Source organism: Vibrio paracholerae (genome assembly GCF_037672085.1).
Lineage (GTDB): Bacteria > Pseudomonadota > Gammaproteobacteria > Enterobacterales > Vibrionaceae > Vibrio > Vibrio cholerae.
In genome coordinates, this window is record NZ_JBBHLM010000001.1 from 739,708 (window position 1) to 797,378 (window position 57,671).

At 48.5% G+C, this 57,671-nt stretch carries 51 protein-coding genes and 2 tRNA genes (2 of these 53 only partly in view); 27 read left to right on the forward strand and 26 right to left on the reverse strand.

The genetic code is table 11. The features are described from left to right. A protein-coding gene (locus R4537_RS03665) for a hypothetical protein (protein WP_001246073.1) crosses the window boundary here: on the reverse strand, positions 1–57 show its start. 141 nt of this gene lie to the left of the window's left edge; the window shows 57 of its 198 coding nt (coding positions 1–57); its start codon is at positions 55–57; its stop codon lies off the left edge, out of view. Positions 58–244: 187 nt separating this feature from the next. On the opposite strand from R4537_RS03665, the gene R4537_RS03670 reads away from it, so the two are divergent. Beyond that, the gene (locus tag R4537_RS03670; protein WP_001089529.1) at positions 245–565 is read left to right on the forward strand and encodes a DUF496 family protein; all 321 of its coding nucleotides are present in this window, start codon (positions 245–247) and stop codon (positions 563–565) included. A gap of 412 nt (positions 566–977) precedes the next feature. After that, positions 978–1,229, forward strand: a complete 252-nt coding sequence (locus tag R4537_RS03675) for a YgjV family protein (RefSeq protein WP_001882582.1) — start codon at positions 978–980, stop codon at positions 1,227–1,229. A 79-nt stretch (positions 1,230–1,308) separates the two neighbouring features. Here the strand turns inward: R4537_RS03675 and glpK are convergent, their stop codons facing one another. Beyond that, positions 1,309–2,826 carry a glycerol kinase GlpK gene (gene glpK, locus R4537_RS03680; protein WP_000139392.1) on the reverse strand — a complete coding sequence of 506 codons (1,518 nt, stop codon included), beginning with the start codon at positions 2,824–2,826 and terminating at the stop codon, positions 1,309–1,311. A 114-nt stretch (positions 2,827–2,940) separates the two neighbouring features. Then, a complete protein-coding gene (locus R4537_RS03685; RefSeq protein ID WP_071178793.1) occupies positions 2,941–3,795 on the reverse strand; it encodes an MIP/aquaporin family protein in 855 nt (284 codons plus the stop codon). Between the two features lie 654 nt (positions 3,796–4,449). Between R4537_RS03685 and glpA the strand changes: the two genes are divergently transcribed. The 3 genes from glpA to glpC are packed head-to-tail and all read left to right on the forward strand — an operon-like array spanning position 4,450 to position 8,638. Further along, on the forward strand, positions 4,450–6,093 hold the full coding sequence (gene glpA, locus R4537_RS03690) for an anaerobic glycerol-3-phosphate dehydrogenase subunit A (RefSeq protein ID WP_001888033.1): 1,644 nt from the start codon (positions 4,450–4,452) through the stop codon (positions 6,091–6,093). Beyond that, positions 6,090–7,400 carry a glycerol-3-phosphate dehydrogenase subunit GlpB gene (gene glpB / locus R4537_RS03695; RefSeq protein WP_071178794.1) on the forward strand — a complete coding sequence of 437 codons (1,311 nt, stop codon included), beginning with the start codon at positions 6,090–6,092 and terminating at the stop codon, positions 7,398–7,400. Before glpA ends, glpB begins: the two co-directional genes overlap by 4 nt. After that, on the forward strand, positions 7,397–8,638 hold the full coding sequence (gene glpC, locus R4537_RS03700) for an anaerobic glycerol-3-phosphate dehydrogenase subunit GlpC (protein ID WP_001014992.1): 1,242 nt from the start codon (positions 7,397–7,399) through the stop codon (positions 8,636–8,638). Before glpB ends, glpC begins: the two co-directional genes overlap by 4 nt. Positions 8,639–8,779: 141 nt before the next feature. Here the strand turns inward: glpC and R4537_RS03705 are convergent, their stop codons facing one another. Further along, positions 8,780–9,868, reverse strand: a complete 1,089-nt coding sequence (locus R4537_RS03705; RefSeq protein ID WP_000189733.1) for a ketoacyl-ACP synthase III — start codon at positions 9,866–9,868, stop codon at positions 8,780–8,782. Between the two features lie 168 nt (positions 9,869–10,036). On the opposite strand from R4537_RS03705, the gene trxC reads away from it, so the two are divergent. From trxC to R4537_RS03720, 3 genes are all read left to right on the forward strand, one after another. Next, entirely contained in the window at positions 10,037–10,471 is a 435-nt protein-coding gene (trxC, locus tag R4537_RS03710; protein ID WP_071178795.1) for a thioredoxin TrxC, read from the forward strand. Between the two features lie 188 nt (positions 10,472–10,659). Continuing rightward, a complete protein-coding gene (locus tag R4537_RS03715) occupies positions 10,660–11,814 on the forward strand; it encodes an MFS transporter (protein WP_071178796.1) in 1,155 nt (384 codons plus the stop codon). 127 nt (positions 11,815–11,941) lie between these two features. Continuing rightward, positions 11,942–12,730: a lipase family protein gene (locus R4537_RS03720; RefSeq protein ID WP_071178797.1), complete on the forward strand. Its 789-nt coding sequence runs from the start codon at positions 11,942–11,944 to the stop codon at positions 12,728–12,730. Positions 12,731–12,762: 32 nt separating this feature from the next. Here the strand turns inward: R4537_RS03720 and R4537_RS03725 are convergent. The 8 genes from R4537_RS03725 to R4537_RS03760 form a co-directional block, all read right to left on the reverse strand. Then, a tRNA-Cys gene (locus tag R4537_RS03725) sits at positions 12,763–12,836 on the reverse strand. A gap of 23 nt (positions 12,837–12,859) precedes the next feature. Next, positions 12,860–12,946: transfer RNA gene (locus tag R4537_RS03730), tRNA-Leu, on the reverse strand. Positions 12,947–13,131: 185 nt separating this feature from the next. Further along, positions 13,132–13,800 carry an arginine ABC transporter permease ArtM gene (gene artM, locus R4537_RS03735; protein ID WP_029627628.1) on the reverse strand — a complete coding sequence of 223 codons (669 nt, stop codon included), beginning with the start codon at positions 13,798–13,800 and terminating at the stop codon, positions 13,132–13,134. Continuing rightward, positions 13,797–14,486, reverse strand: coding sequence for an arginine ABC transporter permease ArtQ (gene artQ / locus R4537_RS03740; protein WP_071178798.1), 690 nt, complete (start codon positions 14,484–14,486; stop codon positions 13,797–13,799). The genes artM and artQ overlap by 4 nt, the downstream gene beginning before the upstream one ends. 1 nt (position 14,487) lies before the next feature. Further along, the gene (locus R4537_RS03745) at positions 14,488–15,219 is read right to left on the reverse strand and encodes an arginine ABC transporter substrate-binding protein (protein ID WP_071178799.1); all 732 of its coding nucleotides are present in this window, start codon (positions 15,217–15,219) and stop codon (positions 14,488–14,490) included. Positions 15,220–15,352: 133 nt separating this feature from the next. Then, positions 15,353–16,081: an arginine ABC transporter ATP-binding protein ArtP gene (gene artP / locus R4537_RS03750; protein WP_001925350.1), complete on the reverse strand. Its 729-nt coding sequence runs from the start codon at positions 16,079–16,081 to the stop codon at positions 15,353–15,355. Positions 16,082–16,296: 215 nt separating this feature from the next. Continuing rightward, on the reverse strand, positions 16,297–17,742 hold the full coding sequence (gene viaA, locus R4537_RS03755) for an ATPase RavA stimulator ViaA (RefSeq protein WP_071178800.1): 1,446 nt from the start codon (positions 17,740–17,742) through the stop codon (positions 16,297–16,299). 8 nt (positions 17,743–17,750) lie between these two features. Continuing rightward, entirely contained in the window at positions 17,751–19,409 is a 1,659-nt protein-coding gene (locus R4537_RS03760; RefSeq protein ID WP_071178801.1) for an ATPase RavA domain-containing protein, read from the reverse strand. Positions 19,410–19,763: 354 nt separating this feature from the next. Between R4537_RS03760 and R4537_RS03765 the strand changes: the two genes are divergently transcribed. The 4 genes from R4537_RS03765 (at position 19,764) to R4537_RS03780 (ending at position 22,569) form a co-directional block, all read left to right on the forward strand. Beyond that, entirely contained in the window at positions 19,764–20,279 is a 516-nt protein-coding gene (locus R4537_RS03765) for an NUDIX hydrolase (protein WP_000034741.1), read from the forward strand. An 8-nt stretch (positions 20,280–20,287) separates the two neighbouring features. Next, complete coding sequence (ltaE, locus tag R4537_RS03770; RefSeq protein ID WP_000347564.1) at positions 20,288–21,295, forward strand: low-specificity L-threonine aldolase; 1,008 nt, start codon at positions 20,288–20,290, stop codon at positions 21,293–21,295. A 127-nt stretch (positions 21,296–21,422) separates the two neighbouring features. Further along, on the forward strand, positions 21,423–21,731 hold the full coding sequence (locus R4537_RS03775; protein ID WP_071178802.1) for a c-type cytochrome: 309 nt from the start codon (positions 21,423–21,425) through the stop codon (positions 21,729–21,731). A gap of 103 nt (positions 21,732–21,834) precedes the next feature. After that, positions 21,835–22,569 carry a TetR/AcrR family transcriptional regulator gene (locus R4537_RS03780; protein ID WP_071178803.1) on the forward strand — a complete coding sequence of 245 codons (735 nt, stop codon included), beginning with the start codon at positions 21,835–21,837 and terminating at the stop codon, positions 22,567–22,569. A gap of 98 nt (positions 22,570–22,667) precedes the next feature. On the opposite strand, the gene R4537_RS03785 is transcribed toward R4537_RS03780, so the two are convergent. Together R4537_RS03785 and R4537_RS03790 are read right to left on the reverse strand one after the other, a co-directional pair. Then, a complete protein-coding gene (locus R4537_RS03785; RefSeq protein ID WP_001292943.1) occupies positions 22,668–23,936 on the reverse strand; it encodes a DEAD/DEAH box helicase in 1,269 nt (422 codons plus the stop codon). 36 nt (positions 23,937–23,972) lie between these two features. Then, positions 23,973–24,554 (reverse strand): acyl carrier protein phosphodiesterase, encoded by a 582-nt coding sequence (locus R4537_RS03790; protein WP_002054244.1) that lies wholly within the window; start codon positions 24,552–24,554, stop codon positions 23,973–23,975. 529 nt (positions 24,555–25,083) lie between these two features. Between R4537_RS03790 and R4537_RS03795 the strand changes: the two genes are divergently transcribed. Next, on the forward strand, positions 25,084–26,286 hold the full coding sequence (locus tag R4537_RS03795; protein ID WP_071178804.1) for an aromatic amino acid transport family protein: 1,203 nt from the start codon (positions 25,084–25,086) through the stop codon (positions 26,284–26,286). A 227-nt stretch (positions 26,287–26,513) separates the two neighbouring features. Beyond that, the gene (locus R4537_RS03800) at positions 26,514–27,935 is read left to right on the forward strand and encodes a methyl-accepting chemotaxis protein (protein ID WP_071178805.1); all 1,422 of its coding nucleotides are present in this window, start codon (positions 26,514–26,516) and stop codon (positions 27,933–27,935) included. Positions 27,936–28,025: 90 nt separating this feature from the next. On the opposite strand, the gene galE is transcribed toward R4537_RS03800, so the two are convergent. Further along, positions 28,026–29,042 carry a UDP-glucose 4-epimerase GalE gene (galE, locus tag R4537_RS03805; protein WP_071178806.1) on the reverse strand — a complete coding sequence of 339 codons (1,017 nt, stop codon included), beginning with the start codon at positions 29,040–29,042 and terminating at the stop codon, positions 28,026–28,028. Between the two features lie 320 nt (positions 29,043–29,362). On the opposite strand from galE, the gene R4537_RS03810 reads away from it, so the two are divergent. The 3 genes from R4537_RS03810 (at position 29,363) to R4537_RS03820 (ending at position 31,866) form a co-directional block, all read left to right on the forward strand. Further along, positions 29,363–30,103 carry a 5-oxoprolinase subunit PxpA gene (locus R4537_RS03810; RefSeq protein WP_001882609.1) on the forward strand — a complete coding sequence of 247 codons (741 nt, stop codon included), beginning with the start codon at positions 29,363–29,365 and terminating at the stop codon, positions 30,101–30,103. Positions 30,104–30,106: 3 nt separating this feature from the next. Beyond that, complete coding sequence (locus R4537_RS03815) at positions 30,107–30,817, forward strand: 5-oxoprolinase subunit B family protein (RefSeq protein ID WP_071178807.1); 711 nt, start codon at positions 30,107–30,109, stop codon at positions 30,815–30,817. A gap of 119 nt (positions 30,818–30,936) precedes the next feature. Further along, on the forward strand, positions 30,937–31,866 hold the full coding sequence (locus R4537_RS03820) for a 5-oxoprolinase subunit C family protein (RefSeq protein ID WP_071178808.1): 930 nt from the start codon (positions 30,937–30,939) through the stop codon (positions 31,864–31,866). 51 nt (positions 31,867–31,917) lie between these two features. On the opposite strand, the gene R4537_RS03825 is transcribed toward R4537_RS03820, so the two are convergent. The 3 genes from R4537_RS03825 to R4537_RS03835 form a co-directional block, all read right to left on the reverse strand. Further along, entirely contained in the window at positions 31,918–33,351 is a 1,434-nt protein-coding gene (locus tag R4537_RS03825; RefSeq protein WP_071178809.1) for an FAD-dependent oxidoreductase, read from the reverse strand. 506 nt (positions 33,352–33,857) lie between these two features. Next, positions 33,858–36,305, reverse strand: coding sequence for an ABC transporter permease (locus tag R4537_RS03830; RefSeq protein ID WP_071178810.1), 2,448 nt, complete (start codon positions 36,303–36,305; stop codon positions 33,858–33,860). Continuing rightward, positions 36,302–36,979: an ABC transporter ATP-binding protein gene (locus R4537_RS03835; RefSeq protein WP_071178811.1), complete on the reverse strand. Its 678-nt coding sequence runs from the start codon at positions 36,977–36,979 to the stop codon at positions 36,302–36,304. Before R4537_RS03835 ends, R4537_RS03830 begins: the two co-directional genes overlap by 4 nt. On the opposite strand from R4537_RS03835, the gene tesA reads away from it, so the two are divergent. The 4 genes from tesA (at position 36,978) to R4537_RS03855 (ending at position 42,687) form a co-directional block, all read left to right on the forward strand. After that, on the forward strand, positions 36,978–37,577 hold the full coding sequence (tesA, locus tag R4537_RS03840; RefSeq protein ID WP_071178812.1) for a multifunctional acyl-CoA thioesterase I/protease I/lysophospholipase L1: 600 nt from the start codon (positions 36,978–36,980) through the stop codon (positions 37,575–37,577). The genes R4537_RS03835 and tesA overlap by 2 nt on opposite strands. Before the next feature lie 89 nt (positions 37,578–37,666). Then, a complete protein-coding gene (fabV, locus tag R4537_RS03845) occupies positions 37,667–38,860 on the forward strand; it encodes an enoyl-ACP reductase FabV (protein WP_071178813.1) in 1,194 nt (397 codons plus the stop codon). Positions 38,861–39,028: 168 nt separating this feature from the next. Continuing rightward, positions 39,029–40,912 carry a sensor domain-containing phosphodiesterase gene (locus tag R4537_RS03850; protein ID WP_071178814.1) on the forward strand — a complete coding sequence of 628 codons (1,884 nt, stop codon included), beginning with the start codon at positions 39,029–39,031 and terminating at the stop codon, positions 40,910–40,912. 125 nt (positions 40,913–41,037) lie between these two features. Next, the gene (locus tag R4537_RS03855; RefSeq protein ID WP_071178815.1) at positions 41,038–42,687 is read left to right on the forward strand and encodes an ABC-ATPase domain-containing protein; all 1,650 of its coding nucleotides are present in this window, start codon (positions 41,038–41,040) and stop codon (positions 42,685–42,687) included. Positions 42,688–42,845: 158 nt separating this feature from the next. On the opposite strand, the gene R4537_RS03860 is transcribed toward R4537_RS03855, so the two are convergent. Then, positions 42,846–43,475, reverse strand: a complete 630-nt coding sequence (locus tag R4537_RS03860) for a DNA-J related domain-containing protein (protein WP_001284005.1) — start codon at positions 43,473–43,475, stop codon at positions 42,846–42,848. Positions 43,476–43,710: 235 nt separating this feature from the next. Between R4537_RS03860 and R4537_RS03865 the strand changes: the two genes are divergently transcribed. Then, positions 43,711–44,298 (forward strand): DUF2238 domain-containing protein, encoded by a 588-nt coding sequence (locus R4537_RS03865; RefSeq protein ID WP_001131376.1) that lies wholly within the window; start codon positions 43,711–43,713, stop codon positions 44,296–44,298. A 263-nt stretch (positions 44,299–44,561) separates the two neighbouring features. After that, positions 44,562–44,783 carry a transcription initiation factor TFIIIB gene (locus R4537_RS03870; RefSeq protein ID WP_001925331.1) on the forward strand — a complete coding sequence of 74 codons (222 nt, stop codon included), beginning with the start codon at positions 44,562–44,564 and terminating at the stop codon, positions 44,781–44,783. 184 nt (positions 44,784–44,967) lie between these two features. Here the strand turns inward: R4537_RS03870 and R4537_RS03875 are convergent, their stop codons facing one another. Both R4537_RS03875 and R4537_RS03880 read right to left on the reverse strand, forming a co-directional pair. Then, positions 44,968–45,648, reverse strand: coding sequence for an HAD family hydrolase (locus tag R4537_RS03875; RefSeq protein ID WP_071178816.1), 681 nt, complete (start codon positions 45,646–45,648; stop codon positions 44,968–44,970). A 138-nt stretch (positions 45,649–45,786) separates the two neighbouring features. After that, complete coding sequence (locus R4537_RS03880) at positions 45,787–46,293, reverse strand: hypothetical protein (protein ID WP_071178817.1); 507 nt, start codon at positions 46,291–46,293, stop codon at positions 45,787–45,789. A gap of 321 nt (positions 46,294–46,614) precedes the next feature. On the opposite strand from R4537_RS03880, the gene R4537_RS03885 reads away from it, so the two are divergent. Beyond that, a complete protein-coding gene (locus R4537_RS03885) occupies positions 46,615–47,097 on the forward strand; it encodes a CreA family protein (RefSeq protein ID WP_000935050.1) in 483 nt (160 codons plus the stop codon). Between the two features lie 117 nt (positions 47,098–47,214). Beyond that, the gene (locus R4537_RS03890; RefSeq protein ID WP_001925326.1) at positions 47,215–48,519 is read left to right on the forward strand and encodes an inosine/guanosine kinase; all 1,305 of its coding nucleotides are present in this window, start codon (positions 47,215–47,217) and stop codon (positions 48,517–48,519) included. Between the two features lie 29 nt (positions 48,520–48,548). Here R4537_RS03890 and vesA read toward each other — a convergent pair whose 3' ends face one another. Then, complete coding sequence (vesA, locus tag R4537_RS03895; RefSeq protein WP_071178818.1) at positions 48,549–49,595, reverse strand: GlyGly-anchored extracellular serine protease VesA; 1,047 nt, start codon at positions 49,593–49,595, stop codon at positions 48,549–48,551. A 143-nt stretch (positions 49,596–49,738) separates the two neighbouring features. Further along, positions 49,739–51,679 (reverse strand): DEAD/DEAH box helicase, encoded by a 1,941-nt coding sequence (locus R4537_RS03900; protein WP_001154238.1) that lies wholly within the window; start codon positions 51,677–51,679, stop codon positions 49,739–49,741. Between the two features lie 372 nt (positions 51,680–52,051). Between R4537_RS03900 and rnb the strand changes: the two genes are divergently transcribed. Continuing rightward, positions 52,052–54,088, forward strand: a complete 2,037-nt coding sequence (gene rnb / locus R4537_RS03905; RefSeq protein WP_071178864.1) for an exoribonuclease II — start codon at positions 52,052–52,054, stop codon at positions 54,086–54,088. A gap of 95 nt (positions 54,089–54,183) precedes the next feature. Here the strand turns inward: rnb and R4537_RS03910 are convergent, their stop codons facing one another. Beyond that, entirely contained in the window at positions 54,184–54,537 is a 354-nt protein-coding gene (locus R4537_RS03910) for a DUF3024 domain-containing protein (protein ID WP_071178865.1), read from the reverse strand. Positions 54,538–54,744: 207 nt separating this feature from the next. Between R4537_RS03910 and R4537_RS03915 the strand changes: the two genes are divergently transcribed. Then, complete coding sequence (locus R4537_RS03915) at positions 54,745–55,581, forward strand: phosphate ABC transporter substrate-binding protein PstS family protein (RefSeq protein ID WP_000620572.1); 837 nt, start codon at positions 54,745–54,747, stop codon at positions 55,579–55,581. A gap of 145 nt (positions 55,582–55,726) precedes the next feature. Here the strand turns inward: R4537_RS03915 and R4537_RS03920 are convergent, their stop codons facing one another. Together R4537_RS03920 and R4537_RS03925 are read right to left on the reverse strand one after the other, a co-directional pair. Next, a complete protein-coding gene (locus tag R4537_RS03920; protein WP_001261563.1) occupies positions 55,727–56,398 on the reverse strand; it encodes a MaoC family dehydratase in 672 nt (223 codons plus the stop codon). Positions 56,399–56,806: 408 nt separating this feature from the next. After that, positions 56,807–57,671 carry the 3' portion of a cryptochrome/photolyase family protein gene (locus R4537_RS03925; RefSeq protein WP_071178820.1) on the reverse strand. It continues 686 nt past the right edge of the window, so only the last 865 of its 1,551 coding nucleotides appear in the window; its start codon lies off the right edge, out of view — the gene reads right to left on this strand; it ends in the stop codon at positions 56,807–56,809.

Genomic DNA, 57,671 nt, shown 5'->3' on the forward strand with positions numbered 1-57,671 from the left:
AGCATCAAGCTCAGTTTGCAGCGGCGGTGTGGGAACCAAAATCTCAGAATTACGCATGGTTGCTCATCATGTCTTCATGAATGGCGCACATGATATAGCGCATTATTTCTGATGTACAATTGGCTCGCGCTTTGAATGGCGATTTATTGGTCAAGATAAGCCGCATATTGATCTTAAGTCTGTTATGAAAAGAATTGTTGTGTTTTAATCTTCGCAGTTGCATTAAAAGTAGGAAAAGGAACCTATGAACAGCGTATTTGAAATTGTGAGCTTGGCTCGTCGCAAAAATAAACTTCAACGCGAACTCGATGATAACGAGAAAAAAGTGCGTGATAACCGTAAGCGTGTTGAACTGCTGGTAAACCTGCTTGACTACATCAAGCCAAACATGAGCCACGAAGAGATTCTCGGCATCATCAAAAACATGAAGTCTGACTACGAAGATCGTGTCGATGACCACATCATCAAGAGCGCGGAAATTTCTAAAGAGCGCCGTGATATCAGCCGTCGTATCAAAGACTTAACTGAGCACGATAAGCAGATGACTCAAGGCAAAAAAGCCTAATGATTCCAGACCCACCGCAAGGTGGGTTTTCTTTAGCGCGCCAATCCGTTTCTCTCATTCGAGTTAAGGCAAAGGCGTTAACGTTTCTATCAATATCTGCCTTGTAAAAACTGAACGTGACCGACATTAAACGTTTGCGTAATCGCTAACCTTCACCGAACAAAATTCCGAGCCTTTCGTCACATATTTTCCATTGCTATAGTGTCATTAGTGAATCAACAGAGTGCCCTGAAAATCGCAGGTTTGACTAAAATAGCGATAGAGCGGCCTCTTTTCTTGATGGTTTAGCCATACTCAATCCATGGCAAATTCACCAAGAAACCATTCGAGGCATGGAGCTTCCTCACTACTCTCACGATGAGAAGATTGGCACGACACTGACACTGTCCACACTATTAACGAGGGTCAAATAATGGATATGAGTATGGTTGAAATTTTAGGATACGCGGCATCGATCATGGTGGCGGTATCATTGACAATGAAAGACATCGTCAGACTGCGTGTACTGAATTTTATTGGTTGTGCACTGTTTACTGCATACGGTTTGATGATTGATGCTTGGCCTGTCGTCGTGACTAACGGTTTTATTGCCTGCGTCAACGTCTACTTCTTGGTGAAAATGCAACAGGAAAAAAAGCCTGACGCGTCTTCGAGCGCGGCTTAGTTTTCCCTGAAACAATAATGCCCGGTTTACCCGGGCATTATTGTTATGAAGAAAGAAAAATTTTATGGAGAGAGAAAAATTACTCTTCTTCGTTGTGCAGTACTGCCCACGCTTGAGCACATTTCACCGCACGCTTCCAACCTTTATAACGGCGTTGACGCTTCTCTTCATCATGATGCGGTTTAAAGCTGCGATCGATTTCCGCTTTGCCTTGCAGCTCTTCCAAACCATCCCAGAAACCAACAGCCAGACCGGCGAGGTAAGCTGCACCTAATGCGGTGACTTCTGTGACTTTCGGACGATGCACTTCGGTATCCAATACATCCGCTTGGAACTGCATCAGGAAGTTGTTGGCGACCGCACCACCATCGACACGCAGCGCAGAAAGCTTGATGCCCGAATCGGCTTGCATCGCATCCAGCACATCACGCGTTTGGTAAGCGATACTTTCCAGTGTTGCGCGAATAATGTGGTTAGAGTTCACACCGCGGGTTAAGCCGACAATTGTGCCACGCGCATACGCGTCCCAGTACGGAGCGCCTAAACCCGTAAAGGCTGGCACCACATACACCCCATTGGAGGTATCCACTTTGGTGGCGAAGTACTCAGAGTCACGAGCATCGGAAATCAGTTTCAGCTCATCACGCAGCCATTGAATGGATGCACCGCCCATAAACACCGCCCCTTCCAGTGCATAAGCCGGTTCACCGCGTGGGCCACACGCTAGCGTGGTCAGCAAGCCGTTGTGCGAGGTCACTTTTTCCTGTCCTGTGTTCATTAGCAAGAAGCAACCCGTACCGTAGGTGTTTTTCGCTTGTCCCGCTTGCACACACATTTGGCCGTACAGCGCCGCTTGTTGGTCACCGGCAATCCCCGCGATTGGAATACGCGTACCGCCTTTACCACCAATGTTGGTTTGACCGTACACTTCAGACGATTTTTTCACTTCCGGCATCATGGAGAGCGGGATATTAAATTCGGCGAGGATCTTTTCATCCCACTGCAAGGTGTTGATGTTGAACAGCATAGTACGGGATGCGTTGGTGTAATCGGTCACATGCACACGGCCTTGAGTCATTTTCCACACTAGCCATGTATCAACCGTACCAAACAGCAGTTGTCCTGCTTCAGCTTGCTCGCGTGCGCCTTCGACATTGTCCAGAATCCATTTAATTTTGGTACCTGAGAAGTAAGGGTCGAGCACCAAACCAGTATTGTCGCGAATGTAACTTTCTAAACCGCGCGCTTTCAGCTCTTCACAAATGGCAGCAGTACGGCGACATTGCCAAACAATCGCGTTGTAGACAGGCTTACCCGTCTCTTTATTCCACACTACCGTGGTTTCACGTTGGTTGGTAATACCGATAGCGGCAACTTCATCACTGCGAATACCCGCTTTGCCCAGCGCTTCAACCAATGTTGAGCTTTGCGTAGCGTAGATTTCCATTGGATCGTGTTCCACCCACCCGGCTTGCGGGTAGATTTGGGTAAACTCACGCTGAGAAACGCTCACGATGTTCGCATCATGGTCTAACACCACGGCACGAGAGCTGGTAGTACCTTGATCGAGAGCGACGACGTATTTTTGCTCAGTCATGTTCTATTCCTTATGGTTTCACGTTCTTGCTTTACCCCAGCATGGCGATCACACCGAATCGCTGGAGTAGTCTCTATTGTTATTGAATATACTTTTGTTAAGTTTAACCCGCTGCTATGCGCGCGCTTCTTCACTCTCTTCTGCCGTGTCACATTGGTTCGGAATAGTGCAACCCGTCCCCGTTTTTGGCAGATAAGCCGCGATAAACTTTGGATATGCCCACGCGCCAAAACATGCGCCCAGAATCGGAGCCACAATCGGTACGATGAAGTAAGGGATCTCTTTTGCGCCAGTTAGGGCGAAATCCCATCCCGCGAAGTAGGCAAACAGTTTAGGACCGAAATCACGCGCAGGATTCATGGCAAAGCCTGTCAATGGACCTAATGAGCCACCAATCACCGCAATCAAAATACCGATTAGCAAGGGGTTCATCGCATTGCGATGCGCGCCATTGTTTTCATCACCCAACGCCAAAATCGCGAACATCAGTACCGCTGTAATGGTGAACTCAACGGCCATGGCTCCCATAAAAGAGAGAGAAGCATGCGGATAAGTTGAGAAGATCCCCGCTGTCGCTAAGGCTTCTTGGCTGCTGCGTACAAAATTGTGGGCGACTTCGTAGTCGGTAAAAAGGTTGCTGTACAAGCTGTAGACCAGTGCCGCCGCACAAAACGCACCAGCCACTTGCGAAACGATGTAAGGTAACACTTTCGCTTTATCAAAGCCGTGGAAAGCGGCCAGAGCGATAGTGACGGCAGGGTTAATGTGCGCGCCAGAAACCCCAGCCGTACAATAAATGGCAATCGATACGCCAAAACCCCAGACAATGCTGATTTCCCACTGTCCGAATTGAGCACCTGCTAAAACGAGTGCGGCCACGCAGCCGACGCCGAAGAAAATCAGTAATCCTGTACCGATAAACTCGGCGATACACTGCCCGAGCAGAGTATGTTGCTTTGTTTGGTTCATAGTTCAGAGTCCTTTTTATTATCTTGCTACCAGAGCCGTATCGAACAGCAATCCACACCCGTTATACTTAGAAAGTCAGCATAAATATCTGCAGTCTCACTATTTTTCGGTTTATATTGTGGTCGCCGCCTACACCCGTCGGCTCTAATCGCATCATGACATAGCCGTTATTGGATGAACAATCTCACTGTTCGCGGTGAATCTGGCACAAAAATATCACCTCGAAAACAAACGACCGCAATTAATGAGTGTTCGAGCACAATTTTGTTATTAACAAATTCGTTTTTTGTTAAACAACGCATCTTTTTTCTCTCTCTTCTCCGATGTCTGAAAATGGCTAATCTTTTGGTTTAGCAATCACTAAATCATGAGTGCAAGCCAGATTTAACGCACGATCGCGCTAAAAAATCGACAGATATTCCCTTATTAAGTCACGAACATATTCACTCAAACGAACATTAAATGTGTCATACATGTTACAAACAGTGTTAATCATCAATAAGTGAATCGCATAAAATTACGCCACTGAAAGGTTCCATCCACTTCTATCCGCTATTTAATGCTCGTTCGCGCTTTTGTGAGCAAAACAACGAACATGAAATGAAAATAATGGCACACTAACCGTATGTGTTTTGATTGCATAAGGTTGAGCTCATGACGGCTTATCAAAGAATGGAAACCGACGTGGTCATCATTGGCGGCGGCGCAACAGGAACCGGAATCTTGCGCGACTGCGCATTGCGCGGATTGCGCTGTATTCTGGTTGAAAAAGATGACATTGCCGCGGGCACCACAGGTCGCAATCATGGTTTGCTGCACTCCGGCGCTCGTTACGCGGTCACTGACTCTGAGTCGGCACGCGAGTGTATCCAAGAGAACAAAATTCTGAAATCCATCGCGCGCCACTGCGTTGAAGCCACCGATGGTTTGTTTATCACTCTGCCAGAAGATGATTTAGGCTTTCAGGAGTCGTTTATTCACGCCTGCAGTGATGCAGGGATTGAAACGCAGCGCTTAACACCTAAAGAAGCCTTGTTACTTGAGCCGAATGTCAACCCTGCTTTGATTGGCGCGGTGAAAGTGCCTGACGGTACGCTCGACCCTTTTCGCCTGTGTGCGGCCAATGTGCTGGATGCCAAAGAACATGGCGCGCGAATGTTTAACCGCACTATTGTGACCCAGTTGATCCGTGAGGGAGATACCGTGCTTGGCGTGCGTTGCCAGCATTTAGGCAGTGGCGCTAAGTTTGATATTTTCGCCCAGCAAGTGATTAATGCGGCAGGTATTTGGGGACAAAACATCTGCGAATACGCGGACCTCAACATCAAGATGTTCCCCGCCAAAGGCTCGCTGCTGATCTTGGATTACCGCATTAATAATCTGGTGATTAACCGCTGCCGTAAGCCATCCGATGCGGACATTTTGGTTCCCGGCGATACCATTTCGCTGATTGGCACCACATCCGAACACATTGATTATGATCAGATCGATAATCTGCATGTCACTGAACGTGAAGTGGATATTTTGCTCGCCGAGGGCGCCAAACTTGCCCCGATCATGGCCAACACTCGTGTATTGCGCGCGTATGCGGGCGTTCGTCCACTGGTCGCGGTGGATGATGATGGCAGTGGCCGCAATATCAGTCGTGGCATTGTTTTGCTGGATCACGAGCAGCGTGACGGCTTGAAAGGCTTCACCACCATTACCGGTGGCAAACTGATGACTTATCGTTTGATGGCCGAGTGGGCCACCGATCTGGTCGCCAAAAAACTTGGCAATACCCAAAGTTGCCAAACGCACCTGCGCCCTTTACCAGGATCTCAGCAAGCGCCAAAAGCACTCAAAAAAACTGCCAGTATCGCCAAACCGGTTTATGAATCCGCCATTTATCGCCACGGTGAGCGTGCTGCGAGCTTTTTAGCCGACGATGCGAAAAGCCAAGCGGTGATCTGCGAGTGCGAAATGGTCACCGCCGGTGAAATCGAATACGCCATCAAGCAGTTGGATGTGAATAATTTGGTCGACCTACGACGCCGTACTCGTTTGGGTATGGGGCCTTGTCAGGGTGAGCTGTGTAGCTATCGCGCAGCCAGTCTGTTTAGTGAATACGGGCAAGTTTCGGGTTGCCAATCGAGCCACTTATTGGTCGATTTTCTGGAAGAGCGCTGGAAAGGCATCAAACCGATTTTCTGGGGCGATGCGCTACGCGAAGCAGAATTTAGCTACTGGATTTACGAAGGCTTGCTCGGTGCAAGCGATTTACCTTCCTTCGACTCAGCCACGGAGAAACAACAATGATGCATTATGATGTGGCCGTCATCGGTGGCGGAATTGCCGGATACAGCGCCGCCCTGCGCGCACTGCAAGCCGGAAAAAAAGTGGTGTTAATCAACCAAGGGCAAAGTGCGCTGCATTTTTCTTCCGGCTCGATTGATGTGCTTGGCCGTTTGCCGGATGGCAGCGTAGTGAATCAGCCGTTTGACGCACTTTCAGCTTTACAACAGCAAGCACCAGAGCACCCTTACAGCAAAGTCGGACGCAAAAACAGCGAAAAAGGTTTGATGTGGTTCAAACGTACTTTAGACAGTGCACACGTCCCTTTGCATCACGAACCCGATGGGGCCAACCACTGGCGCATTACCCCACTTGGTACCCTAAAAAATACTTGGCTGTCACAGCCTTTTGTTTACCCTTATCGTGGTAATGCCGATTTTTCACGCATTATGATTGTTGCGATTGACGGCTATCGCGATTTTCAACCTGCGATGCTGCGCGATAACCTCGCTCAGCGCCCTGAGCTTGCTAACATGCCGATACTCACGGTGAATGTTTCTATCCCCGGCTTTGAAGGGTTCAGACGTAATCCTAACGAGCTGCGCTCGATTGATATTGCGCGTTTGCTGCGCCAAGAGTCGGTGTGGAATGCATTGTGCGATCAGCTGATGCGCGTTGCGCGTGCTGATGATCTGGTGATCATGCCTGCCATCATGGGCAACGGTGATGGTTTGCATTTGATGAGCAAACTCCAACAGGTAACCCAACTACGCTTTCATGAAGTGCCGACTATGCCCCCATCACTGCTCGGGATCCGCATTGAAGAAGCGCTGCATCGTAGTTTCATCCAAGGTGGCGGCGTGCAACTCAAGGGAGACAAAGTGATTGGTGGCGATTTTGCAGGCTCTCGCCTCACTGCTATTCATACTCAAAATCTGCGCGATTTTCCGATCAGTGCTGAGCACTATGTGATAGCGACTGGCAGTTACTTCAGCCAAGGATTACAAGCCTCACAACATGCGATTCAAGAGCCGATCTTTGCGCTGGACGTCCAGCAAAACCCTGACCGCGCTCAGTGGCGACATGCCCAATTTATCGCCGCACAATCACACCCGTTTATGACTTTCGGCGTCACTACCGATGCCAATTTGCATCCGTCACGCCAAGGCAAAACCATTGACAATCTATGGTGTTGCGGCGCAATGCTCAGTGGGTACGACCCCGTGTTTGAAGGCTGTGGCGGAGGCGTAGCGATTGCGACCGCTTATCATGCCGTGGAACAGATCCTTGCGACTTATGCGCAAACCAAACAACCGGAGGTGCTGTTATGAACCATGCCTTTATTCACTCTGCACCGCAAAATACCACCTTTGATCAATGCATCAAATGCACGGTGTGCACTGTGTATTGCCCCGTTGCCAAAGCCAACCCAAACTATCCCGGCCCCAAACAGTGTGGCCCAGATGGTGAGCGTTTACGGATCAAAAGTGCCGAATATTATGATGACGCGCTCAAGCTGTGTACCAACTGCAAACGCTGTGAAACCGCCTGCCCTTCAGGCGTCAAAATTGGCGATATGATCGCCGTGGCGCGTGGCAAATACGGCAAAAAGCCACTCAACCCTAAATTGGTGCGTGATTTTGTACTCAGCCACACCGACTTATTTGGCTCGATCGCCACGCCGTTTGCGCCACTCGTCAACGCCGCAACCTCGTTGCCGTTGGTGAAAAAGCTGATGCACAAAACCATTGGCGTGCATGACCATAAAACCTTGCCCAAATATTCGCACGGCACGTTCCGCCGCTGGTTTAAACAAAACTGCACCAGCCAGCCGCTCTACCAAAGACAAGTGGCTTATTTCCATGGTTGCTACGTGAACTATAACCACCCGCAACTGGGTAAAGACTTTGTGCGAGTGATGAACGCGATGAACATAGGCGTGCGTTTGCTTGATAGCGAAAAGTGTTGCGGTGTGCCCCTGATCGCCAACGGTTTTCACAACAAAGCGCGTAAAAACGCGCTACACAACGTCAAACACCTTACGGCTATGGTCAATGATTACCATGCGCCAGTGCTTTCCACCTCTTCCACCTGTTCATTTACTTTGCAACAAGAGTACCCACATGTACTGGGCGTGGATAACAGCCAAGTGGTGGATCAAATTCATTATGTGACGCGTTTTCTGCTCAAAGAGTTTATGAGCGGTAACGCGCCGAAGATGAAACCCGTGCACAAAAAAGTGGTGTATCACACCCCTTGCCATTTAGAGCGCAGTGGTAATGTGATGTTTACGATTGAGCTGCTGAAAATGATCCCCGGCTTAGAGCTGGTGGTCCTCGACAGTGAGTGTTGTGGCCTAGCCGGTACCTATGGTTTTAAAGAAGAGAACTACGAGGTATCGAAGAAAATTGGTTCGCATCTGTTTGATGCGATTCAAACCTCTGATGCCGATTATGCGGTGACCGATTGCGAAACCTGTAAGTGGCAAATCGAAGAAAACGCGCATTTGGAAACCATTCATCCGGTGAGTTTACTGGCGATGGCGCTAATCGATGAGCCTCGTGCTTGAGCGTGAATAGCCACTTCCTACTTGAAGCCAAAAGCTGGACGGAAATATTAAACCATCACCACGGCTGAAAGCCGTGGTTTAGGGATGACAGTAAATAGGGCAAGTAAAACTTGCCCTATTCTTATTCCAACGTTCAGAAAATCATTCTGATTGATGACGCTTGCAGTGCTCGATAGCCTTGCTCAACAGATCTAACGCGGTGTGATCACAAGAAGGCAATTGCGCATCACTTTTACCCAGAGGCGTTACCCGCTCACCCCAGCGAATATGACCCGCTCCCCAAGTTAAACCCGCGCCAAAAGCGGCGACCAACAGATCATCATGGGGTTTGATTTTGCCTTGCTCTAACGCTTCGCACAGAGCAATCGGCACCGTAGCCGCGGAGGTATTACCGTAGCGATGAATATTGACAAAGGCTTTGTCTTGCGCGATGCCCGCCAAATCACACAGGGTTTGAATAATGCGGATATTGGCTTGATGCGGGATCACCACATCAATTTCTTCGGTCGATAAGCCGCTACGCGCCAGCACTTGCTGCGCCGCAGCCCCCATGCCACGCACCGCGCGTTTAAAGATCTCTTTACCCACGAAATCAAACGCCCAGTAACCATTGTCTGCATCAAAACGATCCATCGCGGTACCAAACTTAGGCACAGCTAAAATGTCTCGCCCTTGGGCATCACAACCAATTTGCGCATCTTGCAAGCCCACTTTCTGTTCGGTCTTGCTCAATACCACGGCACCTGCGCCATCTCCAAACAGCACAGCAGTGTCACGCTTCGTCCAGTCCAGATAGAAAGAGAGGCGCTCAGCACCAATCACCAAAGCATGGCGATAATGGCTCGCTTGCATCAAGCGTGTCGCGGTTTCTAAGCCATAGAGGAAACCGGTACAGGCGGCGTTGAGATCAAAGGCGGCAGCAGAAGGAATGCCTAAATTTTGCTGCACTTTTGAAGCAATATTGGGAATTAACGAATCCGGTGAACAGGTTGCCACAATAATCAGGTCTATCTCTTCAACGCTGACGCCCGCACAGGCAATGGCATGCTGAGCGGCAACGGTGGCGAGATCGGAAGTATTCACGTGGCTGATCCGACGCTGTTCAATCCCAGTACGTGATTGAATCCACTCATCGGAAGTATCAAGAAAGGTGCTCAAATCGTGATTGGAGAGCGTCGCAGGTGGCAGACATTTACCCCACCCGGTAATTTCGGCATAACATTGAGTCATAAAAATTCCGTCTATGCTGCTTATTGTAATTTGGCGGAGCGCCCCAAGATATTGAGCAACGCCCGTCGCCATTGTCGGCAATGGGCAGAAGTATACGCCGATTTTCGAACCATGGTTAACCATTGAGCTTAAACTGGTAACGAAAGCGCAAAATAAAGAGAGGAAGTCATGTCAACATTCAATACCCGCTGCCCATCTTGCCACAGCCTTAACCGTGTGCCAGAACAGCGCATTGCCGAAAGCCCAAATTGTGGCAAATGCCAAAGTGCACTACTCGATGGCGCACCAATTGAAGGTACCGAAGCCAATTTTTCCGCGCTGCTGCAAAGCGACAAACCTGTCGTCGTCGATTTTTGGGCACCATGGTGTAACCCTTGTGTCGGCTTCGCACCGATTTTTAGTGATGTTGCCGCCGAGCGAAAAGGCCAGATCCGCTGCGTGAAAATTGATACCGAAGCGCAGCAAAACCTTGCTGCACATTTTCAAATTCGCAGTATTCCCACCATTATGGTGTTCAAAAATGGCCAACGCATCGACATGATCAATGGTGCACTGCCAAAATCTCAATTTGACCAATGGTTAAACCAAGCGCTGAGTAAATAATCACATCTTGTAATCCACAATTAAGTTGGCATTTTCGATAAAATTATGCCAACTTAACTGGTACTTTCCCCGCCCTTTTCCTCAACAAGCAAAGTTTATCGTCAAGAACGTTTTTTTTCGTTTTACTCTGCGCACTATTCGTCCCATATTCGCGCCAACTGTTCCTTCTGCTGTTCCCGAGGCCTGCTGTGGAAATCCATTCTTCTGCACCAAACCGCATTGCGGTGCCTGTTATTGCCTTAACTCTGTATGCAATTGCCGCTGGCTACTTAATGAGCCTAGTGCCCTTAATGCTGCCGCATTACCAACTCGAATCTGATTTGGCCAGTTGGTTGGCGAGCGTGTTTTATGCAGGATTATTAGCGGGCGCGCTGGTTGCAGAGCCTTTCGTCAATCGTTTAGGCCACCGTAAAGCCTTTGTATGGTGCTTGAGCTTACTGCAACTGTCGATTGTGGTTATGCCGCTATTGCCCTACGCCAGTGTTTGGCTTTTGGCGCGTTTGGTCGCAGGTATCGCCGTGGCCGGCATTTTTGTGGTGGTGGAATCTTGGTTACTGCATGGCGATGAACAAGGTCGCGCTAAGCGTCTTGGCATTTATATGGTGTCACTCTATGGCGGTACCGCACTCGGACAAATGGCGATTGGCCAATTGGGGGTGGCAGGAGCCGTGCCTTTTATTGCGATCACTACACTACTTTTGATTGCTTCCATGGTGCTGATGTACGTCGATTCGGATCAGCCTTCCACACAGCAAGCCGGCTCACTTTCATTGCGTCAGATTTTCAAGCTCAGTAAAGCGGCGATGATCGGCTGCCTAGTTTCGGGCCTGACATTAGGGGCGATTTACGGTTTGATGCCGGTGGAACTTGCCAACCGTGGCATTAGCCATACCGATCTGGGTAACTTAATGGCGCTGGTGATTTTAGGCGGCATGGCGGTTCAACCTCTGGTGCCTTGGCTGTCTAAATTTTTAGGTCGTACTCTACAGATGGCGCTGTTCTGCTTACTTGGTACGGCAGCCATCACGCTGACCGTGTTCGATGATTCGCTGCTCGTACTGGGCGTTAGCCTATTTATTTTAGGCATGGCGACTTTCGCTCTCTACCCAATCGCGATTAATTTAGGCTGCGATAAATTGGATGCGAGCTACATTGTTTCCGCAACCCAAGTGATGCTACTCAGCTACAGCGTAGGCTCGGTGGTTGGTCCGGTATTGGCCGATTGGTTTATGCAAGATCGCCACGGCTTGATGGCTTACTTGTTTGCCATCCTACTCGCGACTTGTTTGTATATGCTGATCAAAAGCGTCAAAACCAAACGCCAATGGGTGGCGGGCGAGTAACCTTCTTTTAGAGCAAGTTTCTATCACTCAGTGTGAGGGAGAGAAACTTGCCTTTTCCGACCCAAGCTTAATCTAAGCTTCATATTTGCCCCATACAGTCATCATAAACCGAATCATTGATGTCACTGTGAAACCACTCAAACGCTACCAATACGAACGCTACGCCGTTTTGTGCAACCTCGCTTATCCGCGTATTTTTAAGCAGACTCGTTACGGGTTTGATCCTAACGGACAGCGAGTGATCACCAATCAGTTTGGCAAAATCATGATCCGAGTGTTGTGGAGCCGAGCGAGCGATGAAGTGGTCGTTGTGATTAAAGGCTCACACAGCCTCACCGACTGGCTACTCAACTTCGCCCTCTGGACACGTAGCTGCCGCCATTTAGGGCTGCAATACCGCATTCATGCTGGTTTTTATCACTTACTGCATCAAGAGAGCCAACCAAGCCGCAACCATGATACGCTTGGCATGACGGTGATTGAAAAGCTGGAACAGACCCTATTGCCGCTGATTGAACAAGGTAAACGCATTGCAATCACCGGACACTCTTCCGGCGGCGCGATTGGCTGCGTGTTTGCGGACTATTTTGAGCGAAAATATCCACGCACGATCAAGCGAGTCGTCACTTTTGGTCAACCTGCGATCGGGGATTGGCGCTTTCCGAAATACTATGGGCTGGCTCATAAAACCTATCGCATCTGCTGCGATCTGGACATCGTAACCTTCATGCCACCCGTGCCATTTCTGTTCTGGCATGCTGGAAAATTACTCTGGCTGTACAACGGCAGAATTTACGAAAACACACCGACATGGGAGCGTTTAGGGCGTTCGATCATCAGTTGGTTAATTCGACCGTTCTCTTATCACTTGATGAGTAAATACATACGTAATAAAGATTTTTTTGATGAACGCTAGAAAGAGTTTTGTATCAACTACAGAGAAAATAATGGAGGCGCGTCCCGGAGTCGAACCGAGGTTCACGGATTTGCAATCCGCTGCATGGCCACTCTGCCAACGCGCCTAAGTGATGTGTCTTGAGGATGATGGTGCCCCGGGCCGGACTTGAACCGGCACGACTCGAAAGTCGAGGGATTTTAAATCCCTTGTGTCTACCGATTTCACCACCAGGGCAACGCATACTGCGATGGAAGACACCATCTGTTCTAACGAGCTTTGCCGTGAGAACGAGGCGTACTTTAACGGATTGAGATTTCTGGTCAATAAGAAATTTTCATTAATTTAATCAAGTGATTAAAAAGCGATCCATAAAGTACAAATGACACGCACAACGCCTAAAAACCACGCAACCTTAAATGTTAATATGATTCAAAAGCTAACGCTTTTTTCTCGATTTGGCGGAAGATCAGGGTCAGAATACCGTTCACTGCAAGGTAAAATGCCCCGGCAATGCCAAACACTGTTAACGTATCGTAGGTTTGGGCGTTGATGCGCTGTGCGTAGCCCATCAAATCCATAATGGTGATCGTACTAGCCAGCGAAGTGCCTTTAAAGACAAGAATCACTTCGTTGGAATAGGCTGGCACTGCTCTGCGTAATGCATAAGGCAGCAGCACCCGTAGCGTAGCAATTTTATTCATGCCTAACGCGCGGCACGCTTGCCACTGTCCGCTAGGAATGGCGTTAAATGCGCCTTTAAACAGTTGCGTGCTGTACGCCGCCGTGTTGAGCGCCAAAGCCAGCATAGCGCAAAACCAAGGTTGGCTGAGCCATACCCAAAGTACGCTTTCGCGGATCCATTCAAACTGCCCAGGGCCGTAATACACCAAGAAAATTTGCACCAGCAGCGGAGTGCCGGTAAACAAGGTGATCACCGCACGGCTAAACCAATGCACGACGGGCGTGCGCATCACCAAGCTTACAGTCATCAAGAGCGACAATATGCAGCCCACCAGCAGCGAAGCCGCCGTCAGTTGCAAACTGGTGCCTAAGCCTTCAAGCAGTTGCCATAGGTGTTGCTCTTTCATGCGCTGGCTCCTTGGCTATGGCTCATGCCTTGTATCGAAAACTTGTTATCTATCACTTTTACGACGCGCTGCGTGATCAATGTGATCACCAGATACACCGCCGCCGCCGTTGCATACCAAGTAAAGGCTTCATGAGTCGCAGCAGATGCGAGCTGCGCTTGTTTCAGTAGATCTGTCACACCAATCAAAGAAACTAGCGCCGTATCTTTAAGTAGCACCAACCATTGGTTCATTAAGCCGGGAAGTGCATGGCGTACCGCTTGCGGCAGCACAATACGAATAAATGCATGGCTAGGCGGAATTCCTAACGCGCTGGCCGCTTCACGCTGTCCTCTGCCCACGGCTTTGAGCGCGCCGCGCAACGTCTGAGCAGCGTACGAAGCAAAAATCAGCGAGAGCGCAATCACACCAGAGATAAACGGGCTGATCTCAATAAATTCACCAGTGATGAAAAACAGCACTTGGGTCGAGCCAAAGTAGATAAACAGCACCACCAAAAGCTCAGGCAAACCGCGGATCACGGTAACCAACAAGGTGGTTGGCCATTTGATCAATTTCAGTTTTGCCATTTCACCGCCAGCAAACACCAGTGCCAGCAGTAAACCGACCAGCAAGCTGGCCAACGCAATTTGCAGCGTCATCCAGCTTGCTTGTACCAGTGATAAAGAGTAGCCCGTTAACACCATCTTAGTTTCCGAAGTACTTATTGAAGATCGCGGCGTATTCGCCATTTTCTTTCACGGCTTCCAACGCGGCGTTCAGTTGATCAAGCAGCGCTTGGTTATCTTTATTCACCGCAATACCAAAACCATTGCCAAAGTATTGTGGATTGGTCACTCGCTCACCAACATACTCCAGCTTGTTGTCGCCTTTAAACCATTCAGCCACAACCGCGGTATCTCCGAACACCGAATCAATACGGCCATTTTTCATATCGATAAACGCATCTTGGTAGCTTGAGTATGGTACCGCGACAACATCAGAACGTTGCTCTAACAAAAAGCTTTGGTGAGTAGTACCATTTTGCACACCAACACGTTTGCCTTTCAGCGCTGCTTGATCCGCCACTTTGCCCGCCAGAGAAACGAAGTCGGCTGAGTTGTCGTAGTACGGATTGGAGAAATTCACCTGCTCTAAACGCGCTTCGGTAATGTCCATTGCCGAAATGGCGGCATCATAACGTTTGAATTTCAGTGCTGGGATCAAACTGTCAAACGCTTGGTTGTGGAAGCTACATTTCGCTTCAAGTTGCTTACACAGCGCATTCGCTAAATCCACATCAAAACCTTGGATTTGGTTGTTCTCATCCATGTATTCGAACGGCGCGTAAGTCGCTTCCATCACAAACTTGATCTCTTGTTGCGCAACTGCGCTAGCAGAAACCAAACCAATCAAAGACGCGAGTAGGATCTTTTTCATTGCAATACTCCATGTGTTCTGCGAAATCTGGCGCATCACTGGCCAGAATCTGTGGGCTAATATCGGTTTAACCTTGCGACTTGCCGCTGCATCGGTGTTGACTACCGGCAACTTCTCGTCGTTTGGGCATAACTTAATGTTTTAAATAATCGGCAAACTGCTGAGTCTGCGGATGAGTAAAGGAGGCGTGCGTGCCGTGTTCAACAATGCGCCCTTTTTCGAGGTAGAGCACATGGCTGGCGATTTTCTTGGCAAAGTCGACTTCATGAGTCACCACCACTTGCGTGATCCCTGTTCCACTTAACTCTTTGATAATTTTCACAACTTGATTGGTGATCTCAGGATCCAGAGCCGCTGTCGGCTCATCAAACAGCAGTACATCAGGCTTCATCATCAGTGCACGCGCAATCGCCACTCGCTGCTGCTGGCCACCCGAGAGTTGTAGCGGCCACGCATCGGCTTTATCTGCCAGTTGCAACGTTTTCAGGATCTCGATGGCTTGCTGTTTGGCTTGCGATTTCGCCATACCTGCGACTTTCACCGGGGCTTCCACCAGATTTTCCAGCACAGTCATATGCGGCCATAGATGGTATTGCTGAAACACCATGCCCACTTTGCGACGTAGTGCTAAGCCTTGCTGCTCGGTCGGATGCGTTGAGAAATCAAACGATTGATTGGCGATATGCAGTTGGCCATTATCGGCCGTTTCAAGAAGATTGAGCACACGCAGCAGTGAACTTTTACCCGCTCCACTTGGCCCAAGTAGCACTAAAGTTTCACCACTCGCACATTCAAAGTGGATGTCGTGCAGCACCTGAGTGGTGCCATAAGACTTGTTAATTCCGTTAACTCGAATACTCATGCTGACATACTGCATTAATTATCATCTGGCGTTCATACTACTACGAACGTATTTTTATGCAATAAAAATGTATAAAAACCAAAAGCACAGACTGTTTGTATAAAAAAACGCCATAAGAATAGCAAAAACGACTGGTTAAACCACAATCAAATGCATAAATCGTGATATTGCCAAACTACTTGCCACTTCCAGTCGTTGGGTATGAAGCATTCAAGTTACCACTTCTTCATTAGCCGCCCAACCAAGCTCGGATGATAGCTCCAGCAGTGATCAAACATACTCATCAACTGCGGGTTGCCATATTTTGATAGGCTGATGGCATGAAAGCGGTTTTTGCGCGTTTTGAGTTCCGCCACTTGCGCCAGCAGCTCGTCACTTTGTTTGGGTGCAATGAAATCCGACATCACAACCAAATCGCCATTGCGATACTTATCACTGCTCATCAGTTCAATAGATTTGAGGAGCACGGGCTCAAAATCTGTACCACCATGAAACGAATAACTTAAGAAGTCACTCGCTTCGCGCAGTCCATCTTGGCGAGTCAATTCGTAGGTGATGAACTCGGAAGAAAACAGCATCACATAACAATCACGATCTTCTGCCAACGCAATTTGCATCAGCGCGTAAGCCATGGCTTTGGCACACTGCTCGGGAAAGCCACTCATGGATCCTGAGGCATCAATACAGAGAATGAACGGCCCTTTTTCGATATCAACCTGTTTGTTGTCAGGACGATGGGCTCGCACCTTACGCAGAGTGCGTGATTTACCCTGCATGCGATAGTTCATTAACCGTTTATCGACCAAGTGCTTATAAAACACCACTTCCAGCTCTGGATAAGCTAAAAACATGGTTTCGTTGGGCAGTAGCTTATTCAAATCGTCACTTTCGTGGATACCCACAATGTCATCGGTCGCTTCATCTGAACGCTCTTCGACCATTTGCATCTCTTCAGCGGGCGCACGATTTAGGTCCGGATCGTCAACCTGGCCAGCCATTCGCCCCAGCTGCTCGGCGATTTCCTGCATGCCTTTGTGTTTTTTGAGAAACTCAGCGTAACGCTTCATAACCGTGAGATCATTGCGGCTCAATTTCGCTGCCGCCATATCCCAAAGTCGGCCGACGATCGCTTCATCACCCGCTTCAGTGACCTTATCTATATTGCGCATGGTTTCCATACGCTGATAGAGATCAGCCAACATACGCTCTTTGTTGGCTTTAAGTTCGATCACCTGCGCTTGGCGAATCGCATCAGACAGTGATTTATACCACTGATCACAAAAGAAATGAGGGAACATGGGGTTATGATGCAGCTTCTCTTTTTCGAGCAAGCGGCGCGCTTCTAAATAGAATGCGGAGTCCCATTCCAGTTTCTTCACCACGTCTGGGACTTGCGTAAAAAACGTCTCTTCATCCCAGTGAATCACTTCTTGGTAGAGGGCCAACTCACGTTGGAATCGTTCGGTTTCACACACTTTGGTCATACGACGACGAACGCTGGTGCGCCACTTAATCAGATGATTTTTCACTGACGTGCCCACACCACGGTTTTCCGCCATCATCATCACTTGGGAACGCGCAACCAAGTCATTGACGGCGGTATCAATCAAGCCAGATTCTGCTATGGCAACAACCAGATTAAATGCATCCGCCCCTAACATAATGACACCTAAGAAAAAAATTGGTTGAGGTTACGAATGCGCATCACATTACGCTCGCATTCAACTTGAGTGGCATCCAACTGCTGCTGCAGCTCATGCAAGGTCGCTTGCATTGCCGTCGGCAATTCAGGGTCGATAAAGCTATGCGGCAGCGCATCGTGAAATTTGAGGCGCACTTTACGTAAATGGTGCTCCGCATGAGTGAGCTGCGCCATGGCTTGATCCGCTTTCGCCAGCCAATTCTGATACAGCGACTCATCTAAACCTTGTTTGGTAACCATCGCCAGAAGTACGGAGCGGTTGGCAATATCTTTACTCACCAGATTGTTACTGGCATCGAGATCAAAGCGTAAGCGACATAGATTGGTGTTTTGGTTCACATAGCCATAAGCTTCGCCGTGCCCTTCTTTGATCACGCGCTCTAACTCACTTTTCTGTACGTAAATCCAACGGCTATCGCCTTTCTCACCTTCAGAAACCGACATATTGCTCTGCAATAACACCAGCTTAATCAAATCAGGCGTCATGCCCACTTTGTAAATTTTGGCATCAGACAGGTCATATTGATGATGAACTTGTTTTTTGATTAAGCCATTGGTGGTTTCCAGTGACAGCACCATGGCAAACTCAGACTCTAGCTCTTCTTGAATTTGGGCAAGCTCAAGTCGACATACATCGAGCTGTTGCTCAACTTCTGCTTGGTCAAAGGCGTACCGCAGCGCAAATTCGCGGATCACCTCATGCACCACATCATGCGATTCTGGGGTATTCCACAAGCAGTTTTGCAGCAGCAGTAGATCTAACGGGTTAATCTCATCACGGCCATTAAAAAATGCACTGGCTTTCAAAAGTTTGGCCGCTTTTTTCCAACGACGGTCAGACACATACATCTCTAAATCTGAACCCGCGCTCTCTTTTGAGCGCTCTTCAACCATAGTTTTCAACTGGTAGAGTTTTTCGAAAACGTCATCACTGAGTTCAAGCTTATCCAGTTGCTGCTGCCATTGGTGATACTCTTCATCGGTGATCGCCAACCCTGCTGGAATTTGCGCTTCTTGCGCTGTACCAACGGTAAGCATGGATTTGAAATTTTGTTTGTTTTGAATTCGATTTACAAAAATTCGTACCAACATACGGTCATAGAGTGCTTCGAGGCCGCTGTCTTCGTCTGGGAGTTCATTGGAGGCCGTCACCAAGAGGCGCATCGGTACGCGCTCAATATCGCTACCATTTTTGAAGGTTTTCTCGTTGACAACCGTTAGTAAGGTGTTGAGGATGGCAGGCCCTGCCTTCCAGATTTCATCCAAGAACACGACCTGTGCGGTAGGCAAATAACCCTGGGTAAGGCGCACATAGCGACCATTGTCTTTCAATTCTTGAATACTCAGCGGCCCAAACACCTCTTCGGGGGTTGAAAAACGAGTCATCAGGTATTCAAAATAGCTTCTGTTATCAAATGCTTGAATCAAACGCTTAGCGATAAGGCTTTTAGCGATACCCGGTGGGCCGAGCAAAAACACACTTTCACCAGCCAACGCGGTCAATAAACAGAGCTTAATGGTATTTTCACGCTCATACACGCCATCAGAGAGCGCCTTGGCCAGCTTATTGATTCGCTCTGAAAGCAGCGCTTTGCGCGCATGTGAGCTATGGGTGGGTTGCAGCATCTCTTGATTCCTCAGACAAAGCCCAAATTGGGTAATATTGTTTCAATAAGAAGCACTGTTTCGATAAACAACGACTCTATAAACAATGGCTCTATAAACAATAGTTTCAATAAACAATTACTTTATACAATTGTTGTCGATTTGTTACAAAGTGTATTTTTTGTTTTATGCATCCTTATAACAGATCTCATTTCCTTGAAACAATTGGTAATCATTGATTGCACATTTAGCGGCTCAACTTCTCGCCATTTCCACAGACACGACGCAAAAAGTACAATTTATTCTTGGGGATGCCATTGAACCTAAGGTAAGGTGACTCCCTCATCATTGCTTTATTTTGACAAGACACACTCCATGAGCAAAATCATCCATCAATGGAAAAGCATCGCACTGGTCGAGGAGGACGTTTTGCTTCCGAATGGCCACTCGGTCACACATACCACGATTTCACACCCCGGTGCGGCAGTGATTTTGCCACTGACTGACCAAGGCGAGATTGTACTGATACGCCAATTTCGCCCTTCGCTCAAAAAATGGTTACTCGAACTTCCTGCTGGCACTATAGAAGAGGGGGAACCGCCTCTTTCCTGTGCGCAGCGCGAATTAGAGGAAGAAACCGGCTTTAGCGCTCAGCAATTTATCGAACTCGGTCAAGTCACGCCGCTCGCGGGTTTCTGCGATGAAATTCAACATCTGTTTGTCGCAAAAAACCTAAGCAAAACGGCGCGCTATTCTTGCGATGAGGACGAAGTGATTGAAGTCCTCTTTCTTACCCCACAAGAATTAGAACGTAAAATTGTTTTCGGCGAAATCACCGACTCCAAAACCATTGCTTGTTTAAGTAAAGCCAAACTTTGCGGATATTTGTAGGAGAAAAGATGGACTTTCGATCGGATACCGTTACCCAACCGACTGACGCGATGCGTCAAGCGATGGCACAAGCCCCTGTGGGTGACGATGTGTATGGCGATGACCCCACCGTCAACGAGTTAGAACAGTGGGCGGCCGAGCGCCATGGCTTTGAAGCCGCGCTGTTTACCACCTCAGGCACTCAAGCCAATTTGTTAGGTTTACTCGCTCATTGCGAGCGCGGCGACGAATATTTGTGTGGCCAGCAAGCCCATAACTATCGTTATGAAGCTGGCGGTGCTGCCGTACTTGGCTCTATCCAGCCACAACCGATTGACAATGAACCGGATGGCACACTCGATTTCGCCAAACTCAAAGCCGCAATCAAACCGGATGATGCGCATTTTGCCCGCACCAAACTGCTCAGCTTGGAAAACACCATCAATGGTAAAGTGCTTCCACTCAGTTATTTGGCGAAGGCGCGTGAGTTTGTTGATCAACATGGTTTGCAACTGCACCTTGATGGGGCTCGGGTATACAACGCGGCGGTCGCACTGGATGTGGATGTCAAAGAGATCGCGCAGTATTTTGATTCGATCACCGTGTGTCTATCCAAAGGCTTAGCCGCGCCAGTCGGTTCGTTGCTGCTCGGTTCCAAGGACTTTATTGCCAAAGCGAGACGCTGGCGAAAAATGGTCGGTGGCGGTATGCGCCAAGCGGGCATTTTAGCCGCAGCGGGGAAATTGGCGCTCACCGAGCAAGTCACGCAACTCAAGACCGATCATGATAATGCTCGTCATCTGGCTTTGGGGCTGAATGCTTTACCGGGGTTTTCAGTTAATACCGAATGGGTACAGACCAATATTGTGTTTGCTAAATTGGACGCGACAGTCGATATCCAGTCCATCGCCCAGCAACTTCGCCAAGAAGGCATTATCATCACCGCGGGTAATCCAGTGCGCTTCGTGACACATAAAGATATTACACGTCAGGATATTGATACCCTACTCGCCAAACTGCGCACCTTACTGGCTTAAGTGAGGTTGAGAATGCTAACAGGCTCGTAAACTCTCTTCATTCTCGCTCGCGCCCTCTTGAGCTTCCCCTTAGGGGAAGCTTTATACTCCGCGCACTGATTTACACCCTCTTGTTTGGAGTTTATTGATGCGCGTTGTGTGCTCTCTGCTTTGTTTAACCCTTGTTTCGACTCCGCTCTTCGCCAGTGGCGACCCAGTACTCGGTAAACAAAAAGCGCCAAGTTGTGTGTTTTGCCACGGCACCGACGGCAAAGCTAGTCAGGTCAGCTATCCTAACCTTGATGGGCAAAGCGCAGAATACCTGTATAGCGCGATGAAGGCTTACCAACTCGGTGAGCGCACAGGCCCAATGGCGGAGATGATGAGAGCTCAGTTGCAACGTTTAAATGATCAAGATTTGCGCGACATTGCTGCTTTTTATGCCTCATCCCAATGAGTTTTCCCAAAAATTCCACGTTTAAAGCACAAGAGTCATGAAAAATCGGCGCAGATCTGGTAAAAATCGGGACGTCTCAGTGACCGTTATACATTAGGTTGACATGATTGAAAAAAAACAGGGGCGGCGTAGTGCGCAAGATGCCCAAAAAACGCGTTATCACATTATCACCATAGCGGCAGAGCTGTTCTGCGAGCTCGGTTATTCACGCGTTTCTCTGCGCCATATCAGTGAAAAGGCCGGCGTCTCACACAGCTTGATCCGCCATCATTTCGGCAGTAAAGAAAAGATCTGGCACAGCATCAGCGATGGTCTGCATGATTATATGATTCGCTACATGCAGACGGTGCTCCAAGCCATGCCGGCAGAAACTCCCGTCAACGTAAAGCTGTACTCTTTCATCATGCGCATGTTGGCACATGGCTTAATCATTAAACAGCCAATCCAATTGATTGCGGATGCCGTTCGCCAAGAAGATAAGTTATTCGATTATTTCCTCGATACTTCTGGTGAGATTGAACGCTTGGTTGAATCCTTGGCGGACGACTACAACCGTCAGTACCCCCAATCACCGATCCATTTGTGGGAAATCAAATGGCAGATGATCATGTACACACATAGTGCGGCCAGTTTGACGCCTTTTATGCGTGCAACCTGGGCCCCGGAAATTGACGATGTTTCCACCTGTTTACTCAAACATTGGCAGTTGTTTAACGCTTTGATGGTTGAGAAATTTCATGTCGCCAAGCCTTACATTATGCAACCCAACTCGGTGGATGAGCTGGTGTATACCCTCAGTTGCGACTGGCGAGATGTCTATAAAGAGACGCAAGAGTAATAGGCGACGTAAGCTATCCCCTTCCGATGTACTGTTTGCATGTGCTGTGATTGGCGATAGCAAACGGGATATCGATGGATGCAACTGATTTACCCTACTTAACGCGCTTTTTTACCGCGCTGCGCATGGATTTTCAGCTGTGCTTTTAGTTTGCGTTTTTCTGACGAACGGCCAGCCGAGCGACGCGGTGAATTTTCCTCATGCACCACAGGGCTAGGCTCAAAACCTTTCAACCACTCTTGCGGCAGGCGTGTATTGAGTAAACGCTCAATCGCTTCAAGTTGTGGCTGTTCATCATGCGACAGTAAAGAGACCGCCAATCCCGCTAAACCTGCGCGCCCCGTACGCCCAATACGATGTACATAGTCTTCCGCTTTAAATGGCATATCGTAGTTCACCACTTGCTCAAGCTGGGCAATGTCTAACCCACGTGCGGCGACATCGGTCGCAATCAAAGCACGCACTTTACCTGCTTTAAAATCATCCAGAGCCTTTTGGCGTGCGCCTTGGCTTTTATCGCCATTAATCGACACCGCTTTTATGCCATCCAACTTGAGTTCTTCAGCCAGTGCATCACTGCCTTGACGGGTTTTGGTAAACACCAACACCTGCTGCCAATTTTTCGAACCAATCAGATAAGAGAGCAGTTCACGCTTGCGCTTTTTATCCACCGGATACACCATCTGCTGCACGGTTTCTGCCGTGGAATTGGATGGCGTCACCTGCACTTCGATAGGATCACGCATGATGCGATACGCGACCGCTTTGATTTTGCTATCAAACGTTGCAGAGAAAAACAGCGTTTGACGCAGTGGCGATAAACGGCGCAGCACGCGCTGCAAATCTGGCATAAAGCCCATATCCAGCATGCGATCCGCTTCATCGAGTACCAACACTTCAACTTTGCCCAAAAACAGCGATTTCACATGGGCGTGATCGAGCAAACGCCCCGGCGTCGCAATCAAAATATCCACACCACCACGCAAATGATTGAGCTGCACCTTCATGCTCGTGCCGCCATAAACGGCTACGATCTTAAGCTCCGTTCCTTTCGCGTAGGCTTGTAGGCTATCCAATACTTGCTGAGCTAACTCACGCGTCGGCACAAGCACTAACGCCCGGATCTCTTTGCTGTTTGTTTCACGCTGCCAAGGCTGCTCAATAAAGCGTTGGATCAAAGGTAAGCCAAATGCCGCCGTTTTACCGGTTCCGGTTTGCGCCCCTGCCAGTACATCTTTTCCTTGCAATACATGGGGAATAGCTTGCTGTTGGATTGGAGTGGGATTGACGATCCCAAGCTCGCTCAATGTATTCAGCAAACGAGAATCCAAGCCTAATTGCGAAAAAGTGATGGAGAGTTCTGACATGTCGCGTACCTAATAACTTTTGGGGCGCGGATTGTATCAAAGTGAACGGCGTTTGGCTTTCTCTAAAACATCCGGATACAGCACCGCAAACAGTGCTTGTAACTCGGTGTAGTTGTCCTCTAATCCCTGTGCGCTACAAGCCAAAGGCTGCATGCGAGGGCTGCGCTGCGCCATCTTGCTCAACGCATAGCGAATATTAGCCAACTCCGCATAGGAGGCTAACCATTCTCCTTGCCACATAGCGCGATTCACTCGCACAAAACGCTCAGGCAGCGCCGATGTACTTTCTTCGGCTATCCCTTGTTGTGCATGAGTCAGAAACTGCCCCAAGGGCTCGGCATGCCAATTCGACCAAGTATTGACTAAACAGTGATCCCAAAACAGGTCGAGGGCAATCGGCGCAAAGCGTTGTTGTTGGGAAGGAAACAGAGATTTCGCCGCTTTCATCACTGGGTGGCTATCGGTGTAAGCATCAACCCAGCGATGTAAACGGATTCCTTGCACTAAAGATTGCGGATACTGCTCTGTCGGATCACCTTTGACAAAATCGCCCAGTAAATTACCGAGTAAGCTACTTTGGCAGTGATGAGCAATATGCAGATGGGCAAGGAAGTTCATGGGATAAGAGATTCGGCGTGATACCGAGAAGGTGATTATGACGCAGAGACGTCGGTTTGCTCTGATTCAACCGCTTGGTAATCGCTGAGCGTAAAACCAATCTCCATCGCATCAAGCAGCTCTAGACATTCATCATTGTGATTGTGGTCACTCATTGTTGACCTCCTTAATTCATACTTATTTCATCCTTTTATCCCCTTTCGACTTGAAGTTCAACTTCACGTTGAACTTGACGTTGAAGAAGGATAACGGTTTCTGGTGAGATGTTCATCGTAAGCGCTTCCAGAAACGCCAATAAGGTTTACCACAGCTTGTAGTAAGTACCAAGGTTTCTTTGTGGTAAAAACCTCAGTTACATAAAGTGTAAATTATTAATTACAGCTTCGGATTTAAATTTTTACAAACAGATTGACGCAAATCGAAAGCTTCTACAGAATAGCCAAAAAATAGCGAAATGAGATTATTAATCGGTCAAATTTCGCACAAATCACTAAACACAACATCTAAAAACGTATAAAAGAGTTTACACATGACGCAATCGAAGCTTTTAGGCAGTACTTTGATTATCGCGGGCACCACGATTGGTGCAGGAATGCTAGCTCTGCCTCTAGCTTCCGCCGGTATTGGCTTCTCAACCTCATTGATGATTATGCTCGGCTTGTGGATGCTGATGGCATTTACTGCATTGCTGATGGTAGAAATCCACCAGTACGCTGATAAAGAGGCAACTTTGCATACTCTCGCCAAACAGATTTTAGGCGATAAAGGCAAATGGGTAGCGACGTTCGCTATGTTATTTTTGTTTTACTCGCTGTGTGCGGCCTACATTGCTGGCGGTGGCGCACAATTTACCCAACGAATTACCGATTTCACCGGCGTGAACGTTGAAAGCTCGAGCGGTACTTTGCTGTTTACCTTGATTGTCGCTTTGGTCGTCACCGTTGGAACCGGCACAGTTGATCGCGTCAATCGCGTATTATTTGCTGGCAAGATGATCGCTATGGTGGCGGTACTGTTTTTCCTTGCGCCTAACGTTTCGCAGTCTTACTTACTGAGTATGCCGATTCAGCAGGGCTTGATTGTCGCGGCCATTCCCGTGATTTTTACTTCCTTCGGTTTCCACGGCAGTATTCCTGCGATTGTGAATTACTTAGATGGTGATACCCCTGCGCTGCGCAAAGCGATTTTAATCGGCTCTGCGATTCCGCTGGTGATTTACATATTCTGGCAGCTGGTCACTCTTGGGGTGGTAAGTCAATCTGCCCTACTCGACAATATGGGGCTCACAGCGCTCATCGCTGTACTCTCGACCACGGTTCACCAATCAAATCTTGGCAACATCATCGGCGTATTCGCTGACCTTGCTCTACTCACCTCGTTTTTGGGTGTTAGTCTAGGTTTGTTTGAATTTATGGGGGATTCTCTACGTAACCAACAAGGTAAAATGAACCGCCCATTAGCGTCTGTCGTCACCTTCTTACCGCCGCTGGTTTTTGCGCTGTTCTACCCGCAAGGCTTCATTATGGCGCTGGGCTATGCCGCGATTGCGCTCGCCATTCTGGCCATCTTTTTACCTCTGGTGATGGTGATCAAAGTGCGCCAACAAGCCACTGAGCAACACTATCAAGTTACAGGGAGCAATGGGGCTCTGCTTGTGACAGGTTTGGTCGGGCTGCTCATCATCGGCGCACAGCTATTGATTACGTTAGGCATACTTCCCGCTCTTGGTTAACCCTAACGCTCCCCTTATGACTTAGGTAGCGTTTAAAGATAAAAGCAGATTTTAAGGGCGAATAGGCTTCTATTCGCCCTATTTTTATGCAACTCAACTTCTTGATGCAAATCTCATTATTGAAATGATCCTCTCTTATTCTTTCATTTTTATTGAACATGAATCTCACTTTTATCACTTGAATATGATTAACTTGTGCCAGCTATTTTTGCTATGCAGGAGCCATCATGAAAGAAGTTCAATTCAGGACGATTGACCGAGTTTTCATTCGCATGTCGATTAACGACAAAATGTGGGTGATCTTTTTACTGTTTTTAAGTGCAATCACCACAATTGCAGGTATGCGCTATTGGCACACCCTTGCCAGCATTGAGCAGCAGTCTCAATTGGCGGTGGAATACAAATTACAAGGGCTACTCAATCATCCCGACCCTAGCCAGCTTTCCGTACTGAAAGCGCAAAATCGCGTAAGCGACACGACCTATTCACAAGGCGTTGTCACAGCCAGTGCCACCAGCGCAAACGGTCAGGTCTATGCCTATACAGAATCGATGAAACAGTATGAGCAGCCCGCTCGCGAGCAAGCCCTGCGCAGCTTTTTACTCACCTATTTGTGGGCCATTCCTTTTGCCATTTTCACTTACTGGGTCGCGACCTTTATTGGTGGTGCCTTGTGGGTGCTTTATACCACCACCCAAAAAATCGCTGAAGGCGATCTTACGTCACGACTCGGTTTCCATCCCGGACGTGATGAGTTCGGTACGATTGGTTGTGCGCTGGATAAAGCCATGGATACACTTGCAGAGCTGATTGTGGCCGTAAAACAAAACAGCGCCACACTGCGTGACACCGCAATGACTTTTGCTCACGAAGTGAAAGAATCGGAAGTACAGATTCAGAATCAATACAGTTCGCTCGATTCGGTGGCCACCGCGATGGAAGAGATGACCGCTTCAGCAGCCGAAGTTTCAACGACCTCACAGCGAGCCACCGAACAAACGGAACAAGACACCAAACAGGTTGAACGCAGCCAGCAGCGAGTGAGAAAAGCGATTCAAGATATTGAACAGCTCTCACGTTACATCGCCCAAGCGTCATCCTCAGTCGAAACCCTCAACACCAATACAACGCAGATTAATGCGGTGATCACCACCATCAATGCCATTTCAGAGCAAACCAATCTTTTGGCACTTAACGCCGCAATTGAAGCAGCTCGAGCCGGTGAACAAGGTCGAGGTTTTGCGGTAGTTGCCGATGAAGTCCGCACTTTGGCCAGTCGCACTCAATCGGCCACGGTGGAAATTCAAGCCATGATTGAAAAGCTACAGGTGGAAAGCCAAAACATCGCCAAGCTTACCGAGCAGACGGTGAGCCAAGCACACACCAGCAGCCAATTGGTCAGTGAAGTAGGTAACGATGTACAAGCCATCGCGCATTCGGCGCAGCTTATCAATGATCTCAGTGTGCAAATTTCTACTTCAGCCAGCGAACAGAGCTCGGTTGCCAGCGATATTTCATCCGAACTAAGTGATATTCGCAGCCAGTCCAACACGCTGCGCCGTGTTGTAGAGCAGACATCGCAAGGCGTCAGTGAAATTACTCAAGCGACACGCAATTTAGGGGAAATCCTCGCGCGCTACCGCACCTAATTTAGGTTGCAACTCAGCGAAGCGCATAAGCAAACGCCCATCAATCATGATGGGCGTTTGTCTTCAATAGCAACAGTCACTAATGACTGTTTAAGCTTCTGGGTAACCTTGCGGATTATTCGACTGCCAGCGCCAAGTATCTTGCGTCATTTCATCTAAGGTGCGGGTTGCTCTCCAGCCGAGATCTTGCGCAGCTTTTGTCGGGTCAGCCCAGCACTCCGCGATATCCCCCGGACGACGTTCCACCAGTTTATAAGGGACAGCGCAACCCGAAGCCGCTTCAAACGCTTTCACCATTTCAAGCACGCTGTAGCCATTCCCTGTGCCTAGGTTGTAGATATGCAGACCAGCACGAGTGCCGACTTTTTGCAGCGCGGCAATATGACCGTCCGCCAGATCCATCACATGGATGTAGTCACGCACCCCTGTGCCATCTTTGGTCGGATAATCGCTACCAAACACGGAAAGATACTCGCGGCGCCCTACCGCAACCTGAGACACAAACGGCATCAAGTTATTAGGGATGCCTTGTGGATCTTCACCCAACTCGCCAGAGGGATGAGAGCCAACCGGGTTAAAGTAGCGCAGTAGCGTAATACTCCAGTCTGGATTGGCTTTTTGAAAATCGGTCAAACACTCTTCCACCATCAATTTGCTGCGCCCATATGGGTTGGTCGCGCTGGTTGGGAAAGATTCGGTGATCGGCACAGACGCAGGATCGCCATATACGGTTGCAGATGAGCTGAACACCAGCGATTTTACGCCCGCTTCACGCATTGCCGCCACCAAAACTAAGGTGCCATTCACGTTGTTATCGTAATATTCGAGCGGTTTTTGTACGGACTCACCCACCGCTTTGAGGCCCGCAAAATGCACAACCGCCTCAATGTTATGCTGTTGCATGAGATCAACCAGCAAAGCTTTATCACGGATGTCCCCTTGCACAAACTGAGGACGAATACCAATCACTTTTTCAATACGATCAAGGACCGTTGCTTTACTGTTGTATAAATTATCGAGGATCACTGGGGCCATACCCGCTTGGATCATCTGAATACAGGTGTGACTGCCAATGTAACCCATGCCACCTGTAACCAATACTTTCATGCCTAGCCTCCTTCATGTTTTCGGCGATTGTAACGGCTTTTCAGCGATCGCCAAAGCATTGATGCCTCTGGATTAAAAAAATAGACTGCACTATACCTGAAGCAAATGGATCAAATCTGCGATCCAGATTTAAGCTCTTAAATATCCCCTTGTGGCGAAAAGAAGGCGAGAGGCGGACAATCCGGACCATTTGTGGCATCGCACTTGATTCAGAATGCTCCAAAACCCGCAAAATTTATTGACCAAACCCTAATTTCGGCTGACGAAATCACTCTTTTTCGCTACTTTAGCGGGCAGAGTTTACAGAAGGATGTACATCAGTGAGCAAACGGACAATCCAACTCAATTGCGATATGGGCGAAAGCTTCGGCGTCTGGACCATGGGGGCCGATGAAGAAGTGATGCCTTGGATTGATATGGCCAATATCGCTTGTGGCTTTCACGCGTCCGATCCTCATGTTATGAGCCGCACGATAGATTTGGCGCTTGAGCATGAAGTGATGATAGGTGCCCATCCTAGCTACCCAGATTTGCAAGGATTTGGTCGCCGCTCGTTGGCGATGAATGAGCAAGAAGTGAGTGAAATCATTCTTTACCAAGTCGGCGCACTGAAGGCGCTGTGTGAAAGTAAAAATGGCCAATTGAGCTATGTGAAACCTCATGGCGCGCTGTATAACGACATGATGAGCGACCCGAGCATCTTTCGTGCGGTGGTCGACGCCGTTTCCTGTTTTAACCTGCCTTTGATGGTGCTCGCTTCTGCCAACAATCAAGACTATCTCGATATTGCGGACCGTTTTGATGTACCACTGCTGTTTGAAGCTTTTGCCGACCGTACCTATCTCGCCAATGGCAAGCTGACACCGCGCTCACAACCCAATGCGGTACTCAGTAGCGAAGAAGCCATTCTCAACCAAGTGCGACAAATCGCCCGTTACGGCAAAGTCACCAGTTCTGATGGGTTCGTCATCCCGATTGAAGCGGATACTTTATGTGTGCACGGCGATAACCCAAACGCAGTGTCGCTCATCGCCCGAATTCGTGCTGCGTTGGATGAGTAGGCCATGTCCATCCCATTTGAAATTGAGCCGATTGCGGAAGGCAGCATACTGGTGCGCTTTCTGCATCCGGCTGATGCAACCTTAGCGATGCATATTGGCCAATGTGCGCATGACATCATGCAGAGTTTGGCCTATGGACTGATGAACGTCACTCCCTCTTACACCACCTTGCTGATTGATTATTTACCCTACCGTTTAACACAAAAGGAGTTGGTGGCGCAGTTGACTTTACTGCTTAATCAACCGCGACAGGCCAACCACGCGAACGCCAATCTCATTGAGCTCCCCGTGTACTACCATCCGGATGTAGGACTTGACCTCATTCGCTATCAGGAACAAGGGCTTTCACTAGCAGAGGTGATTCAGTTGCATACCTCTGTGACTTACACGGTGGCGGCGATTGGCTTTGCTCCCGGGTTTGCCTTTATGACTCAAGTCGCCGAGCCGCTGCGCCGCCCCAGACGTGCTACCCCGCGCCTAATGCTCCCCAAAGGCAGCGTAGGGATTGCCGAGCAACAAACGGCCATTTATCCCAACGCCTCTCCGGGTGGCTGGAACATTATCGGTAACTGTCCGCAAACCTTGTTTGACCCGAAACAAGAGCCGATGTCACCTTGGCAGATTGGCACTCAAGTGCGATTTCGCTCGATTGAACGTGATGAGTTTATTCAGTTGGGCGGTGTGATTGAGCCGTACTCAATCCACAGAGCTTAAGATGGCCAACACCCAGAGCTGCCTCAGATAACAGCTGCCTCAGGTAACAGCGGCCTCAGGTAACAGTTGCCTAGGGTAACAAAGGAATAAGCAGGGAATATTTTCCATAAGGAAGGAACATGCTAGGTAAGCTGCACGTGATCAAAGCGGGACCACTCACGCTACTTCACGACTTGGGTCGCTATGGGTTCAGTCATTTCGGGATCACGCCTTCCGGCCCTCTCGATGAATACGCCTACAGCTGGGCTAACCATTTACTCGTCAATCCCGTCAATTGCGCCACCCTAGAAATCACGCTCGGTCCAGCGGAATTTCTTTTACGCAGCGACGCTCAATTGGCGATTGCCGGAGGCGATCTCAATGCCACGCTAGACGGTCGCCCCATCGCCAATTGGAGCCGATTTTATGCCAAGCAAGGACAAACGCTGCGCTTTGGTTTACCACGCAACGGGCTACGCGCCTATCTTGCGGTTCAAGGTGGGTTTACGGTCTCACCACAACTGGGCTCTGTATCTACCCATGTTCGGCAAGGCTTAGGGGGACTAACGTCGCAAGGGCTGGCGCTGCAAACGGGTGATGACTTAGCATTTTCCGCACGGCAGATTGCCCAAAAACCCGTGCAGATGACGTTTCGCTTTCGACCTGATTACAACTTACCTCTGCGACTGCGCGTGATTGAGAGTTACCAATATCAAGCGTTTTCACCATCCGCGATGGAAAGCTTCTACCGCAGCGAATTTATCGTGACCCCAAACAGCGATCGCATGGGCTATCGCTTGCAAGGTGAAACCATATCGCCACCGGATCAAGCCATTCTCTCTGAGGGAATTGCCTTGGGGGCGATTCAAGTTCCGCCGAATGGTCAGCCAATCATTTTGCTCAATGATCGGCAGACGATTGGCGGGTATCCCAAGCTAGGTTGTGTGGCGAGAATCGATCTGCCCCGTTTAGCGCAAACCAAGCCGGGACATTCCGTACGGTTTGTCGCTGGCGATCTCGCTGGGCTTCAAGCGGTATGGTGTCAGTGGGCGCGATTTTTCGGTTACTGATCCTTTCCGTTTTTTGAAGCTTCCGTTATTAAAACTTCCGTTATTGAGACTTTAAAGCCCATACACCTTGGCTAACGCGGCGGGATAACCACGCGCATGGCATAAGCGTATCGCCTGCTGCTCCACCTGCTGCGCAGTGAAGGCCATACTGCATGGATGCTCAGCCTCAATCGATAGCTCACCAGCATCTGGCTTGAGTTGCCAAACCGCAACCAATTGGCAAGCGGCTCTCAGCGCCGATGAGCCTTTGACCACTTCGAGTCTCGCGTACTGATTGGCTTCAAAACTGACGTCCGCCGCACGCAGTGTCACATCGTCACCGGGGATCTGCTGCGCACCGAATAGCGGTGTGCCCGCAAACTCCGCATTGTCAAAACTGGGCACAAAGCGGCTCATATGCTGTATCGCACGCACAGTGCGCTCTTTTTGTGCCGACATCGGCCAGCCACGCTCAATCTTGTGTTGCAGATACAACGGCAGCTTTGGCTGCGCGGATGTCGGAGTCGAGGCGACCAAACCATCCGCAAACAAGGTGATAGATTCCGTCATGCCATGCAGTTGGAACGTGCCATCGGCATAAGGGGTAAGCTGCGCCATGCCATCTTCGCTACCACGTGGGCCATGGAAAATCACTTCTGGCCACCACTGATGACATGCAGGCCAGTGAGTGACATACGCCGCTTTAAACTCCACCAAACGCTGTCTGTGGTGGCGAGCCATATCGTCTACTCGTCCTGTCTCAAAACCACAAGCATTGACCAGATAATCCACAGTTTGAGTATGGCGCTCCCCTTGCGCATCAAGATAAGTCAATCGCCACTGGTTGTCTTGAAACGTGGCATCCACCAGTTCAGTGCGCAACATCACTTGGCAATTGGGTAAGGCTTCGAGAGTCAGATCGACGCTGGCTGCTAAGCGAAACACACTCCAACCGTATTCTTGAACCAACACGACAGGATATTTGAGCTGTGTAAGATCGGCATGCTGAGCAAACGGAATCACCCACTCATCGTCGCTTTGCGGTGGATTGGATTGTTGCTGCTGCGCCAAACGCTCTAACTCTTCACGCTGATACAAGCGATAGTAATTATCGACTCCGCCGAGCACTTGATTGGCCGCATCTTGCTCCACCAACTTACGATACGCGTTTTGAATGGTCACTAAGCGCGGCAGAATTTCTTCGGGTTGACCCGGATCGGATTGCGGGATAGCAATCAAGGTTGGGCGAACATTTAAGGTGTGTGGATAAAGGCGTACCGTTTCAATTGACTGCTCCAATAGGTCGATACACTGCTGCTCGGAAATTTCTCGATAGAGATTGCCCCCGGCATGCAGATGACAAATCGGCGGCCCACTGACTAAACCAGCACTTTTTTCCATCAGGACAACATTGAGTCCCAGCTCACCCAAATGGACGGCCGCCGTCGCACCAGCAATACCGCCACCTATGATAGCAATTCGGGGATCTTGAGATCGCAATGTCATATTTTACCTACTGTTACATCAAGGCTAAGAAATGTGGTCGCCATTCTAAAGGGTATGAAACGTTAATAAAATCACATTTTTTACGCGGACTTATCCTCGGCCGATCACTCAATCCTGACCAAACAGGTCACGAGTGTAGATTTTTCTCCCGCCCCAAGCGGTTATCGGGAGAGATTCAAGTTTTACCATGCCATAGAAAATTGACGATTTAGTGACTGCAAATGGCTTGCCTAATTTGACCTTAAGTAACAAAAAACAACCTGTAACATAAGGTTTTTTGATCAAGCGCACTCATGGCTCACAAAGCCGATTTTTAGCCGAAAAAAGTCAAAAAAACGCTTGACTGAGATTTGCCATTTTTCCCTTTTCACCACTTTGTGAATAACCGATCCTCGCAAACCTCGGCCACGACGGGGCTGGCACCCCAACCCCCTTCATCCGCTACTTTACTTATCCCAAAAGTTATCCACTGATTTTGTGGATAACTAACCCATTTACCCCGACACTCAATCGCTGAAGGCTTTATTGACGGGGGCTAACAGGCGTTTCAACAAACTGCTCACAACCGCAGCAAGTGTGCAAAAAGTCAACGCAGGGAGCACGAACCACAGCGCCATATGCAGACTCGGAGTCAGGCTAAATCCCCATTTCATGACCGCAGCGACGACTGCATCAGCACTGACGCTGGCGACTAACCCTCCGACTAACGCCATCACCCCATACTCAGCCCAAATGGTGTGCATAACTCGGCGGCGACTCGCCCCTAGCGTGCGGTACAGGCGGATCTCCTGCTGACGTTGACTAAGGCTTAAGCGCAGCAAAGTAAAAATCAGCAATACCCCTGCTAGCACACCGAGTGCCGCCAACACCGTCACAGACCAAACAATTTGGGTCAACAAGGCTTGGATTTTGGCTCCCATGGTGCGAATGTCCATCAAGCTCACCGTCGGGTGTTGCCGTGAGAGCTGACCGAGCAACGCATCATGTTCGGGCTGAATGCGGAAGCTGATCAAATAACTGGCTGGCAAGTTTTGCACCACGTCCGGACTAAAAATGAAGTAAAAATTGGGCTTCATTTCACGCCACTCGACCTGGCGAATGGTGTTCACTTGCGCGCTCACTGTTTGGCTATTGATCATAAACGTCAGCGTATCCCCAAGTTTAAGCCCGAGGTCGCTCGCCACTTCCTGCTCAACCGATACGCCATTTTGGCTTTGCCACTCTCCTTGCAAAATGGGGTTGTAATCGGGTAACTGCTCTGCCCAGGTTAAATTCAGCTCACGGCGCAGCGCATCTGAACTCTCTTCACCATTTTGCGCGTATTGTTTCGCCTCTTGACCGTTAATATGCGTTAAGCGCCCACGCATGATGGGATAAGCGGCAGAGCGCTCAATGCTTGCTGTATCTAATGCCGCAAGGTAACTGGCTTTTTCGTATTCACTGATGTTGAGTGCAAACGCATTCGGCGCATTTTCCGGCAAGGTGCGCTGCCAATCTGAGAGCAAATCGGTACGCACTAACCAGATGATGGCCAGTAACATCAAAGAGAGGGCTAACGCGCCAAACTGTAAACCACTTGCTGCACCAGAGCGGTTAATTCGGCTCAGTGCCAATGCCATAGCAGGATTGAGCGGTAGCTTAGCCAGCAGACGAGTCACCAGGACACTGACCACCGCTAACACCGCAAACAGCACCACAATACCGATCAGCACAATCCAGATCAGTTGGTTTTGCCAATACACCAGCAGTAGCGGCACAATCGGTACCATGATCAGCAGCAGATTGCGCTGCCAACGAGTTTGTGCCGCCACCGGCTGCATGACCGCAACCGCACTCACACTCAATAGACGTCCCAGCGGGATCCCCAGAGCCGGCACCGCAATCAATAAGCTGCTGGCAAGTGCAATCCACAGCGGACGCAAACCGTAACTGGGGAGCGGGTCGGGCAACAAATCTTTTAGTGGCAAACGCAGCAGCGACTCCAACCCAACACCAATAACGCTGCCCAACACCACCGCAAATACCAGTAACAATCCGACTTGCAACGCTAACCAATGGCGTAACCAGCGGCGACTTGCTCCGAGACTTTTTAACATCGCAATCGTATGCGTGCGGGTGGAAACGTAATGCTGACAGGTCAGCACTAAGGTGGTCGCGGCCATCAAGATCACAATCGCCACGGTCAGCGATAAGTACTGTTGAGTGCGTTCAAACACCTCATTCGTACGGCTGCCACTTTCTTGATCGCGCCAGCGATCGCTCGCCGTTAAGCTCACTTGTTGTTTTATCGATTCAATCGCAGAGTCATCACCAGTCATAAATAGGCTAAATTGCACCCGACTCCCCGGCTGAATCGCGCCAGTTTTATCCACATCAGAGGCATGGATGTAAACCGATGGCATTTGCTGGAATGGGTTAAAGCTCAGTCCCGGCTCTTCCAACACCTCGCCGCTGACCACAAAATCTGCATCACCAATCGTGACATTGTCACCGATATCCACCCCTAGCTGATCTTTTACTCGCGGCTCAAGCCAAAGTTGGTTGCTCGCCACATGATTAAAGGTTTGCTGACCATCGCTTAAACGCATCTCACCACGCAGTGGATAAACACTATCTACCGCTTTTACAGTGACTAACTGCATTCCTTGATCGCTAAAGGCCATGGTCGCAAAACGGGTCATTTGTGAAGTTTGATTGGCTTGCTGCGCGGTCAGGGTCAATAAGGACTCAGGAAGTGGGTTGCCCGAAACAAATACCGTATCAGCGGTTAACGCATCACGCCCTTGTTTCACAATCACTTGTTCCATACGCTGCGCGAGCGCGGTTAATGCAAAAATCGAGGCAATAATTAAGGTTAGCGCAACAGTCACCGGCCATAACTGCCCGTGACGAATTTCACTTAAGCTCCAACGCAGCAACCGGCGATTGAGCGATGCGGGAGGCAAGGCCTTCATACGCGCTCCTCCAGCTCACCCGCTTGCATGAAGAATCGGCGCTGACAACGCTGCGCGAGTTTAGGGTCATGCGTCACCAACACTAGTGTGGTGCCGTGTTCACGGTTCAGTTCAAACAGTAAATCAATCACTTTTGCAGCAGTTTCTTGATCCAAATTGCCTGTTGGCTCATCAGCAAACAGCACTTGGGGGCTTATCATAAATGCGCGAGCAATCGCTACGCGTTGCTGCTCACCACCCGACAATTGTGCGGGCGAATGGTGCATTCGATGCTCCAAACCGACCGCTTTGAGCAGCTTCTGGGCGCGCTCGCGATCCTCCGCCTCACCTTTTAACAAACAAGGCAGAGTGACATTTTCTAGCGCCGACAGGCTCGGAATAAGCAGAAAACTTTGGAACACAAACCCAACGGATTCACTGCGCAGTGCGGCGCGGGCTTCATCATCAAGTTGTGAAAGCGGTTTCCCCAACAGATACACTTCCCCTTCACTTGGCGTATCTAAACCCGCCAGTAGCGTCATCAGCGTCGATTTTCCCGCGCCTGATGCCCCGACAATCGCCACACTTTCTCCCGCTTGAATCGAGAGATTCACCTGTTTAAGGATTGTTAATTGCTCCTGATTAGTGGAGACTAATTTGGATAGTGATTGCGCTGAAATGATGGATGTTTGCATGACCCGACTACTTTCCTTTTTGTTTGTTGTTCTCTTTTCTGCTGCCGCCAGCAGTAAAACGTTATTGATACTCGGCGACAGTTTAAGCGCAGGGTACGAAATGCCCATCGAACAAGCTTGGCCAAGTTTACTGGCCGACGAGCTAGTGGAACAGGGTCAAACCGTTACCATAGTTAACGGGAGCATTTCTGGTGATACCACAGGCAACGGGCTCGACCGCCTGCCCTCTCTTCTGAGCCAACATCAGCCCGATACCGTACTGATAGAATTAGGGGCCAACGACGGTTTACGCGGTTTTCCACCGCAAACGGTCACTCATAACCTCACCACCATGATTGAACAGATCCAAGCTCAAAACGCAAAAGTCATCTTAATGCAGATCCGTATCCCACCTAACTATGGCAAACGGTACAGCGATACGTTTTACCAGATCTATCCTAACCTAGCTGAGCAGTTTTCTATCCCGCTTATCCCGTTCTTTCTTGAGCAAGTGATCCTCAAACCAGAATGGATGATGGCAGATGGTTTACACCCCAAACCTGAAGCGCAGCCTTGGATAGCCAAGTTTGTGGCCGAACACCTTGCCGCACATTTGTAACACCATCCACCGATTTACTGGTTTAGCTCAATAAAATTTACTCAGCTTTACGTTATTTTTGAGCCCTTAACTAGAGAATAGGTGACCCTATGCACATCAAGCCAATCATTCAGGGCGTTGTGGCGCGCAGCGCCCATCCTTATGGCTGCGAACAAGCCGTCCTACAACAGATCCAGTACGTAAAACAGGCGAATCCGATCAAGTCAGGTCCAAAACGCGTTCTGATCCTCGGAGCATCGTCGGGATTTGGGCTCGCGGCAAGGATTGCGCTGACCTTTGGTGGCGCGCAAGCCGATACGATTGGGGTCTCCTTTGAACGTGCTCCGAGTGAAACACAAACGGGCAGTGCGGGTTACTACAACAATCTCTTTTTTAAACAGCATGCCGAGCAAGCAGGTCGCATCGCGGTCAATCTCGAAGGCGATGTTTTTTCCGCCGACATGCGTGAGCAAGTGATTGAAGCGATAGAAACCTATTTTGAAGGGGAAGTGGACCTCATCATTTACAGCATTGCCAGTGGTATGCGCCGTAAACCGGATGGCGAGTTCTGGCGCTCCGCAATTAAGCCAATCGGTGAAGCGGTCTCTGGCGCAACCCTCTTGCTTGAAAATGACACGTGGATGGAAACCACCTTACAACCGGCCAGCCAAGAGGAGATTGAAGGGACGTTACGCGTCATGGGCGGCGATGATTGGGAAAACTGGATTGATACTTTGATCAATGCCGAATCACTCGCTGAAGGGTGCAAAACGATCGCGTTTTCTTACATGGGCCCTGACGTTACTCACCCTATCTATCTGGATGGAACTTTAGGCCGCGCTAAAATCGATTTACACCAAACTAGCCATGCTCTGAATCTGAAACTCGCCAACTTTGATGGTGGTGCGTATGCCGTTGTCTGTAAGGCGTTAGTGACAAAAGCCAGCGTATTTATTCCCGGTTTGAGTCCTTACTTACTCGCGCTGTACCAAGTAATGAAAAATAAAGGTACCCATGAAGGTTGCATTGAACAGATGCAGCGCCTGTTTAGCGACAAGCTGTATGGCCATTCACGAATTCCACTCGATAGCGAACGTTTGATCCGTATGGATGATTGGGAGATGAACCCCGATACACAAGTACAAGTTCGTGAACGTTTACAACAAATGAATGCCAGCAATTTTCAGCAGTTAGGCGATTATGCGGGCTTTAAACGTGAGTTTATGCAGCTTAACGGGTTTGAATTTGACCAGATCGACTATAGCCAATCTGTTGATATGCATAATTTTATTAATAAAAAGTGATGCTCCCCGCTGTTTTAGATTTGAGAATTCACACAAGCTGACTCAATTCGCTCTGCCATTCTGATCGGCATTTGTTAGAGTGACTGACCACTGAAGTAAAAGTGTGACTTCAGACAGGCAGTCGCTCTAGTCACACCCCAAATCCATGCCGCAATCAAGGACCTCTTAATGGCACCGATCCTTTCACACGCGATCCCGATCCCTTCTAGCATGCAGGCAAATTGGCAGCAGATGCTCAACCTGCTGACCGAAGTGCTGAAAGTCTCAGCCACCCTGATCATGCGTTTACGCCATCACGACCTTGATGTGTTTTGTACGAGTGTCGGCAGTGACAATCCATACCAAGTCGGCATGACCGAACGATTAGGCACAGGCTTGTATTGTGAAACTGTGGTCAATACTCGCCAATTATTGCTGGTCAGTAACGCCGACCTCGACCCACTGTGGAAGGATAACCCAGATCTGGAACTGGGCATGCGCGCCTACTGTGGCGTACCACTACAGTGGCCAAACGGTGAGCTTTTTGGCTCTTTGTGTGTCACCGATCGTCAGCCTCGGCACTTTCTTAGTACCGATCAGCAATTGATAAAAACCTTTGCTGAATCAATTGAAGCTCAGCTTAAAACCCTTTACCAACGCGAAACGCTGTTGCAAATGAACCAAGATTTGCACTTCAAAGTTCGTCATAAAATGCAAAGCATCGCCTCGCTGAACCAATCTCTCCATCAGGAGATCGATAAGCGCCGCGCTGCAGAACAGCAGATTGAGTATCAGCGCAGTCACGACCTTGGGACTGGCTTTCTGAATCGCACGGCATTAGAACAGCAGCTCGCGATGCAGCTGGCTCAATTAGCGGAACACGAAGAACTCGCTGTGATTCATATCGGTTTTGCCAATGCCCGCCAATTACAGGCGCGGCTGGGTTATCACCTTTGGGATGATGTGCTAAAGCAGTTACGTGAACGACTTGGTCCAGTGACAGAGGGGGAATTACTGACCGCTCGCCCTAATTCGACCAATTTGACGCTGATCTTAAAAGCCCAGCCGCTCGACACCCAATTAAATCAGCTTTGCCATCGTTTAATTCACGCTGGGCAAGCGCAATTTGTAACCGAGGGGCTGCCCGTTCACCTCAACCCTTATATTGGTGTGGCCCTTAGCCATGAAACGCGCGATCCGCAGCAGCTACTGCGCCATGCCGTCAGCAGCATGTTGGCGTGTAAGGACTCGGGATACAAAGTGTTTTTTCACTCTCCCGCATTAGCCGATAACCATGCACGGCAAAACCAGTTAGAAAACTATTTACTGCAAGCGGTGCGCAACAACGATCTGCTGCTCTACTTCCAACCTAAAGTCAGCATGAAAAACAAGCGCTGGGTGGGTGCTGAGGCGCTATTACGTTGGAAGCACCCAGTGTTGGGTGAATTTTCCAATGAAACCTTGATTCATATGGCAGAGCAAAATGGTCTTATCTTTGAAGTGGGGCATTTTGTTTTGCACCAAGCTTTAAAAGCCGCCAGTGATTGGTTAGCGGTGTGCCCAACCTTTTGTATCGCGATCAATGTCTCTTCCGTACAGCTCAAAAACAGTGGCTTTGTCGAGCAGATTCGAGATCTGCTGGCGCTGTATCGCTTCCCTGCGCATCAGTTGGAACTGGAAATCACCGAAAGTGGCCTGATCGTCGATGAGCCGACCGCGAGTGATATTCTCAACCGACTACACACACTAGGCGTGACGTTATCACTCGATGATTTTGGTACGGGTTACGCTTCGTTCCAGTATCTAAAAAAATTCCCATTTGATGGCATCAAGATTGATAAAAGTTTTATGGAGCAGATCGAACACAGTGAAAGCGATCAAGAAATCGTGCGTTCTATGCTGCATGTGGCGAAAAAACTGAACTTAAACGTGGTGGTGGAAGGTATTGAGTCGACGCAGCAAGAGCAGTTCATTCTGGAACAAGGTTGCGATGTCGGCCAAGGCTTTTTATATGGCAAACCTATGCCCAGTGAAGTGTTTACCCTCAAGCTCGAAAGCCACGCTCAGGCATAATCGAAGGTATACCCTGCACTGTGGTTGTCGAGCACAAAGAGATTGGCTTATCATTCCTTTACTCTTCAGTGGGCGCTACCTATAATCGCGCTCCTCTTTTTCTTTCCCTATGAGCGATAATCGAGATGGATCGACTAATTGCAACACTCAAGAAACTCGAAAAGCAGAACTATCGTGCTTATCAGCAGATCAAAGGTCAGTACGACTTTGGTGATTTCACTCTGTTCATCGATCACATTCAGTCTGATCCATACGCTTCAGCCTCTCGCCTGCGTGCTACCCGCGCTTGGTCGTTGACGGGTTTAGATTGGCTGAAAGAGAAATCCCCTGCTTATCAAATGGCTGCGCGTGATTTTATCGCTCGTGCTTTTGCAGAGTTCGCCAAACAAGACAACAGCTTATCGATCGCCATTAGCGGTCAAACGGTTCTCGATAGCACCTCTGTTTTGTTTAACGAACATGGCATCGAACTGCGTTTTCGCATGAGTATGCCAGCGGAAGGACGCGATATTCTGGCGAAAAAAGCGCTGAATATCTTAACCTTTCATCTGCCGAAATACATTCGCCGCGCCACGCTTGAACGCGAGTTAGATAAAGCCGCGCTTCTGCACCATTGTGAAATCGTAGAAGATCAGGAAGCGATGCGCGCCCAACTGGACGATCTCGGTCTTGCTGCTTTCGTCGCTAACGGCAGTGTATTGCCACGATTAGCCGGTAACTGCGATCTGCCAATGAAAGAGGCGGTTCCTTTCATCGCCCCAAAATCTCTCGAAGTCACCCTCTCAACGCCTAACCAAGGTGAACTGGTGGGTATGGGTATTCCACAAGGGATTACCTTGATCGTGGGCGGTGGGTTCCATGGTAAATCCACCTTGCTGACCGCGCTTGAGCGTTCGGTCTACAACCATATTCCGGGTGATGGTCGTGAGCGCATGGTCACTGATGTTAAAGCGATGAAGATCCGCGCTGAAGAAGGCCGTTGTGTACACAATCTCAATCTATCGAACTACATCAATCATTTACCTATGGGTAAAGACACGACCGATTTCAGCACGCAAGATGCTTCTGGCTCTACCTCGCAGTCGGCTTGGTTACAAGAGTCGATTGAAGCGGGCGTCACAACTTTGCTGATTGATGAAGACACTTCTGCCACCAACTTTATGATCCGTGATGAGCGCATGCAGGCACTGGTCAGCAAAGGGCAAGAGCCGATCACACCGCTGGTAGATCGTATCGGTCAATTACGTGATGAACTCGGCATCTCGACACTGGTGGTAATGGGGGGCTCTGGTGACTATCTGGATGTGGCCGATACCGTCATTCAGATGCACGACTACCAACCCGTCGACGTAACAGAAAAAGCGCGTGAAGTGATTGCCCAGCACCCAACGCTGCGTCGTAATGAGTGTGAAACCCCACTCGCGACCTTTACACCACGAGCTCTCAACTGTGCCACTTTGCAAAAACTGCTGCTGGATGGCAAATTCCGTGTATCGGCTAAAGGCTTGGATGCTCTGCGTTTTGGTAAAGAGTTCACGGATATTTCCGCACTGGAGCAGTTGCAAAGTTCAAGTGAAGTGAATGCCATTGGTTGGCTGTGGTTCCAACTTGCACAACTGCCAGGTTGGACAGACAATCCAGCCAAAGCAATGACTAAAATGCTTGAAGGTGACTGGTATCAAGCCATGCCAAATCACGGTGATTTAGCTAAGCCGCGTATTTTAGATGCAATGGCAGCCCTAAACCGAATGCGAAAAGCACAATTTAAAGCCTAATTATCGCGCAGGGGCAAAACCACTTGCTGCAGCAGCTTCAAGTAGGAAGACATCTGTAGGAAAAGAGGTTTCAAAGGTCATGCAACTGACAAAGGGCTGCATGACCTTTTTGTTATTCGTTTTTCTCGTTTTTTCACTTTTAACTTAAAGAGTCTTTTTTAAACTAAAGAGTCTTGTCTGAGCACATTCCACGCTTCACATAAGATCCGAAAACGTTCGGCATTGCCATTTTCTCGATCGGGATGCCAGCGCAAAGCCAGCTTACGCCACGTTTTACGGATCTCAACGGCGCTCGCCTCTTCGGTTAATTCAAACAGACGCAGAGCTTGTCCTCGGGTTAAATCCTTACCATTATGGCTGCCCACTGAGTGTCGATATCGCGTCCAGAATTCATTGAGCAAACGCTTCACTTCCCCCTCATTAGCTTCATAGTTCATCCACTGAGTGTAGTAATCTCGCAAAGGATCATTGACATCAATATCATGGAATTCACTACGCATCATCGGGGTTAAAATGATGTTCATCGCTTCCACTTGCAACCACTTTTCTGGATGCAGGGTTTCTTGGAGCTGATAAAGCGCATTCATTATCAGAAAATTACGCTTGAACAGATCTTTTTCCGGTTGAGGGTCTAATACAGGCATGATACCTAACTCACTCAAGTGAGCGGCTAATGTATGCACTTTCCATCCTGAAGGCTGGTGTTTCAGAACCTCAAAAATCGGCCACAACAGTGGATTTTCCATATAAGTCTGAAACGTTGCAGCAAGCTGATGACTGTCTGACATAAGGCTTCCATTCCAACGAAATACTCTAATTCAAGATCAATCTAACCCATTTGTCACGGCGACGAAATGGCAAATCTTGATTGTGTGAAGCTCAATCCGCATAAGGCTTGCAGGCTGTTTTTCTGACACTGTAAAAGCCAGATTTCTGACGCAACCTTAGCTCTGAATATTTGGGAATTGAACATTGTTCATAATGATGGCAGGATAATGCGCATTCCATTGACGGAGATTCACTATGCCCTTGTCGCGCCCCCTTATCGGATTGACCCTTTTTTACAGTTTGGTTTTTGTTTTTTCAGCCATAGCGCCTACTTCACGTGCTGTTTGGTTTGCCGAAATCATCCCCGCAGTTCTGGTTCTGGCCACGATTTGGTGGGTTTCATTGCGCTGGTCAATGAGCACGACCGCCTATGTCTTGATGTTTGTTTGGCTCTGCTTGCATACCATAGGCGCAAAATACACCTTCGCTGAAGTCCCTTTTGACTGGTTCAATACCTTGATAGGCTCTACACGCAATCAATTCGATCGCGTCGCCCACTTCTCCATCGGCCTTTATGCTTACCCTGTTGCGGAATGGCTGTTACGTAAACAGCAAACGAAACCTTGGCTAGCTTACAGCTTTGCGCTATTTAGCTTGATGAGTCTTGCCGCGGCTTACGAAATTATCGAGTGGTGGTACGCCGCACTCGCCGGTGGCGAAGAAGGTATCGCATTTTTAGGCTCACAAGGGGATATTTGGGATGCACAGAAAGATATGCTGTGCGATACCTTAGGTGCTATCACCGCACTTTGCCTACTTGCGTGGCAACGATCCAGAGGCTAAGGCCATATATTGTTCCTAGTCGTTTCTTTTATTGCGCAATCGCATGCACAGGTTCTGACAGAACTCGATAAGAGTATGATCGATGACAATTTGTGCATGTATTTTCTATGAATTGCATCTCAATTTTGGAACAAAGACAGAAAAGCTCACCAACAAACTTTTAGAAAGTGTTTATGCTAAAGGCAAATATAAAATTAAATCACAAGCCTAGCGTCGCCTACAGCGCTGAGCAACACTCTTTTTTTGCTGCTGAGAATAAAACTATGAATAACCGACTTGTCGACAAAACCATTGCAGAAGAAACGATCGATTGCTGCCCTCTCTGCCAACACGATGAATTTTTCATTTCTGCCGACAAAGAAAAATTTTACTGTGCAAAATGTGGCTTTCACACCAACACTCTGACCAGCATTCAGCCCATGTTAGCGGCTAAAGCGAATCTTACACATCGCTTTGTTCATATCGGGATCAAAACTCGTCAATAATTAAGACTCGGTATCCATCGAAACCGCATTATTCCTCAATCAAAGATGGGAAATGCGGTCATGACTGACGTGATGACGGGAATGCGAGTGAAAAAAGTGCAGCAAGACCTCGTCGTTTCAGCACTTCTCTACGCGCTCAAAGAAAGGAATGAAACTGACGAAAGTGGGGCGAGAAAGGATCGGCTTAAGCGGATTGGCGCATCACGCTACCACTCAAATACTCCGCAAGTTGAAGTAGATTGCTCAGCACAATCACTTGCTGAGAATGGCTGCGATGTTGGGGATTCAGTGGACTCAATTGAAATGTCAACACTTCCGCATTTAATCCTGCTTCTACGCCCTTCGGCGTGTCGTCAACATAAATGCACTCATCCAATGTAAAACCCATGTTCATTGCACAATAACGGATGAGATCCGGCTCAGGTTTCCAACTGTTCGCATCAAAAGCAGAAAAAATCCGCCCCTCGAAATAATGTTCGAGTCCAGCGAGTGTCAGGGTCATCGCGATTTTTTCTCGTGGCGCGTTTGACGCCACACAAAATTCAATCTGGTTACGCTTCAAGTAATTGAGCAATGCCCTCGCGCCCCCCATCGGTGAAAGTTTGCGCCGAAACGTCGCCGTAACAATCGAGCGATAGCGCTGTTCAAGCAAATCAATATCCGCGGAAATCTTGGCCAGTTGGCAAGCCGCATGGAGAATGTCGGCAATTTTTCCGCCGGAAAAATGTTCAGCAACCTGCTGATAGCTTAAAGCTACCCCAAGCTCGCCAAACACTTGTACCAAAGCTTCGCAGCACAAACGTTCGCTGTCTACTAAGGTTCCTTCGCAGTCAAAAATGACACATTTTACTCTGGATTCAGTCATCACTTATTCCTCTATCCCTATTAGCAGTGTATATCTCGCTGTGGCACTAAAAAGGATGGAGTTAACAGAATGGCAGAAAACCATGCACAAACGTGCATAACTTCTACAAAGGTCACTCTTTTGCGAACAGAAACTAGATCAGAGCTCGATGTAAGAGATCGCATCACTTGCGGTCATGGCTTGCCATTTCGCATACAGTGCTTGAGCAAATGCTTCGCGAGTGTCAAATAGAGGGTTGGGTTTCACAACCAGATCGGAAAGCAGAACCATGTGCTCATGCTCCGTCACCATCCCCGCCGCAACGGGTTCACCAAGATTAAATCCGAGGAATAGTTGGCATGGCGGTGAGTAAATAATTTGGGTAAAAAACTCAACCAAACGTTCTTGATCATGCTTGGTTGAGCTGCGCGTTGCCTGCAAGAGAGCAAACCAGACAGTTAAACGATGAAAATCCACCAAATAAATCTCTTGCAGTAATAGCGCATCACAGGCCAGCGGTTGAAACAACGAAACTTCAGTATGTAGGCTTAACGCATGGTAAATATCGCGCCCCTCTAAACTTTCAGCAGTCGGGAATTCGACATCCACTTGACTCGATAACCACTGATTTTTGGCCGCAACCACAGGTGAGGGAGAGTAAATCATAGGGGACTTCTTCTTGGTTGGTGAAGCAACACCTAATCAATAAGCGTCGCAGTAAACGCAGCATACTCATCAAGCCCACACGGAACAAGCTTTAATCCCTTTTGATGATCAATTGCGTATCTTGGTCTTAGCCATGAGGCTGCACTATCGTTAGAAAATCAGTATGATGTAAACCCAAATAACCTGATGTTGTCGCGATAAGCCTCCCAATATCAGGTAGGAAGGTGATATCCCAAAACAGCTTGAAGCTAAACGATGCTCACGCGCGCTGCCGTTGCAAGTTGGCAGGGTAAACACAATTAACGTAAACGGAACCTGATTATGCTCAATTCTATTCGCACTGCTTTGCTTCTTTCCTTCGCTTTCGTTTTGAGTGGTTGTGATCGCTCAGAAGTCGGCGATGTCAGTCTCGGCATGTTTACCTTGAAAGATATTAAAATCAACAATTTGACCGATCCTGTTGTGACGGGCGTGACTTGCCATGTAGCCAGTATTGAAGCCGACCTAAGCTTGGCCGACCCATCAGACTCCTCGATTTCTTGTCGCCAAACGGGTGAAATTACACCAGAAATGATCGCGCAAATTGATAAATCCTCTTCAGGCGAAGTAGTCTTTCAAAAATCCAAAAGTATTTTCTTCAAATCGATGAAAATTCGCCGCATTTTTGATGCGAAAAACCAAACCCTGATGTATCTCTCCTACTCGACTAAAGAAACATCCGGCAGCTTTAAACACAGCCTGTCTACCGTGCCGCTGTGGGGCACTCAAGCCTACAACGCCTTCCCTGAAAAACAGAACAAATAGCTTCATCCATCGCAGCCTGAGGCGTGTTTTACATCACTTCAGGCTGCAATAAAAATGAAAGTAATCTTTCACATCTGTGATATGATGCGCGAAAATTTTTCAATTAACACTTTCAAAATGAAGTTTCCCGGTCAGCGCAAATCTAAGCACTATTTTCCAACTCACGCCCGCGATCCACTCGTCAACCAGATTCAACAAACACCAAAGCTCCATCGTCCGACGATTGTCGGCGTCGGCCAAACTATTGTCGATATTGAAGCTCGCGTTGATGATGAATTTCTTACCCGCTACGATCTCAGTAAAGGCCATTCACTGGTACTGGAAGAGAGTAAAGCGGATGCTCTCTATCATGAGTTGGTCGAGCGTGGATTGATCACTCACCAGTATCCGGGAGATACGATTGGCAACACATTGCATAACTATTCGGTTTTAGCGGACAGCAAATCGGTGTTGCTCGGTGTGATGTCGAAAAATATCGAGGTCGGTTCATACGCTTATCGCTACCTGTGTCGTACTTCAGCGCGGATGAATTTAAACCATTTGCAAACGGTGGATGGCCCTATCGGTCGCTGCTATACCTTGATTTCTGAAGATGGTGAACGCACGTTTGCGATCAATGAAGGGCACATGAACCAGCTGCGCCCGGATAGCATTCCCGAAGAAGTGTTTGATAAAGCTTCGGCTTTGGTTGTGTCATCATATTTGATGCGTGGCAAACCAGAAGATCCGATGCCGCAAGCGGTGCAACGCGCCATTGAAATCGCAAAAGCACGCGGCATTCCTGTGGTTCTCACCTTAGGCACAAAATATGTGATCGAAGGTAATGCCGAGTGGTGGCAAAACTACATGAAAGAGCATGTTACCGTTGTCGCCATGAATGAAGAAGAAGGCGCAGCGCTGACGGGCGAACGCGATCCTCTCCTTGCTGCGGATAAAGCGCTGCAATGGGTTGATCTAGTACTGTGCACGGCAGGCCCTGTGGGTTTGTATATGGCAGGCTATATTGACGAGTCAGCCAAACGTGAAACGGAGCTGCCACTGCTACCGGGTAATATTCCAGAGTTTAATAAGTACGAATTCAGCCGCGCAATGCGTAAAGAAGATTGCCGCACCCCGCTGAAAGTTTACTCTCACATTGGTCCATACTTAGGCGGCCCGCTGGAGATTAAAAACACCAATGGGGCTGGCGATGGCGCACTTTCTGCGTTGTTGCACGATATGGCGGCTAACGCGTATCACCAACGCAATGTACCGAACTCAGCCAAGCATGATCAGTCATATTTGACCTATTCATCACTCTCTCAAGTGTGTAAGTACGCCAACCGCGTCAGCTATGAAGTGTTGACTCAACATTCGCCACGTCTGTCACGGGCTTTACCTGAGCGTGAAGATAGCTTGGAAGAAGCGTACTGGGATCGTTAATTGATTATCGTGGACAAAACTCTCACTCTTTAATAAAGAAGGCGACCATTGGTCGCCTTCTTTATTAAAGAGTGCCGGTAATCTTGATATAACCCATTTTTCTTACGCAAGATCATAAGCAAACCTAACACTAGCAAAGCTAAGTCAGTTGAGCTTCCGCCACTATCACTACTGGTGACGGATGACACTATAGTCCCTCCTGCAATCAACTGCCTTACCCCATTGTTTTCTGTAACGTAATACTTCGGTGTCTCTAGTCCATTCATGACACGTAATATCCAACTGTAGTAATCGGAAACTTCCGTGAATACCGAGGTAACGGGCAGCGCTGGATTACCACAGGTTGATGGTCCAAAGCTGGTGATCCCAATTTGCACATATCCAGAGCCACTATCTAAATAGACGGGGCCTCCTGAATCTCCAGAACAGGTTGAGTTGCGATATCCACCTATATTCGGCCCAGTGAAACAGATCTGGCTAGCTTGTAAATTAGCTCCATAGTAGGCAGAGCAGGTCGCAAACGGAACAAAGGTTAAGGTGGTCTCTAATAAACGGGTTCCTCCGGCGGTATTACTGCTCACATATCCGTGACCAATCGCTTTATAGGTCGCACTCACGTCATAACTGTTATTGATTGAGCTATTGAGTACCCCAACGAAATTACTCACGTTAAGGTCACTTTCTAATTTAATGATCGCAATATCATTGGGCCAATACACTGCCGAAGAATCGACATAGTTATCGGGATAATAAAATTCCGCAGCACGAGCAAATTGAACATTACCATTGGGAAACTGGCTTTCATCTTCCAACTGAGGGACCACAACGGTGTACAGCATGCTATAGCTATTACCGTAAAAACAGTGCGCCGCAGTTAAGATATAACGAGAGTTAAGAATCGTCGCACCACAGTAGGTTCCTGAGCTGTATTGATAGGGGGAGATATAAATCGCCAAGCTGGCAAACGAAGGGTAGCTTGCAATATTCGCATTGGTACCATTGACAATGTACGGAGAAATCTCCACCGCAGAAACTCGCGCCGTCAGCAGTAACAGGAGCCATAGCCATTTGTGCATGCGTCACCTCATTGGTTGAATTGATTGCTCTGCTGATTTATCACCCAGTTAAAGTGTAGCAATGAAATAGAATCACGCGACGCAGATAACAAAAAACCCGCAGTTTTACCTGCGGGTTTATCAATTTAAATCAATTCAGCGTATTACGCTTCTTCGCGACGACGGCTATGGCCACGTTCGCCACGGTAGCTACCGCTGCTTTCACCGCTGCGGTTACGTTCAAAACGACGCTCACCTTCACGGAAAGGACGGCCTTCGCCACCACGGCCACGACCACCTTCGCGGCCACCTTCACGACCGCCACGGAAACCGCCTTCACGGTTGCCCTCTGGACGACGAGCACCATCACGACGTGGTGCACCACCTTCACGACGTGCACCGCCACGAGATTCGCGGAAATCATCAAATTCACATACAACCGCACCCACTTCTTTCTGGCGAATGCGCAGCTTACGGAGTTTGCTAGAAACATCGCTCGACATTGCTTTTGGCAACTGAACAAACGTATGGCCTTGAGCCAGTTTGATCGCACCGATAGAACCTTTGGTCAAACCGAGTTCGTTTGCTAGTGCACCGACGATGTCTTTCACTTGTACGCCTTGGTCACGGCCGACTTGCAGTTGGTAGGTATCCCAATCGTGGTTTTCCTGACCTGAGTCACGGCCACCAAATTCACGACGAGCAGGACGGTCACCATCACGGCGGTCATCACGACGCTCACGACGACGTGATTTTTCACGTTCCATCGCTTCGATCATTGGATCAGCGCCGACATAGAATAGTGGACGTTTACCTTGCTGACGTTTCAGCAGGATTGCAGCCAGAGTTGTTGCATCGATTTCCAGTGACGCTTGCAGTTTTTCAACCAGATCTGCGAAACGCTCCAGCGAGCTGAACTCTTTATCTGCTGCCAGCTCTTGACCCAGTTTAGTCAGACGAGATTCAGCCACTTTATCACGGTGCGGCAATTGGATCTCTTCCATTGAAGAACGAGTCACACGCTCGATAGTGCGTAGCATGCGGATTTGGTTAGTACGAACCAGCAGGATCGCCTTACCTTTACGTCCAGCACGACCAGTACGGCCGATACGGTGGATGTAAGATTCCACATCGAATGGAATATCGTAGTTGTACACGTGAGTGATACGAGGAACATCTAGACCACGTGCGACAACGTCAGTCGCAACCAGAATATCAATCACACCTTGTTTGATATGATCAACAGTGCGCTCACGCAGAGACTGAGGGATATCACCGTGCAGAGCTGCAGCTTTAAAGCCACGCGCACACAGCCAATCGGCTAGACGCTCAGTATCCTGACGAGTACGTACGAATACGATAGAAGCATCGGTCTCTTCGGTTTCAAGCAGACGAGCCATCGCTTCATCTTTCTCTACGCCTTTTACTACCCAGTATTGTTGCTCAACTTTCGCGACCGTTTGGTTAGAACCGGCTACGTCAACACACTCTGGATTACGCAGAAAACGCTCAACGATTTCTTTAACCATTGGCGGCATAGTGGCAGAGAACAGTACACGTTGTGCAGACTCTGGAGCTTGTTCCATGATCCAAGTAACGTCATCAACGAAGCCCATTTTCAGCATTTCGTCTGCTTCATCCAAGATGAAAGTATGACATTCGTCTAGGTGTAGACGATCACGAGTGATCAGATCTTTTACACGACCCGGAGTACCCACAACAATGTGAGCGCCAGATTTCAGAGCGCGCATTTGATCAAGAATCGAAGCACCACCGTAAATCTCAAGAACCTTGAGGCCTTTGATATTTTGGCCTAGGTTTTTGATCTCAGCCGCTACCTGAATCGCCAGTTCACGCGTTGGCGCCATAACGATAGCTTGTGGTTTGTACTGAGATAAATTAAGTTTGTTCAGCAGAGGCAAAGAGAATGCCGCTGTTTTACCTGTACCTGTTTGCGCTTTACCCAGTGCATCACGACCGTCAAGCAGAACAGGAATCGCTGCTGCTTGGATAGGTGTTGGTGATACGAAGCCCATTTCGGTTAGGGCAGAAAGGATGGCGCTGTTCAGTGCTAAATCACTGAATTGAATTGCAGTATCTTGCATGGGGATCCCACTAAATGAAGAAATAACCAAGGTCCCACGTGCTTTACCATTTCCAACCAATCCAATGAATTGCTGAGTCCGTTCAGATGCGGATAAGTATTAAAACGCATCAAGCCGCTAGGGACATATAAGGGACGCGGATTATTCCTTAAAAGCATAAAAAAAGCTAGGAAAAATTGAATTTCATCACAAAAATTTCTTAGCAAAGGAAAAATGATGCCTAATTGACCGAAAAACCCGTTAAAACACCAAAATTGTTGACAATTTCAGCGAATAAATAAACAGCCAACGGCGCTCAATCTCACGTTTTCGGTAGTAATCCAGCCCCTCAATGATTATAGTGTGCCCAACTTAAACGGTTAGATAAAAATGATGTTCCAAGACAATCCGCTCCTCGCGCAGCTTAAACAAAAAATCCAAGAAACCCTGCCTAAAAAAGAAGGCACCATCAAAGCCAGTGACAAAGGTTTTGGCTTCCTCGAAGTCGATAGCAAAACCAGCTACTTTGTTCCGCCCCCTTATATGAAGAAGTGTTTGCATGGCGACAAAGTCGTAGCTTTCATCCGCACTGAGAATGAACGTGAAGTGGCTGAGCCTTCTGAACTTATCGAGCAATCGCTAACTCGCTTCATTGGTCGCGTAAAACTCTTTAAGGGCAAACTGAACGTTGCGCCCGATCATCCACAACTGAAAAAGATGTCGCTGAAGGCGAAAACCAAGAAAGGCCTCAACGAGGCGGACTTCCAAGAAGGTGATTGGGTAGTCGCTCACCTTGTGCGCCACCCTTTGAAAGGTGACGACGGTTTTTCTGTGCAGATTTCACACAAAATCACCGATGCGAATGACAAAATTGCCCCTTGGTGGGTGACATTAGCGGAAAACGATCTGCCTAACAGCGAGCCTGCGGGCATTGACGATTGGCAACTGAAAGATGATGCAGACCTGGTTCGTGAAGATCTGACCGCGCTGCCTTTTGTGACCATCGATGGTGAATCGACCAAAGATATGGACGACGCGCTTTACGCACAACAACTGCCAAACGGTGATTTTGCGCTGACTATCGCGATTGCCGATCCAACCGCTTACATCACCCCAGAAGATGAGATGGACAAAGTTGCTCGCGAGCGTGGCTTTACCATTTATTTGCCGGGTCGCAACATTCCTATGTTGCCACGCGATCTCGCCGATGAGCTTTGCTCTCTGATGGAAGACCAAGTTCGTCCAGCCCTGTGTTGCTCAGTCACGATCAGTAAAGATGGCGTGATTGGCGATGATATTCGCTTTTTCGCAGCCAACATCAAATCTCACGCACGCCTAGTGTACGACCATGTTTCTGACTGGTTGGAGACTGGCAGCTCGGAACAATGGCAACCAAGCGAAGAAATCGCCCAAGTAGTGCGTGATCTGTATGCTTTCTCACAAGCTCGTGCGAACTGGCGTGAGACCCATGCTGTGATATTCCCAGATCGTCCAGACTACCGCTTCGAACTGAGTGCCGATAACGATGTCGTGGCGATTCATGCTGACATGCGCCGTACGGCAAACCGCTTGGTTGAAGAATCGATGATCACTGCCAACATCTGTGCGGGTAAAACGCTGCAAACCACATTTGGTTTTGGTGTATTCAATACCCATGCTGGTTTTAAAGCTGAGAAAATGGCCGATGTCGTTGAACTCATGGCGGTCAACGGCGCACCGAATGCGGATGCAGAAACGCTCGCAACTGTAGAAGGCTTTGCTGCTCTGCGTCGCTGGCTAGCCACACAAGAAACCAGCTACCTCGATAATCGTATTCGTAAATACCAAAGCTACAGTGAAATTGGCAATCAGCCCCTTCCCCACTTCGCGATGGGCCTTGATGTGTACGCAACTTGGACTTCACCGATTCGTAAATACGGCGACATGATTAACCACCGTCTGCTGAAAGCGCACATTCTGGGCAAAGCCCCGGTGCAAACGCCGGATGAAACGGTCGGTGAAGAACTGGCTCTGCATCGTAAACACCACAAAATTGCTGAACGTAATGTGGCAGATTGGCTCTATGCGCGCACACTGGCTGATGAGCCAGCGAAAGAAACCCGCTTCCAAGCTGAGATCTTTGATATCAACCGTCCGGGCATGCGTGTTCGCTTACTCGAAAACGGTGCAATGGCCTTTATTCCGGGAGCCCTGATCCTCGATAACAAAGAGCGTATCGAGTGTAATGGTGAAGACGGTACAGTTCTTATCGATAAAGAAGTGGTGTACAAACTCGGTGATGTGCTAGAAATCGTTCTAGCAGAAGTCAATCAAGAAAACCGCAGCTTAGTGGGTAAACCAACACAAGTGTTTGCTGATCTGGTTTCAGAGACGCAAACCAGTGCGGAGCAACCTGCTGAGAACGCAGAAAATAACGAGCCACAAGTTTAATTCGTTTGGTTTAAGCCCCCTTCCCTCAAAAGGCATTCTTCGGAATGCCTTTTGTTTTTTCTCGTCTGGTACATAAACCCATAAGCGTGCCAAGCCTACACCCAAAAATACGCTTTCGGATCTTTCTCCACTTCGCGGATGATGGCGGTTAAATCCTCGCTACGCGCCAAAAATGGATAAGGGAACCAAGCTTCATTCAGCGCTTTTTGTTGATCGTAGGCGTAGAGCGCCCACTGTTTAGACGCTTCTTCCCAGACGATTTTTGCAACCAAACTTTCGTAGTCACAACGGGTTGAGTCGAGTTTGTAGTGGCACAGAATAAACTGCACCCCGTGCTCGATGGGCTCAAAGCTCGACTTGCCCAGCTCAGCAGGTAAGCTCTGGTTGCGGCTCATGCAAAGCAATTCTGCACGGCGTTCAAGCTGTCTCTGGAGAAGATTGACAATCATTTTTAACCTCATCGGTGTCTGAGTCTGCTCAGTATGGCTATCTGAGCGATGCAATTCCATGATCTCCACATCATTTGAGTATAAGCAATGGGTGCAAGCTCAGTGAATTTCACCAATCAACTCACTAACCTAGAGCTGCCTTCACATTTTTGTCATACGTTTCAGGCATACTGCGTAAGATTTTTTTGACAATATGGGAGCTAATTTATGATCAGGATGGCACTTGCCGCCGTTTGCGCACTTCTTTTTTCCATCACAACGATGACACCCTTTGTGCAAGCAAGTGAAATTACCATTTCAGGTTCCACCTCAGTGGCCAGAATTATGGACGTACTGGCTGAAAAATATAACCAACAACACCCCGAGACTTATGTCGCAGTTCAAGGTGTGGGTTCTACCGCTGGGATTTCTCTTTTGAAAAAAGGCGTCGCGGATATCGCTATGACCTCACGCTATCTCACGGAAAGTGAAGCGCAAAACACCCTACACACTTTTACGCTGGCTTTTGATGGTTTAGCGATTGTGGTCAACCAAGCCAATCCAGTCACCAATCTTACGCGAGAGCAGTTATACGGCATTTACAAAGGCCAAATCACCAACTGGAAACAGGTGGGCGGTAACGATCAAAAAATCGCGGTCGTGACTCGCGAAGCCTCATCGGGTACTCGCTACAGCTTTGAAAGCTTGATGGGATTGACCAAAACCGTCAAAGATCGTGAGGTTTCCGATGTTGCGCCGACCGCTCTTGTCGTCAATAGCAACAGCATGATGAAAACGTTAGTCAACCACAATACTCAAGCGGTTGGCTTTATTTCTATTGGCTCGGTCGATAAATCCGTCAAAGCGATTCAGTTTGAAAAAACGGATCCCACTTCTGACAACATAGCTAAGCACACTTACCAATTATCGCGCCCGTTCTTAATTTTGCACTACTCAGATAACGCAGACGAACAGACCAAAAAGTTCATCGCCTTCTTAAAGTCTGAAAGCGCTAAAAAATTGATTGTGGAATACGGCTACATTATGCCAAGTGATGTGGAATAAACCGCAAGAGCATTACTCTTACTGCATGAGTTTCTGCATGGTTGCACCATAGTTCTTCATGGTTTACCACACACAGTGTGCTTCAGAAACGAACAAGGAGAGCAAATAGGCTCTCCTTGTTGATTTATACTGATGACAGAATGGGTTAGAAGTGCAGTTGGATCACTGACACTACAACACAACCCGGACGACGAACGCCCTCGATCTCAACCTTGATTTCACGCTCAATCTCAAGTCCCTTCTTAATCGGGGTAACTTTCGACAAAGTGCTCACAGCACGAACTCGATTACCCGCTTTTACTGGATAAGGGAAACGTACCGAGTTCAAACCAATATTGACCACCATTTTCGCGGTTGGAAACAAGGTTTTCTCTTCATCAACGCTGTCGGTTAACTTTGGCAGCAATGCCAGTGTTAAAAATCCATGCGCAATCGTCGTTTTGAATGGCGATTCCAACGCCGCACGATCCGGATTGGTATGAATCCACTGCATATCTTCAGTGACTGCACCGAATTGATTGATTCGCTCTTGATCAACCAGTAACCAATCTCCCGTATGGATCACTTCACCCACCTGAGTTTGCAACTCATCATACAGTGCCTGAGCCTCGGGTTTGAGTTCAATCGGCTCAGGGATCGGCGTATCTTCATTGGCAGGCAGATGCAGATCTTTTACCCACCCAAACAGTGGGCGGCTTTGGGTCTTGTTTAAAATATCATCCCAGTACTCGCGCACAGACGGAGACATCCACTGCTTAAATTCAGTGTGCTTAACCAAGTTTTCAGCTCGATGCTTCAGAAGCTCAGCGACTCTCATCAAAACCTCATTCTTAACCAAGAAGAAATGGAAACGACCTAATTTTGAAGTACTTCACAGTAAGCTGCAATCACTTTCGGGCGTACATGCGTAATCTGTAATCAACAAAAATGTTTAAAAACAAAGCATTATCAATAAAACATTATTTTATTAGCTTTTGAACAATTAGAGCAAACACACCATTTATTTCCATCCTTTTGCGCTACGTTAGCCAAGCAAGCTCATCTGCAACTTGCGAAGGATTGTAGAATGCCAAGCAAATATTGCACCAAATCGGTACTTTCTAAGGAAGATGCGAATAAGTCCCCCGACACATCCATAACTTAACATTAAATCATTATATATCAATGCGTTAATATTTTTCCGTTTTGTGATGCATGACTTATTCGCTACTTCCCTAACCCTCATTCATAAACTTTCAATCTGGCTCAGATACGCATCAGCCGTGCTCAGGATCGCTTGCTGAGAATCGCGCGTCATCTTGTCCCACGTTTTGTATAGCATTCCGATGCGAGGATTGTTGGCGAGTCGATCACGATGTTTAAGCATAAACCGCCAGTAAAGCGAATTTAGCGGGCACGCTTTCTCACCGGATTTGAGTTTCACTTGATAAGCACAAGAGGCGCAGTAGTCACTCATTTTATTGATGTAGGAACCACTGGCTGAATAGGGTTTGGTGGCGATCAATCCGCCATCCGCAAACAGAGCCATACCTCGCGTATTGGGAAGTTCGACCCATTCAATCGCATCGATATAGATACCTAGATACCAGGCATCGACTTGATCAGGGTCACACTCCGTCAGCAAGGCAAAATTCCCTGTCACCATCAGGCGTTGAATATGATGCGCGTAGCCAAAATCCAATGACTGAGTTATCGCCTGCTGCAAGCAGCGCATCTTGGTTTGTCCATTCCAGAAATAGCTTGGTAACGGGCGCTGCGCTCCTAAATGATTACGTGTTTGGTAATCGGGCATATTGCTCCAATACATGCCGCGCACATATTCACGCCAACCGAGGATTTGCCGCACAAATCCTTCCACTTGAGCTAACGAGATCTGCCCTTGAGCTGCGCGATAAGCTCCAATAGTGGCTTCAATCACTTCGCGAGGTGAAAGTAACTTGCTGTTGAGCGCAAATGAAAGTCGGCTGTGATACAAGCTCCAGCGATGGGGATGCTGCGCCGTCATCGCATCTTGAAAGCGACCAAAATTAGGCAGGCAAATTTGGCAAAAATGCGCCAGTAAGGAAAGTGCTTGCGCACGATTGATAGGC

Coding starts and splice junctions, on each gene's coding strand:
- R4537_RS03685 (WP_071178793.1), bottom strand. CDS start 3,795: ATGAACCAAACAAAGCAACATACTCTGCTCGGGCAGTGTATCGCCGAG.
- glpB (WP_071178794.1), top strand. CDS start 6,090: ATGATGCATTATGATGTGGCCGTCATCGGTGGCGGAATTGCCGGATAC.
- R4537_RS03675 (WP_001882582.1), top strand. CDS start 978: ATGGATATGAGTATGGTTGAAATTTTAGGATACGCGGCATCGATCATG.
- vesA (WP_071178818.1), bottom strand. CDS start 49,595: ATGCACAAATGGCTATGGCTCCTGTTACTGCTGACGGCGCGAGTTTCT.
- R4537_RS03760 (WP_071178801.1), bottom strand. CDS start 19,409: ATGCTGCAACCCACCCATAGCTCACATGCGCGCAAAGCGCTGCTTTCA.
- R4537_RS03900 (WP_001154238.1), bottom strand. CDS start 51,679: ATGCAAGATACTGCAATTCAATTCAGTGATTTAGCACTGAACAGCGCC.
- artP (WP_001925350.1), bottom strand. CDS start 16,081: ATGAGTATTCGAGTTAACGGAATTAACAAGTCTTATGGCACCACTCAG.
- R4537_RS03820 (WP_071178808.1), top strand. CDS start 30,937: ATGCTAGGTAAGCTGCACGTGATCAAAGCGGGACCACTCACGCTACTT.
- R4537_RS03855 (WP_071178815.1), top strand. CDS start 41,038: ATGGATCGACTAATTGCAACACTCAAGAAACTCGAAAAGCAGAACTAT.
- R4537_RS03705 (WP_000189733.1), bottom strand. CDS start 9,868: ATGACTCAATGTTATGCCGAAATTACCGGGTGGGGTAAATGTCTGCCA.
- R4537_RS03835 (WP_071178811.1), bottom strand. CDS start 36,979: ATGCAAACATCCATCATTTCAGCGCAATCACTATCCAAATTAGTCTCC.
- R4537_RS03790 (WP_002054244.1), bottom strand. CDS start 24,554: ATGAACTTCCTTGCCCATCTGCATATTGCTCATCACTGCCAAAGTAGC.
- R4537_RS03765 (WP_000034741.1), top strand. CDS start 19,764: ATGAGCAAAATCATCCATCAATGGAAAAGCATCGCACTGGTCGAGGAG.
- R4537_RS03860 (WP_001284005.1), bottom strand. CDS start 43,475: ATGTCAGACAGTCATCAGCTTGCTGCAACGTTTCAGACTTATATGGAA.
- R4537_RS03830 (WP_071178810.1), bottom strand. CDS start 36,305: ATGAAGGCCTTGCCTCCCGCATCGCTCAATCGCCGGTTGCTGCGTTGG.
- R4537_RS03915 (WP_000620572.1), top strand. CDS start 54,745: ATGATCAGGATGGCACTTGCCGCCGTTTGCGCACTTCTTTTTTCCATC.
- R4537_RS03885 (WP_000935050.1), top strand. CDS start 46,615: ATGCTCAATTCTATTCGCACTGCTTTGCTTCTTTCCTTCGCTTTCGTT.
- R4537_RS03745 (WP_071178799.1), bottom strand. CDS start 15,219: ATGAAAAAGATCCTACTCGCGTCTTTGATTGGTTTGGTTTCTGCTAGC.
- R4537_RS03920 (WP_001261563.1), bottom strand. CDS start 56,398: ATGAGAGTCGCTGAGCTTCTGAAGCATCGAGCTGAAAACTTGGTTAAG.
- R4537_RS03870 (WP_001925331.1), top strand. CDS start 44,562: ATGAATAACCGACTTGTCGACAAAACCATTGCAGAAGAAACGATCGAT.
- fabV (WP_071178813.1), top strand. CDS start 37,667: ATGCACATCAAGCCAATCATTCAGGGCGTTGTGGCGCGCAGCGCCCAT.
- R4537_RS03875 (WP_071178816.1), bottom strand. CDS start 45,648: ATGACTGAATCCAGAGTAAAATGTGTCATTTTTGACTGCGAAGGAACC.
- R4537_RS03910 (WP_071178865.1), bottom strand. CDS start 54,537: ATGATTGTCAATCTTCTCCAGAGACAGCTTGAACGCCGTGCAGAATTG.
- R4537_RS03780 (WP_071178803.1), top strand. CDS start 21,835: ATGATTGAAAAAAAACAGGGGCGGCGTAGTGCGCAAGATGCCCAAAAA.
- glpA (WP_001888033.1), top strand. CDS start 4,450: ATGACGGCTTATCAAAGAATGGAAACCGACGTGGTCATCATTGGCGGC.
- R4537_RS03775 (WP_071178802.1), top strand. CDS start 21,423: ATGCGCGTTGTGTGCTCTCTGCTTTGTTTAACCCTTGTTTCGACTCCG.
- viaA (WP_071178800.1), bottom strand. CDS start 17,742: ATGTTAGGGGCGGATGCATTTAATCTGGTTGTTGCCATAGCAGAATCT.
- trxC (WP_071178795.1), top strand. CDS start 10,037: ATGTCAACATTCAATACCCGCTGCCCATCTTGCCACAGCCTTAACCGT.
- R4537_RS03785 (WP_001292943.1), bottom strand. CDS start 23,936: ATGTCAGAACTCTCCATCACTTTTTCGCAATTAGGCTTGGATTCTCGT.
- galE (WP_071178806.1), bottom strand. CDS start 29,042: ATGAAAGTATTGGTTACAGGTGGCATGGGTTACATTGGCAGTCACACC.
- R4537_RS03800 (WP_071178805.1), top strand. CDS start 26,514: ATGAAAGAAGTTCAATTCAGGACGATTGACCGAGTTTTCATTCGCATG.
- R4537_RS03825 (WP_071178809.1), bottom strand. CDS start 33,351: ATGACATTGCGATCTCAAGATCCCCGAATTGCTATCATAGGTGGCGGT.
- artM (WP_029627628.1), bottom strand. CDS start 13,800: ATGAAAGAGCAACACCTATGGCAACTGCTTGAAGGCTTAGGCACCAGT.
- R4537_RS03815 (WP_071178807.1), top strand. CDS start 30,107: ATGTCCATCCCATTTGAAATTGAGCCGATTGCGGAAGGCAGCATACTG.
- R4537_RS03880 (WP_071178817.1), bottom strand. CDS start 46,293: ATGATTTACTCTCCCTCACCTGTGGTTGCGGCCAAAAATCAGTGGTTA.
- rnb (WP_071178864.1), top strand. CDS start 52,052: ATGTTCCAAGACAATCCGCTCCTCGCGCAGCTTAAACAAAAAATCCAA.
- artQ (WP_071178798.1), bottom strand. CDS start 14,486: ATGGTGTTAACGGGCTACTCTTTATCACTGGTACAAGCAAGCTGGATG.
- R4537_RS03890 (WP_001925326.1), top strand. CDS start 47,215: ATGAAGTTTCCCGGTCAGCGCAAATCTAAGCACTATTTTCCAACTCAC.
- R4537_RS03850 (WP_071178814.1), top strand. CDS start 39,029: ATGGCACCGATCCTTTCACACGCGATCCCGATCCCTTCTAGCATGCAG.
- R4537_RS03670 (WP_001089529.1), top strand. CDS start 245: ATGAACAGCGTATTTGAAATTGTGAGCTTGGCTCGTCGCAAAAATAAA.
- tesA (WP_071178812.1), top strand. CDS start 36,978: ATGACCCGACTACTTTCCTTTTTGTTTGTTGTTCTCTTTTCTGCTGCC.
- R4537_RS03865 (WP_001131376.1), top strand. CDS start 43,711: ATGCCCTTGTCGCGCCCCCTTATCGGATTGACCCTTTTTTACAGTTTG.
- glpK (WP_000139392.1), bottom strand. CDS start 2,826: ATGACTGAGCAAAAATACGTCGTCGCTCTCGATCAAGGTACTACCAGC.
- ltaE (WP_000347564.1), top strand. CDS start 20,288: ATGGACTTTCGATCGGATACCGTTACCCAACCGACTGACGCGATGCGT.
- glpC (WP_001014992.1), top strand. CDS start 7,397: ATGAACCATGCCTTTATTCACTCTGCACCGCAAAATACCACCTTTGAT.
- R4537_RS03795 (WP_071178804.1), top strand. CDS start 25,084: ATGACGCAATCGAAGCTTTTAGGCAGTACTTTGATTATCGCGGGCACC.